We start from the raw sequence: 57,671 nt of genomic DNA, 5'->3' as shown, positions 1-57,671 counted from the left end.
GATTTCGATTCGGCGTTTGAAAGGGGGCGCGGCAATGGTATCGTTGCGGGTTCTGTTGGAATCCAGCGGATTGTTGGAAATGCGCGGTGGATTGATGTCGTAGTTTTTGACGGTGTCGCCTACCCAGGCGTCGTCGGTGGCTGCATCGTTGCACATGCGCCAGAAGTGCACTTGCCACCAATCGTCGAAAGCCAGGGCATTGTAGCACAGCCGGACTGCGCCATCGCAGTCATTTTCAGTGAGGAAACGTTGTTCTTGAGTCGAGAGTTCGATGGGGCCTTCGAGCAGGTTTTCTTCCAGTTTTTCACAGGTCACCAGACCAATCACCACCAAAAGGAAGAGCAATACACGTAATACTAGTTTCATTCCAGTCCTTCTTTTTAATCTGCAAATCTAACGCTTATTGCCCATTTTTAATTTCCTGCCAAACAAGTTTAAATAAAACGTTTGTCTTTAGCCAGCTTGATGGCATCGGCCTTGGAATGTACGTCGAGTTTGAGGTAGATGTTTTTGATGTGTGACTTCACGGTTTCCATGTCGATGTACATTTCTTCAGCAATGCGTTTGCGGCTTTTGCCGAGGGCGATTTGTTCCAGGATTTCGGTTTCCCGGCGGGTGAGGGGCGAGTTTTGGTTGCGGTGAAAAGATTTGATGACCAATCGGGCTACGTTGGCGCTCATGGCACCGCCACCTTCCATTACTTCTTTGATGGCATCAACCATTTTTTGGGGACTGGCATCCTTGGTGAGGTAGCCGCTGGCGCCGTTGACCAGGGCTTCAAAAATGGTGTGCTCGTTTTCGTAAACCGTGAGCATGATCACCGGGGTATTGGGCAGGATCTTTTTGATCTTGAGGAGTGCATCAATGCCATTGAGTCCGGGTAGCTCAATGTCAAGCAGGATGACATCGGGGGTGTCGGCGTGGAGCCTTTTTGCGGCCTCTTCGTAGGAGGCGTAGGTGCTGATCACGGCGTAACCTTCCATGCCGCCGATGAGGTAGGCATAGCTGTCGCGGATGGTTTCGTCGTCTTCGATGAGGGTTACGTTTATGGTGTATTGCATGTTCTTATGTTTAGCCTCCATGGCGAATGAATTTTTTTTGAAATAACCGTTCTCAATTCTTAGGTTCGGAGCGCATGAATTGCCTCCAGCTTTAGCTGGTGGATAAACAGCGAACGCTAGTTTTTGGGCTTTAGCCCCAATTGCAAACCGAGATTTGGGCTAAAGCCCATTTAAAATTTGGCCTTTGAACCACCAGCTAAAGCTGGAGGCAATTCAATCGCCAGGATCTAAAGAACGGTTTTTCAAACAGTGGCGCTCTTTTTTTCTTTTAAACCAAAGCGGAGCTCAAGTCGGGTACCGCCGAGGGGTAGCAGCGCAAAGTCAAGCTGAGCATTGATGCGTTTGGCGCGAATCTGCATGTTGTCGATGCCGTGGCCTTTTTTGATGTTTTCCAAATTAAAACCTTTGCCGTTGTCGCGCAAGATGATCCGCCACGCCTGATAACCAATGGGCATGACCTCAAAAGTTACCGCTTGTGCCTGGGAGTGTTTGAGGCAATTGTTCAGCGCTTCTTTAAAAATCATGATCAGGTTGCGGCTGTAATCGATGGGGACATGAACATCGTGGTAACTGTCCTCAATGCCCTCACAGCTGAAATCAATCCCTGTATCGGCAAAAAGATCTACGCCCAAATCGCGGATGCGGGTCAGGATTTCAAAAAGGTTGTCGCTAGAAGGATTGAGCGACCAGATGATGTCGCGTGCGCCGCCATACAATTGCACTGCATTTTCTTTGATTTGCTGGACGATGCCTTTTACATCGGGCTGTTGAGGGCCGAGTTTGTTTTGCAGAATTTCGGTCAATAGGGCGATACGGGTCAACTTGTTGCCCAATTCATCGTGAAAATCTTCGGCCGTACGGCGGCGTACTTTTTCCTGCTCTTCCTGCCGCAAACGATCAAACTGGCGTTTACGCCGCAAACGCAGGCGCACCCGGATCGATTGAATCGCTACCCCCAGGAGGACCAAAAAACCAATGGTCCCACCTCGAAACCAGGCCATTTGGTAAAAAGGGGTAATGATTTCAAAGGGATAATTGAGGACTTTACGGGTCCATTGACCAGCTTTGTTGCGGGAACGTGCCTGAAAAACAAACTTGCCTGCTGGCAAATTGGGGTATTCTACCTTACGGTTGTTGGAGAGCATCGACCAATTCGAATCCAATCCACGAATGCGATACTGGTACTGCATACCTTGAGGATCTCGCAATGAAATCGTAGCAAATTCAAAACCAAGGTGATTTTTGCGAGGGGGCAAGCGCAAGTTTTGGGGTACGTTGTAGCCGGGACTGAGGCCTTTGTTCCATTGCCCAGCTTGGACGGGTTTGGAAAAAAGTTTGACCGATTGTAAAATGACCTCGCCGGGAGGGGCTGTTGCTCTAGGAGCTTGAGCATAATAACGAAACAAACCTTTGGTGGTGCCAAACCATACTGAACCATCTCGATCAATCAAAGCTGCATGTTGATTGCTTTCCCAATTCGGGATGCCAGCGGTGGCACTAAAATTGTCGATTTGATAGGTTTGGGTTTTAGCATCAAACACCAAACGGGCAAAACCATGCCCAGTCCCGGCGTAAACAATGCCTTTTTTGCTCACGCTGAGGTTGTAAACAATATTGGAGGGCAAACCTGATTTTTGGCTGAAATGTTTGAATGAATTGCTGAGCAAGTCCCATAAAAACAGACCATTGTCTGAGCCAATCCATACTTTTAAACCCTGTTGTGCGGCACAAATGACAGTTGATTTGCGCAGCAAATCTGGTTGCTCGCGCAGGATATTCCGGTCGTGTTGCAACAGCAATATCCCCCTGGTACTGCCGACCAGCAAGGAATCCTGGCCAATGTCCAAAAAACAGGAACTAAAAAAGTTGTAGGCCTTGAGTTGTTCGAAACGGCCACTGTCGTAACGCATGATCCCGCTGGGTGTACCAATCCAAATGCGCTGCATCCGATCCTCATACACATTCAGTACGACCCCCTGAGGTAGACCATCTTTGGCCCTGAGCAATTGGGTAAACTTACTTTGTTGGTATCGCCAGAGCCCCATTCCTTCGGTGCCGATCCACAAACGGCCACTATGGTCTGCAATGATGGAGTTGATGCGTTGCGCTCCAGCTGGAGGTAGCCGAACGGCTTCAAATCCCTGTTTGCCCAAGCGGGCCAAACCACCTCCGTAGGTACCTGCCCAGATTTGCTGCGCAGAATCCCGACAGATGCTCATCACCGAAGCTGTGGGTAAACCTATGGACTCATCGTATTGCTCAAACGTATCACCCCCATATCTGAAAACGCCATCCCCGCCAGTCATCGCCAACCAAAGCTGCTGCTCGCGGTCGATGAATAGATCGCTGACAATGTTTTGGGAAAATCCATTGTTGCGGTCAAAGCGCCGGATGCCATCTGACTTCATTTGGTATAAGCCATCCTGGGTGCCCAACCAAAGGTTTTTGTTTTGGTCAAATGCCAAACGCCTTACTCTTCCTTTGACCATTTTCGCAAAACCAGGTGGGTTGAATTGTTCGTATACCCCATTTTTGCGGCGGTACACGCCACCCCGGGTAAGCAGCCAGAGGTTGTGATCGGGATCGGAATAAAGCCGGAATGGTGCATGGAGCGCTTTGTCGCCAGCAGGCAGTTCAATTTCCTGCCATTGGCCTTTGCGCAAGGTGTATAGGGGTGCATCGGGTCCACAAACCCAGATTTGCCCCTGGTGATCGGCAAAAACCTGGCGAAAGGCATGGTCTTCAGGTAAGTCTGCTTTAATGATTTTGCCTCGGTCAATACCGTAGACTTTGTCTTTGGCAATGCACCAGATTCGTCCCTGTTGATCTTCCGCCAGAGAGCTAACTTCACTTTGTTCGGGCGCTTTTAAAAAATAATAGTTCTTGAACCGGGATCCATCGTAACGAGAAAGCCCATTTTGGGTGCCTATCCAAATCCGTCCCTTGTGGTCGGCTAAAATCGTCATACAGATGTTGTTGGCCAAACCATCGTTCATGGAAAACCCCGTAAAATGCTGGCCGTCGTAACGGGAAATGCCACCCATTGTGGCAATCCACAGATGGCCTTGTTGGTCCTGGCACAGTGCATTGGCTTGCGACTGGATGAGGCCATGTTCTACATTCAGATTGACGAAGTTGTACTTCTGCGCCCATACTCCCGTCAACATTACCCAACTTATGGCCCAACATATGCTTCTTTTCATCCTGTAGACAATATGCTAGCAAGTTACAATTTCGTGCATAAAAATGAAACCCCTACCAAATGGGCAGGGGATCATGAGAAACTGCTCTATCGTCGGGTGAAAAAATGTCTTTACCAGCAGACCAAGTGGTTGGTGGATAAGACAAAATTATGATGAAAATGTGGGATGGAAATCCCCCGGTTGGGGGGAAAATAGGGGGCGTTGGGGCAGCCCTAGGTGGCTGCCCACTGTCCAATCCCCCCAATTTGCCCTGGTCAAAACCCGCCAAAAGTGACTTGCCCTCCCCGTTCCTGCCTCCTACCTTGTGTACAAATCACGCCGCATGCCCAATAAACCCTCCAAGCCTCACGATGAGTTTTTCAAAGCCACTTTCGGCAGGCTGGATATTGCTCTGGATTATCTACAAAACATGCTGCCTGCAGCACTGCAACAAGATTTAGACCTCAGCAAACTGGAGCGGGTCAATGGATCATTTGTTTCGCCAGCGCTACAGGAGTATTTTTCTGATGTAGTCTACCAAAGTCCATTAAAAATTGGCAAGCAATCCGTGGTGCTGTCTTTTATTTTTGAGCACAAAAGTAAACCCGAACCTCGTCCCCATTTACAGCTCCTGCGCTACATGCTGGACGCCTGGACGGAGCAATTGCACCAAAACAACAAAAAACTGAACCCGATTATTCCAATCCTGGTGTATCACGGCAAGCAAGGGTGGAAAAAGCGGAATTTTGACAGTTATTTTGGAAAAAAACTGCCAGAAAGTATCTTGCCATTTTTACCGCGTTTTGACTACATTTTTACCCACGTCACGGATATGAGTGACGAACAAATTTTGGAATTGGGCACTGGCTTGTTGATCAACACTTTTTTGATGCTCAAACACATCCATGATCCAGATTTCATCATGCAAAACGCAGAACTTATTTTTATCAACTTAACCGAACCCCATAGTCAGCAGGATTTCATTGTGTTGGTGCTTGCGTATTTTTACAAAAATTCGCAACTTGCAAAAGAAAAAATCTATAGGTTCATTCAAGACTTACCAAAAACGCTAAACAAAACTGCCATGAGTACTTATGACATGATTCTTGCAGAAGGAATAGAAATTGGTATCGAAAGAGAACGCCAACGACTTGAAGAAGAACTAGAAGAGTCCCGTCAACAAGTCAACAAAGTTATCCTTTACCTCTATCAAATTGACCAAAAAACGCCCGAGGAAATAGCCCTAATTGTAAGCAAAGACCTGGCTTACATCGAAACCCTGATCAGCAATTCAGCGGAAGAGAACATCGCTGACAACTAGTAGTCTTTAGCCAACCCAAAAGAATAGGATGTGGGTGTGGAGGTGTGAGTCTGTGGATGAAACAAATTTATGCAGGAGTTAACAATTGCTCCCTCCGGTTTAGGGAAACAATGCAGGAGCCTAAATCATCCCGGTCATTTTAGCCAATTGAACCAAGGCGGTTGTATCCCTTGCACCCAATCGATCAATCATGTTGCTGCGGTGGTTGCCAACGGTATTGACGCTAATGAATAATCTTTGGGCAATCTCTTTTGTATCCAAATCCTCCGCAATCAATAAGAGCACTTCTTTTTCTCTAGTAGACAATAAATCGCGTTTTGATGAATCTTTTGAACCAGAATGAAAGGTTTGAACCAGTTCGCTGTTTTGTCCATAAGAAATTCTAATCCAATAACTTGTAAAATCTTTTTTAATGAGGTGCTGGATGTTTTGAATATAATTGAGCGTATATCTAAAATTCCGATTTTCATCTACTTGTACCGGGACCCCCTGTGAAAACAAACGGATTTGCTTGTCATCTGCGCGGATAAACCGCATACAACAGTGGTGAACCTTCATATTCAAACGATCTTCATAAGGTATTTTGGGGAAAATATCGGCTAGCCAGTTCACCGATTCATAAGGGAAGGCAGCATAATCTTTGTGCAAGATGCTCAAGACGTTTTTCATCCGTTCATCTTTGGTTTCATTCGGCAATAAACCCCAGAATTCTTCCTGACCAACCTGTAATTCAGGCAAATAGGTTCTGTGATTAAATATGGTGAGTATGGTATCTGTTCCCTTCACTCCCTGGAGCAAAAATGTTAATTCTTGTAAGTGTTCCTGCTTGTTTACCAAGGCTTCATCTCTAAAAATTAAATCTGATAATTGTACGACACGGTCATAAATGGCTTCTGCTTTGCGAAGGCCAAGTAGGTTTTGGGAAAGGGTAGTCTGATGCATAAAAACAGCGCTTTGGTTTTCGAAAGATGTTCATTTAATCAATTGCACTTAAAAAATAGCGATTGTCACTATTGCCTGCCCATACTCGACATTCTACCTTTGTTTTATTATTAAAATATTCACTCATTTTAATTAAACTTTAATCCAATGCTTTATGTCAGTGAAATGAACACGCACGAATTGGTTCTAGGTTTACAAGACAAGAGCGAAAAAGCCTTTTCTACTTTGTATGATGCCTATGCATCCTCTCTTTTGGGAATTACCTATAAAATAGTGAACAATAAGCCTGCTTCCGAAGAGATTTTACAAGACGTTTTTGTCAAAATATGGAAGCATATTCATACCTATGACATTGCAAAAGGCAGTTTATTCACCTGGATGGTCAACATCACCCGGAATACCTGTAAAGATTATTTTCGGAGTAAACACTATCACTATGAAACCTTGATCACACCAGTGGAATTGGCTCATATTCCGAGTAAATTCATCCCTACCGCGACAAGCCATGAAGAGATAAGCATTGACTTAGACCTACTTATGCAAAAACTCGAACCAAGATACAAAGACATCTTACATCTCGTTTATATTTATGGCTACAGCCAGGTGCAAGTTTCCGAAAAATTGAATTTACCCCTGGGTACAGTCAAAACAAGAAGCAATGCTGCACTGAAACGATTGAGGTATATTTATACGCTTTAATGTAATTCGATGCCAACCCACGGGAATCCCACGATTTAAATCGTGGGTTGTATCCGTGGGAGGCCACCACACCGCCCCACCCCATGGCTTTAGCCGTGGGAAATAGGAGCGGGAGGCCTTAATTCGAAGGAAAGCCCTCAATTCAACACATACTCCAATCCCAATCTCCCCAACTCCCTGATAAAATCATTGTCCGCATTCACCTTCCGATCCAGCGACACCATATTCACCCGCATTTTCGCAGCGGGATCCAGGATTTCCACCTTGAACTTATGCGGCCCGGTGTGGGTACGGCACAAACCATCCAGTTCAGCAATGATCGTTTCGGTGATCCGTTCCAGGGGGAGTTTGAGTGTAATCGACTCCGTCATACTCAGGGCGATGCCTTCCAGTAGGCGGACTTCCAGCACTTTGAAGTCCATTTCGCCATCGTCTTTCCAACCCTTTTGGAAGCGACCTTTCACAAAGATGGCGATGCCATCGGTGAGTAAGTGACGATGTTTTTGGTAATCCTCACCAAAGAGTTTGATTTCGTAAGCACCCGTATAGTCACTGATTTCAAAAATACCCCAACCGTTGCCATTTTTGCTGACCCGGTGGATGGTTTTGGTCACCATGCCTCCAACTTGTATGGTAGGCTTATTCTGGTGGTTGTTCAGCGCATCGATGGTACAGGTCATGAAGTGTTCGATCTCCACGCGGTAATCATCTAGCGGGTGGCCGGAGATGAAGATGCCCGTTACTTCTTTTTCCCGATTGAGCTTTTCCAAGAGTGACCATGGCTCCACTTGTGGCAGGGGCGGTTCAGGCAACATCACCGAATCGCTCATGTCGCCAAAGAGGGAATTGGCCGATTGAGAATGCGTAGCCCTTACCGCTCCAGCAAACTTGATGGCGTGCTCCAGCAGGGAATCGTATTTGTCCGAAGGCGCGAAATATTGGCCGCGGTGGGTGCCTTCAAAACAATCAAAAGCGCCACCCAGAGCCAAACTTTCCAGGGCTTTTTTGTTGACGGCCTTCATTGGCAGGCGGCGCAACATTTCGAAGAGGCTCTTGAATGGCCCATTTTTGCGTTCCTCCACAATTTCATCTACCGGGCCTTCACCTACGCCCTTGAGGGCCGACATGCCAAAACGAATCGCTCCGGCTTTGTTGACCGAGAAGTCCATTTCCGATTCATTGATGTCGGGGCCCAGTACGGGGATTCCCCCCCGGCGGCATTCTTCCAGGAAGAAAGTGATTTTGACGATGTCATTTTTGTTGTGGGTCAATACCGAGGCCATGAATTCAGCCGGGTAATGCGCCTTGAGGTACGCCGTTTGAAAGGCCACAAAGGCGTAGCAAGTCGAGTGCGACTTATTGAAGGCATAGGAGGCAAAAGCTTCCCAGTCTTTCCAGATTTTTTCCAATCTGTCTTTGGGGTGGTTGCGTGCAGAACCTCCTTCCAAAAACTTCGGATACATCACGTCCAGGTCCGCTTTGAGTTTTTTACCCATCGCTTTCCGCAACTTGTCCGCCTGGCCTTTGGTGAAACCCGCCAGTTTTTGCGACAGCAACATGACCTGCTCCTGGTAAACGGTAATGCCGTAGGTGTCCTTTAGGTATTCTTCGCAGTCAGGTACATCGTAGGTGATGGGCTCCCGGCCGTGTTTGCGCGCAATAAAGTTGGGGATGTATTCCAATGGCCCCGGGCGGTAGAGGGCGTTCATCGCAATCAAGTCCTCGAAGGTGGTGGGCACCAGTTCCTTCATGTACTTTTGCATCCCTGTACTTTCATACTGGAAGATGCCGACTGTTTCACCGCGTTGGAACAATTTGTAGGTGAGCTCGTCTTCCAGGGGTACCTCGTCCACATCCAGTTTGACGCCGTGGTTTTTTTCAATCATTGCCACGGCATCCTTGATGATGCTGAGGGTTTTGAGGCCCAGGAAGTCCATTTTGAGCAAACCCGCCGATTCGGCCACCGAGTTGTCAAACTGGGTGATGTACATTTCCGAATCCTTGTCCACCTTCACTGGGACATACTTGGTGATGTCGTCGGGGGTGATCACCACCCCACAGGCGTGGATACCCGTGTTGCGTACGGAGCCTTCCAATTTTCGGGCGGTTTGGATCATTTGCCCGATTTGGTCCTGCCCTTCGGCCAATTGGCGAAACTGGTTGGCTTTTTCGACATCCTCCGAGTTGAGTTCTGATTTGAGTTTGGGGTCGATGCCGTCTTTGCCCAAAATTTTACCCAAGGTAGCCTTGAGGTGGATGGGAAAGGTTTTGGCTACCTTGTCCACTTCCGAAAGGGGAATGTTCATCACCCGGCCTACGTCGCGTAGGGAAGACTTGGCCGCCATGGTACCGTAGGTCACAATTTGGGCCACCTGATTGCGCCCGTATTTGTCAATCACATAATCGATGACTTGTTGGCGACCTACGTCGTCAAAGTCAATGTCAATATCGGGCATGGAAACCCGTTCCGGATTCAAAAAACGCTCAAAAAGCAGGTCGTATTTGATGGGGTCTACGTTGGTGATGCCGATGCAATAGGCTACTGCCGAGCCGGCAGCCGAGCCCCGCCCTGGCCCTACCGATACCCCCATCTGGCGGGCGGTGGTGGTAAAGTCTTGTACAATGAGGAAGTAGCCGGGATAACCGGAATTTTTGATGACTTGCAATTCAAAATCCAGGCGCTCCTGGATCTCCGGCGTGATGTGTTTGTAACGGCGGAGGGCACCCTCTAAAGTCAAGTGGCGCAGGTATGCATCCTGAGTGGCAAAACCGGGAGGTAAGGGGAAAGCGGGTAGCAATACCTCACGCGCCAGATCCAGAAAATCAACCTTGTCGGCGATTTCGATGGTATTATCCAGGGCTTGAGGTACATCAGCAAAGAGCTGACCCATTTCTGCTTTGGTCTTAAAAAAGAAATCAGAGCTCGGGAATTTAAACCGCCCTTCTTCTTCCAGATAAGTACCTGTGTTGACACAAAGCAGGATATCGTGCGGCAACCAGTCCTCCTCGTTCACGTAGTGAGAGTCGTTGGTGGCAATGACTTTCAGGTTGTATTTTTTGGCAAAACCCAGCAGGGTTTGGTTGATGTCTTCCTGACTGATGCCCCGGCCATCGATGTTTTCCAGGCCCTTGTGGCGTTGGATTTCGATGTAGAAATCTTCTCCGAACAAATCGACCCACCAGCGCAGTTGTTTTTCGGCTTCCTCAATTTTGCCATGCATGATCAATTGAGGCACCTCCGCTCCGATGCAACAGCTACTGGCGATCAGGCCTTCGTGGTATTGCACCAGCAACTCCTTGTCGATGCGCGGGTATTTGCCGTACAAACCTTCGATGAAGCCGAGAGAACAAAGTTTGGACAAGTTTTCGTAACCCTTGGCATTTTTGGCCAAGAGCAGTTGGTGGTAGCGCTCGTCGGATTCGCCTTTGGCGCGTGAGAATGCTTTGATGTGTCGATCCTTTACCAGATAAAATTCACAACCGATGATGGGTTTGAGGTTGCGTTTTTTGGCTTCCGCTACAAATTTAAATGCCCCGAACATGTTGCCGTGGTCGGTCAGGGCCACGGCTTTTTGTTCGTCCTTTACGGCTTTGTCCATCATTTGGGTAATGGAAGAAGCGCCATCCAAAAGAGAGAACTGGGTATGACAATGGAGGTGGAGAAAATCGGGCATTTTTGTTTTTTATTGGCGGTCAGCAGATTAATCCAATCGGTCAAAAAGGCATCAAAAGCTTCTGGAAAGATACGGCCTTTTGTGCTTTTTTGCGCCATAAAAACACAGATTATTTGAGAATGTGGATAAAAACAAATCAGGTTGGTATGAACTGGCTTTGCCCACTGAACTGCCGGCGGGTCACTACTGGCTTAAATTACAGGATGGAGCACAAATTCACCATTTGGTGGTAGTAAAAGAGTAAATTTGTAGTGAGTGCCGTATTGTTTATTTGTCTTGTGGGTGAATTTCCTGTTCATTTTCTTTTGATGAGCCAGAAATTCACCCACAATGATAAACAATGCTTGTATTTTTTTTATTTTTATACTCGACACTGTAATCAATAGCGAAAAATGAAAGGCATTATTTTTACTCATTTTTTTGAAATGGTGGAAACCGAATTTGGAGATGAAACAGTAGAAATTTTAATTGACTCCACCGAAACTTCCACCAAAGGCGTTTATACCTCAGCGGGTAACTACCCGCCGCAAGACATATTTAACCTGGTCACTTCCCTTTCTCAAATCAGTCAATTGCCTCAAGCAGCCCTGTACCGCCACTTCGGCAAGTATTTGTTCGCCGGGTTGTACAGCAATTATTCCATTTTCCCTCCCAAAGCACTTAAAAATTCCTTTTCCTTTTTGGATTCACTCAATGACTACATCCATTCCGATGTATATAAATTATACCCCGATGCCGAATTGCCCCATTTTTCGACTCAATATCGAGATGAGCAAAAAATGGTTTTGGTTTACCAGTCCAATCGGCGCATGAGTGATTTGGCTTTCGGTTTAATCGAAGGTTGTTTGGCTCATTTTGGGGAAAAAGCAAGCATCGAAGTTGAATTCCTCAAAGAAGATGGATCTGAAGTATTGTTTACGATCAAGCTCAATTCGGGGGAGAACTGATGGATGAAATTACGTTATTGAAACGCAAACTTGAGCGGGAAAAACAGGCCCGTAAGGATGCTGAACGGCTTTTGGAAGAAAAAGCCCTACAACTGTATTTTGCAAATGAAAAACTGCGCGAACTCAATACCGGACTGGAAAAGCAATTGGCTCTAAAATCAAGCGCCTTAAAAACCCATCAGGATCGCTACCAAGGTTTGGTGGAAAATGCTGAAGACATCATTTTTTGGATTACCCCAGACGGGTTTTTTACTCAAATCAACCCTATCGCAGCCCGTATTTTCGACAAAGAAATAAGCACGCTGGTGGGCTCTCATTACCTTGAGTTGGTGCACCCTGATTATCTTGAACGGGTACAAGGTATGTACCAACGTCAGATTGAACGCCGGATTCCCACCACTTACCTGGAGTTTCCCGTGATTGGTCCCAATGGGCAATCCATCTGGTTGGGGCAACGAATCACCTTGATTTTTAAAGAAGGCAAACTGGTGGAATTGGCTGGCCTGGCACGCAACATTACCCATCGCGTCAATGCCGAACAGAAGTTATCTTTGCTCAATACCCGTTTTAAGGCTTTGTTGGAAAATATGCAAGCCGGCATTTTGGTAGAGGATGAAAACCAAAAGGTAATTTTGGCCAATCAAAAATTTTCCGAAATTTTCGATATATTTCTAAATTACAACAATTTAACCAATAAAAATGCACACGAACTCATGCGTGCCATTGAGGGTCAGTGGCTGGAAAAAGGTGCATTAACCGAACTCATCAACCCTGATTCGCCGCAAAAAGAAGTGATACAGAAAGAACTCAGACTCAATACGGGTCAAATTCTTTTGTTGAATTTCATTCCCATTTACCAAGACCAAAAATGGCTGGGTAAGCTCTGGTATTTTGAAGACATTACCGATCGCAAAAACAGCGAAATACGCATCCGCCGCAGTGAAGAAAAGTACCGCGGCATCATGGAAAACATGGAATTGGGCTTACTGGAAGTAGACAAAGCAGGCATGGTCACGCGTGCTTACCAACGGTTTTGTGCAATGAGTGGCTACACCGAGGAGGAACTGCTGAATCAGGATGCTACCCAACTCTTGCTGCCAGTGGAATACCAGGAAATGATGGAGCGGCAAAATAAAACCCGGAAATCGGGTCAGCCTGGAGTATACGAGGTAGAACTCATCACCAAAGGAGGCAAACGCAAATGGGTGCTGATCAGTGGTGCTCCTTTTTATGATGAGTCTGGCGATTTCATTGGCTCTATTGGTATTCATTACGATTTAACGGAGTTTAAAAAACTACAATACGAACTAGAAGAGGCCCGGCATGAAGCAGAGAATGCCCGCGATGCGGAAAAGGATTTTTTGGCGAACATGAGTCATGAAGTGCGCAACCCCATCAACACCATTGTGGGCATGACCTATTTGCTGCTGGACACGGAACTGACCGCAGAGCAACGACGGTATTTACAAAACATCAAATATACTTCCGACATTTTGCTTGCCCTCGTCAGTGATATTTTGGACATCACCAAAATCACCCAGGGAAAAATGGAGCTGGAACTGCGTGAACTGAATCTTGGTGAATTGATCAACGTCAATGCCCAGGCCATGGCTTTCCGCATCAAAGAAAAAGGCATCCATTTTGACATTTATGTCGACCGTTTATTGAATACCCGGGTGATGGGTGATTCCACTTTTTTAAACCAAATCTTGCTAAACATCCTCGGCAACGCCGCTAAATTTACAGAAAAAGGGAGCATTTCGATCCATGCCCAATGTTTAAACAAAACCAAGGATACCCTACGTGCAAAAATCATCATTACTGATACGGGAATCGGGATAGCGGATGACAAGCTGCCCCTCATTTTTGAACGTTTTAATCAAGCAGGAAAAGCAACCAAACACAAATACGGAGGAACGGGTTTGGGATTGAACATTGCCAAAAAGCTGGTTGAGTTGCACAATGCCGAACTCAATGTACAATCTACCGAAGGTAAAGGCACTGTTTTTTCCTTCGAAATTGATTTCAATCTCGTTCATCGCTCAGAAACGGGTTTGAGCCAAACCGCAGGCCCCAAAATTGCTTCGAGGCTGCATGCCCTCAACGTGCTGGTGGTGGAAGACAACGTACTCAACCAGGAATACATCGAGCGGGTTTTGGAACGCCTCCACATCCGCTTCCGCACCGCTAACAATGGGAAAGAAGCGTTAAAAATTCTGGAGACTGATCGTTTTGACTTGATTTTGATGGACATCCGCATGCCCGAAATGGATGGTTATGAAACCACCATTCGCCTGCGGAACATGCACCACAACCCCAATTCTCAGGTACCCATTGTGGCCCTAACAGCTTCTGCCTTGCTCGATGAAAAAGAAAAGGCGCTCAACACCGGAATGAACTACCATTTAACCAAACCCTTTACCCCTGATCAAATCGAAAAAGTCATTGCTCAGGCCATGGAGAATCGGGTTGAACCGCTTGTTGTGCCTCCGGATGTCCACACCCTCTGGCACCCTGAATTAAATGCGGAAGAAATTGAGGAGATGTTTGCCGGAGATGTAGAACATTTTCAGGTGATCATTGGCATTTTCAACCGCACCATCCCTGAAGATTTTGCGACACTTGAACTGGCCATGAAGGAGAGAGATTGGGAAAGCGCCCGTGGTTTGGCGCACAAACTAAAACCCAGTTTCCAGATGGTTGGACTGGGCTACATGACGAGCAACATCCAGGATTTTGAACAGGCCCTGGAACTCGGTACAGATCAGGTTCTTATTCAACAACTTTTTTATGTATTCGCTCAAAATGTGCATAAAGCTTTGCATATTACCGTTCAACAAGAAGATTATTTCCGCCAAACAATTTAATTCTGACCCATGGAACTACGCTGTATTATTATAGACGACGATGAATTATCCCGGGTGTCTGTACAAAGATTTTGCGAAAAAATTGAAGACGTACAAGTGGTAGCATGCTGCAAAAGCGCCGCTCAATTGATCGAGTTGCTGGAAGAAGAATGGGCCGATTTTATCCTGCTCGATATCGAAATGCCGGGTATCAACGGGATGGATTTGGTCAAATCGGTTACCCATTTGCCCTACATTATTTTTACAACTTCCCGCACAGAATATGCTGCCCAGGCCTTTGAATTCAAGGAACGGATCGTCGATTTTCTGGCCAAACCCATTACACTTCCTCGCTTGGTCAAGGCGGTTGAACGGGTTCGAGATCTGGTAGAGCAGGAAAGTAACAGCAATAAAAGCGACGATATTTTTATCAAAACCGATGGGCGCATTGTCCGCATCGAAATAGACCACCTGTTGTACATCGAAACCGTTGGCGACTACGTCATGTTCTACACGACCGATGCTAAGTACATGGTACATTCGACCCTCAAACGCATCGATGAAAAACTTCATCATCCCCAATTGTTAAAAGTACACCGCTCTTTCATCATCAACCTGAGTAAAGTGGTGGATATTGAGGACAACACCATTGTCATCAACAAAAAAGTCATCCCGGTCTCCCGACAGTACAAGCCCATGTTGTTGCGCAGAATTGATCCATTATAGGCCAATGATTTTTTGATGGCCCAAACGTCCACAAAACCAATCTTGCATCGCTTGTACAAAAGCATGCAGGTGGATTTTTTGTCCAGACCTCCACAAGTAAAAAACGCGTGAGGGAACGACCAATCCGAAGAAATACAGATGAAAAAAGGGCAAAACGTACAATTTGCTGTACCTACACATGAACAACAGGCGATTGCGCGTCAGGTAATACAACTTAAGCGGCGAACCTTGGCCAGTGCTCAAAGATGCTTTGTGGTAAATGCGTGCCTGAGGAACCATTTTTATCCGATAACCCGCTGCGCGGATTGACTCAGACCAGGCTAGTTCCTCATAGTACAAAAAAAAATCTTCAGACATTCCTCCTATCTGCTCCCAAACCGACTGGCGAACAATCATTGCAGCGCCATGTAGATAAGGGGTTTCTCGTTCCGTGGAAAATTGGCCCTGGTCAATCTGATTTTGACCAATCAACTGATTGCGGCCTCGCCAATCAAGCGCTGTAAAACCTGCATACTGAATGCGCTCGCCCGACTGATCGTAACAAATCAGTGGTGATATTGCTCCAACTTCAGGGTCTTCGAACGCCAGCAAACACGCTTCAAAAAAACCGTCTGTGACAATCGTATCGTTGTTGAGCAAAAAAAAGAACTTCCCTTCGGCCAGGCTCATTCCCTGGTTGTTGGCCGCAGCAAAACCGATGTTTTCTGCATTGATGATCAATTTTAGGTAAGGACATATCGCTGCAAAGGAATCCGAATAATTCAAATGTGGAGCATTGTCTACCAGAATAACTTCATAGTTGCGAAACGACTGGTTGTTCAAAGATTCCAAGAATGCCAGGGTTGCTTCCGCCTGGCGGTAGTTTACCGTGATTATGCTTACAAGTACCTCTTTCATGTTTGGTGCAGTTGTTTGTTTGAAGGGGAATTAGGATAAAAAAAGCAAACCCTAAAATGGCTTGCGGCCAAGTACGTGAATGGCATTGCCTCGGCCTGGTTTTTGAAAAAACGGATCCAGCCCAATGAGTAGCTTCGCCAAAAGCAAGGTGGGCAGTTGTAGCAAGACTCCTGCTTTTTTACCCAGCCAAGCCAATTCCCAGGCCAATCTAGACAGCAGTCCATCGGTGGCTTCGGCCAGCACAATGTCAAAACCTTCACGAACAAAACGTCCTTGCAATCCCTCCAGATCGTATACTTGACCCACGTGTTCTTCGTCCAACCAGTGTTGGTGTTCTTCAAACCATTGTGCGGGAAAAATGGTGCGTTGATCGCGATTGGGTATTTTTACCAAAAAATATCCTCCTGGCCGCAAGCGCTCCAAAACTGCGGAAAAAGGCATCTCCGCTTCAGGGATGTGCTCAAACACATCTACTGAAAATACAAAATCGTATTGTGGCCATTCGATGGTATCTCCAATTTTTTGGTTTACCACCCCAATTTTTTCCTGTAAATTGGCTTTTTTAAGCATCGTCTGTACGTTTTTGCAACGTGCTGAGTCGATGTCCAAAGCAGTGATGTGGGCATTGGGCAACATATCGGCCATCAGCACGCTGTATTCGCCGTAGCCACAGCCCAGGTCCATGATTTTGCTGGCATTTTCAATAGGCAATTGTTGCATGATGCGCATAAAAACCTTCGAACGTGCGTAATTGCCCACGTTGGTGTATCCAAATACGCTTTGAAACAACTTGGCAATGAAGGGCGAGGCTTGCATGCGCGTGCTGGTCAAATACTGGAGTCTACCGAAAACTAAAGACATGATGAAAAGATTTTTGAAGGTTTTGAAACAGCAATTGATAATAATGACAGGCGCTTTTGATCGCTGGACCTACTAAAGGGCCTCCGCCTTGCGCCAACAACCGTTTACTGAGGAAGATCGTAAGCCCGGTTGCCAATAAGGTGGCAAAAGTAGCTCCGGCAATCCCCCAATAAGGGATGAATAGGAGGTTGAATACAAGATTGACCCCTACACTGATCCACATGATGCGAAAATTGAGCTGAGGTCGGCCACTTGCTTCCAATTGTAAGCCCATTATTCTGCCAAAAGGTTTGATGATCGCCGTTAAGGCAAAAATCCGCAGGCAACTGCTTGCTGCCAGGTAATTGGAGCCAGCCAGAATCCAGATCATCAAGGGGGCCATAATCAGTACCCCAATGGCCAGAGGGAATCCACTTGCGACCATTAAGCCCAGGCTTTTATTGAGGTCATCCTTATTGAACGTTTTATCACTCATCTCCGGAAAACTAGCCTGTGCAATGGCATTCAGTGGGATTTCAGTATAATTGCTGATTCGTGAAGCAACACTGTACAAACCTACCGCTGCTGGGCCAAGCCAATACCCGATCAACAAGGCATCCGTCTTTTGGTACAACAATGAGCCCAAACTGGTACCTGCTGAAAATTTCCCAAAACTGAACATTGCAGCGACCTGCTCCCAATTTGGCAGTGTTGCGGGCAAGCGTAGTCTAGTCGCCCAGGCCCCCAATAGGTAGCTCAAGGATTGAATCAGCAATAAGGTAATCAGACCAAAGTTTATTTTTAAAGCATACAGCCCCACATACATCAGCAAGAGACTGAGGCTCATGACTAAAGCCCCCTGACCTACGCGCTTGAATTGCAGCTCATTGATCGCCTCACTTTGGGTCAATTGGTACAAACCAGAGGTAATGGCCAGTACCGGATACCAAGCACAAAGGACACTCAGCATTGGCATGCCCAAAAAATCCTGTACCTGCCAACCTAATACCAAGATCAGAGGGATCAGAATCAAGGTAATTCCTGCCTGGAGCGTCCAGGCCGCAGCCTTCCATTTTTCGGCTGGAACATCGGGTGTTTGCCGAGACAAATAAATCCAGGCATTGTGAACGAATGTGGCCCTCAAGCCTTCTGCCAGTGAAAAAAACAGCAGAAAATAAGACCAAGACCCCATGTCTTCTAAGCTCAATACCCGATTAAGCAGGATAAAAGCAAATACTTGCGCCGCCATGGGCAGCAGTTGCGTCAAAAAAGCAGCTTTTACGTTATTCAGGTTCATGCCCCTAGGATTTGATGGTAAAACTGCTCAGTTTGTGCGACTACACTTGACCAGCTAAAGTTTTTTTGCACATGTTCTCGCCCATTGCGCCCCATTTGGTCTGCCAAAGCTGGATCCGCATAGAGTTTATTGACTGCTTCTGCCAAGGCTTTTGAGTCTCCCATGGGAAAACGCAAACCATTGTAGCCGTCTATAATCACCTCTTTTGTTCCGGCCAAATCACTGGTTATTGAGGGGCGACCATTCGCCGCCGCTTCCAGCAGTACCAGCCCCTGGGCCTCCATGAAGGAAGGCAACACCAAGGCAAATGCCGTCTGCATGGCTTCCAGTACGTACGCGTTGTCTCTTTCGCCCAACAACTCAATCCGATGACCAAGACCTTTGGCTTGGATCAGCGCTTCAATTTTTGGAAGTTCTGGTCCGTCGCCGATTACTTTGAGTTTTACTTCGGGTGAAAAATGGGTGAAGGCATCCATCAGCACTCCAATACCTTTGACTGGGTCTAACCTTCCTACAAACAACAACTCGTCCTGATTCACAACTTTGTTTCCCGCTAAACCTTCGTTTACTCCATTCGGAATAATCGCTACCGGCGAGGAAACTTGGGGATAAGCTTCTTTTAGCTTGGTCAACAATCCTTCACTCACGACAATCAGCCCCTTAGCAAATTTCGAGGGTCTTCTTTCCAGTAATTGAGCCATTATTCCGTGTAGCCATTGATCCCAACTGCCCTTTTCTACCTGCTCTGCCCCTACCAATCCATGATAAGTGACTACACTATTCTTTATTACTCCTTTGGCCGAAAGGCCACCACTACGACCTTGCAAATGAATCACATCGTAGTTTTGAGCGTTGCGCTTTAACCAGCGGCGCACCGCCAGGTTAAAAAACAATTCTTCCAAAGTCAATTTCAATACAGGCATTCTCCGTCCAGGGATAAATGGTAGTTTGATCAACATTCGTCCTTGTACTGTTTCTCGCTGAAGCTTCCGGCGAAAAGACCCTGCAGTAAGGATGCTGACGGTGTGGCCTGCTTCCTGCAAGGCACCACTGAGCAACCAGGTGTGGGTTTGAATCCCGCCCGAAAAGGTATCGGGCAGAGATTTACAAACCATTAGAATGTTCAGATTTTTCACTGCGCTTTGGTTCTTTGTCGTTAAAAACTCCCCAGATAAAACCAATCATTGCAATCAGCAATAAAAGCCCCCAAGGCATTCCTTCTCCTAGCATAGTATGTTTAATTGTGATGTGTGGTATGGATAAAGGTTCGATTGGCGTGCCGTATCCGCAAAGTTGCTTTCAAGGTTTGCCAAATGATACTGGGCAGCTTGAGCAGGCTCAGGTATTTTTTGCTCTTCCAAAAATCGAGTGGTATCGCCAGCAGCATTCCGCCTACATTGAGGCCAAACAGGGTCAACCAAAATCCAGGATAAGAACCCAGAACAAGCGCGATGGCACTCATCAAGAACAAAAAAACGGGCAACAAAAGCCGGGGTGGCAAAGCCAATTGCAATACCCGGTGAAAACAATCCAGATTGCCATGGCTTAATGCCTTCAAACCAGTAGGAAAAAAGCGGCGCAGATTGGCGTATTGTGCAGAAATCCAGCGACGTCGCTGATTCTGGAAATTTTGCTGCGAGCGCACTTTTTCATCCCAGATCACGGCTTCAGGGCAATAGTAGATGTACTCACCCGCAGCGGTATACCTGATTTCGAGCTCCTTGTCAAATCCACCCACCGCTGTATTTTGAGCCATTATGGCTTTAAATAGCTGATAGTCAAAGGCCATTCCTGAGCCCGACAAACGGGAGGACAAGCCAATCGCGTTGTGCCCCAAGCAGTAAATATGGTTGTTCACGTCCTCACTTAATCCATCCAAAATGGCAGTGGGAGTATCCGCATTTTTGCCAATGCGCTGCCCCTGCACTGCTTTCCAGCCCTGGGCCAGGCTGGCATTCATGAAGTTCAAAAAATCTGAAGCCATGATGTTATCGGCATCCAGCACCACCACGGCATCGTAGTCTGAGGGTAGCGTCACCAGAGCGACGTTGATGGCTTGCACTTTGGTGGATTTTTCAAAAGAAACTGGCAACACGCGAATCGCCAGTTGATTCAGGCGCTCCAGGGTCGTAGCTTGTAGTTGATCGGCGATCACACACACGTCGTAGTGCGCACTAGGGTAATTTTGCAACAGTGCAGCCCGAGCCGTTTGTTCGATTACTAAATCTTCTTTGTAAGCTGGAATCAAAACCAAAAAACGACGTTTAGCGTCCTGTTCTTTCCAGGTAAGTACTTTGCGTTTTGCCAGGCTGCCTGCCACCGAGAACAGGGCTACAAATCCAGCACTGTAAGCAAAATAGAGCGCAGCAACAAGGCCTATAAGGGTCAGTATAACATTCATAGTTAAATGGATTTATCGGTTCGTTCCAGCTCTTTTTCATACAGAGGCGAGAGGAACACAAATGGGATCAATACATTCATAATCATTCCAGTAGGCATTTGGCCAAAGACCTGATTACCATAACTGGACAGTAATACACCGCCGATAGAGGCATACATCGCCATGGCTTTGTAACGAATCTGCTGGTTTTTTAGCCGCCAAATCACACTGGCGCCTTTGCCCATGATGTACCCTAGCACAAACAAGTGTAGTGCAATACCCACTGTGCCTGTTTCGGCCCAGATTTTGACATACCAACTATCGGTTGCAGTTTTAGCCAACAAGGTGTTTGGGCTGAATCTTGCCCCCCAAAAGCCCGCTGTTCCAATCCCTCCACCCATGGGGCGGCTGCTCAGGTAGTTGCCAAAGGTCTTTTGGTTGTTCAAACGCACCAGCAGCGATGGATTGCTAGGGTCCAGTGCCGTTCGCATGCGTTGTACCTGCTCCACCCCTTGAAAAGCAAAGGTGAACTTGAGGACGTAAAAAGCGGTGCCTATCACCAGCAGGCCAGCAGCCAGGATTTTAAAGTTTTTGGAGGCAATCAAAAAAATCAATATGCCACCGGCAGGAACGGCCAAGGCACCTCTGGTGCCGGAAATGGCAAAGCCTAAAAAGGTGATGAGTGCGGCTACCGCAAACCAAATCCGCTTGCGCAAAGGGAAGGGCCCCAGCGCCAGAATGCCACACATCAAAGCCACCATGGCCTGAGATGCGCCAAACTGGCCTGCATCACTGTAATAAGAAAAAACCCGCAGTTTGCCATGTAAAATATGTTCCTCGTGGTGGTTTTCTGCGTACAACCAATGGTGCTCAGCAGCATCAACCCCCATCAACAATTGGCGAAAACCCCAGGCAGTACCCAATAAAGAAAGCCAAATGATGAGGCGAATGACCCGGTCTTGATCAGCGTTTTTGCGGAAGTACGTAAATACCAACACAAAGGACAATAACTGATAAAAACCAACTCCGCGCATGGCGTAAAACCAGGCTTCAGCACTGTGTGCCTCTGGGTTAACCAGTTCCAAAATAATGTACAACATCCAAATCAGTGCCAGCAGCATGATGTCATTGCGTACTGCGCTCCAGTCTTTCAACCGGTATTGTTTAAAAAACCAACCAAGCGTGCTCAAAAAAAGCAAAATATCCAAAGTCAAACCCCAGGGAGCATCCATGTACCTGGCCAAACCTGAGGATAAAAATCCCATAATCAGGGCCCAGTAGATCCCTTGCTGAGGGGCAACGACCAACCAGGCCGCAAAAAACAAAAGAAAAGGTAGCAACAGCATGACGGCACTCATCAATAAATCGCCGCTTCCAAAAAATATACTCATGCCCAAACAAAATACGCTCACTCCCGCTCCGATCAGGAACTTTCTTTGTTTTAGGAGCGAAATGTGTTGTGCAATGGTCATGTTGAATTGATTTGCTTGATTTGATGATTCAAAATTAAGGTAGATCAAGCCTCCAATCAGAACTCTTAGGTTTTTGGAAAAAAAGGGAGAGATTGTTGCGAATTGAAGCGTTTTTTGGAAATTGGCCAATTCTAATCAGTTTTGGGCCTCAAGGGGGGGGAGGATCCTACAGCTTTTCAATCAGTTCATTGAGCTGCAAGGCACGAGCTTGCCAGGTTTGTTGGGCAGCAAATGCGCGCCTCTGGCGCTGTTTATCTGGATGGTCATTGGATAGTTCTGTACGCAGGGCATGGATAAATGCATCGGCCTGATCGGCTACGGTGGCCCAGGGCTGAAGTTGATGCATGTCCCCAAATCCGGTGCTCACCACGGGCAAGCCCAATGCCAGGTATTCATTCACTTTCATGGGGTAAATCCCGGCAGTGAGTTCATTGCGCAAAAATGGGATAATCCCCGCTGAAAAATGCTTCATCCGTTGTGGCAATGCCTGATAAGCCACCGGAGGGTGAAATTGAACATTCGCAAATGCGGTAAGCCGCTGTTGAAGCTGTGCCTGCTGGAGGCGACCGGTAAAGGAAAAGTCGAACTCAGGTAAAGCCTGGATTACTTTTTCCAATAAATCCAGATCAATCCGTTCGTCGAGACTGCCTACATAACCAATGATTGGTCTGCTTTGGGGAGGATTGTCTCTTTGTGTTTGCAAAAACAAAGGGTCAACCCCATTGGGAATTTGCAGGGCAGGTTGGCCATTTTGTCGTTTTTGCGCCAACAATTGGCTGCCTGAACAAACCAGGGCATCCGCCGCTCCGATGGCTTCCCGCTCGAAGCGGGCTGCATGGCGATCGGTCCATTGGGCTGCGGCGATTTCATCGTAGCAGTAGTAAATGTTTTTGCTGGCGGGCAATTTTTGCAGTGCGCGGTCATACAGGGCCTGGCAGGCATTGATCGTCACAAAATCAGCACCACCCCAGATCCGTATTGCCTTGGCAAGACTTGATTGTACCAAAAAGGTATTGATGCCATGAACCACCCGGAATGCAAGCCCAGGAGGCAATCCGTTGATGGGCAACAATGGAGGCAAACTCCAAACCTGCAATTGAGGGGATATACGACGGATTCGGGATTTCAATCCGAGTACGCTTAAGATGGGCAGCCCTGGTTTTTTACCCAGTAAAGCCCGCATTACATCTTTCCAGGTATAGGTGTAGTCGATGTACAGCACCGAACGATGTTCGCTCATGGCTTTCATCAACTCTACGGTCGATTTGGTGTAGTTGCCAGCCCAGGCGGGCAGGGCCAAACAGAGCAGCGGTTTTGTATTTGTGGTTTCGTTCATGACTTGGCTTAGGGGCGACAAAAAAATAAATTGTTCATTTTGCCAAAGGATCAGATAAGTAAACGTTTCATTTAAAGTGTCTTATCTAATCCTTTGGCTCAGGAAAAATGAGCACTTATTTTTTTAGGAATATTGCAAGGTTACCATTCTTTTCAACCAGCGGTGGGGCATGTTTCTGCGTTTGGGAACCTCGCCAATGACATCTTCCATTTGATCCAAATCCAGCGCATTTAAAAACAGATGTGCGGGTTTGTCTGCGCAATCCTTGATGCGATCCAATGCACGTTCATCCGCTTTAGACCAAACCTTCCGGGCATAGGCAACATACACTGCACTGTGCATTTCATTCAAATAAGGCAGTTGTTCCGACTGCTCCAGCAAGGCTGGGAACTCTACCAAAACCCAGGCGGGTTGTTCCTGTAGGCGTTGCAGAATCTGTTCCCGTTGGGTTTCCCAATCACTTGCTTTGATCTGGTGCACTTGCTGCCCTTTTTGTTCCAGGTAAGCGGCCAGGCGGGTGATGAGCCAACTTTTTCCTTCCCCGCTGCGATTGGATAAAAAGGCGATAATGGGGCTTTCCACGCCTTGATTGCTCATTTTTAGCGTGTGGATCAGTTGCTGCATGGCCTTGTGGTTGATGGCCTGAAAGTCGATCCTAGCTTTGGGGCCAATTTTAAATTTGTTGACAAAGGGCAGCGCCGACGCCAGTTTCAAGCCGGTTTTTTCTTCAGCCCTTACTACCGAATTGAGGGATTGATCCAGCAGATGCATCGCAATGAATACACCCAATGGAAGAAACAAACCCGCCAAAAAGGCCATGACCACAAACATCATTTTTTTGTTGGGCATTGGTTTTTTGGGAAACACGGGTTCATCAATCACTTTGAGGTTGGAGCTCATCATCATGTTGATTTGGTGCAAGCGAGCCTGGTTGTAACTGTGCAAATTTTCGAGGTAAGCGCGTTCATTGACATCAATTTGCCGTTCCATGCGCCGAATGGTAGACCCCCATGGGGCGTACTGATCGTAAATTTGGACAAACTCGGCCTGACGCTGACGAATGACCTGCATCCGTGCCGTGGATTCTTCTTGTTTGAGCACACTGCTCAACCATTGGTTCAATACATCCCTGACGGGCAAACCCTCCGGCATATTGGTATTCATCCAGGTTTCATCCACGGTGTTGCGGATGTTTTCTCTTACCTTTTCAGCTTGCCGTTTGAGTTTGCGCAGATCATTGGTGGAAAAATCTTCCAAGCTATCGGGCCTGATCTCCATGGTACTGATCTTGGTGCTCAATTCGGTCAAGGTTTTGCGCTGATCCATGATGGATTGATTCAAACGGGGCAAGTTCACCCTTTGGCGCAGTTGGCCTTCCAACTTTTGAATGGTCGAATCCGCTGAGGCGAGGTTCATCATTTCTTTGTAATACAGCTCGTCAAAGTCTTCTTTTTTACCAGAGATAAAGCGGGTTTGCTCGTAATAGTTGATGACTTTATTGCGGACCTTGAATCCTAATAACTCATCTTCTGCTCCGCGAAGTTCTCCCGCAGATTTTTTTGTAGCTTCGTCAAAAAAGGCCAGTACATCTCCTGATTGGCCTTTTTTCAGGGAGAGCTGGGTTTCCATGATGATTTCTGCCAGCAATTTTAAGGTAAGCTGACAAATCCCAGGATCAGAAGTTTGGTAGCTGATTTTCAACATATCGCTATTGCCATAGCGCTCCACTTTGATGGTTTGTAGTTGTTCGATCCCAAACAAGGGATGATCAGAGTAAAGCAATTCATACACTTTGCTATGGCGACTGCGATCGCGCATGTGCATCAGGCTAACCTGGAGCAGTGAGGGGTTCTTGGTGCTGAGTTGTGCTAAAACCTTTGCCCCCAGTTTTTTCTCCAGATCTTTGCGGTTTTCGGGCAACAACATCCCTTTCCCCGTACGTTTATCCAAAGTTTTGGACAACAATCGCAGGCCCAACTCTTCCATCGTTTGATACGAAGTTGCAACGTTGATGATGTTTTGCAATTCGTTATTTGTAAAAGCATAGTCAATGCTAGCTCCTTCATTGCTTTCAATGGTATAGTTGGACACCAACCCCGTATTGATGATGCTATGGGATTCGTATTGAGGCGCTTGTTTTTTGAGGCTTGACCAGGTCAAAACGGCCAGGGTCAAAGCAGAAAACAACAACCAGTACCAATTACGCGAGACGATCCGTAAAAAATCTAGTAAGCTCATAGTAGGTTATATATGGAGGTTCCGACAATATTTTCCAACAACAACAGCGCATTTTCAACTGTTGATTTCTTTCTTTCCAGTTCCATTTTGTTTTGAAAATGCTGTTCCATCGCTTGGCTAAAATCCTCTACACTCAATTGGGCTTCCTTGAAGTACTTTTCAGCTGCAGTAAGTTTGATCGAACTGGCTTCATTGACGCCTGCTTGCAAATCGAGCAATTGGACGGATTCTTTGAACCGGGTATACCTGTTGATGACTTCTTCCCGAATCGTTTGGCCCTGACTAGCTTTCAGCAGCAATTCCTTCTCCATCATCAGGCTACGTTTTTGTATCTCTGCTTTTCGGTTGCTCAAGGAACTCAGCGGCAATTGAACATTCACACCTACTGCAAACTGAACGGCCTTACGGGTTAAAGAACTATTGATGGCGGTAAATGCTTCGGTATTGGTGCTAACGTAGTTGCCGTTGCCAGCGTCTAGCCCTGCCACCACCGAAACGTGCTGCATCCACTGGCGCTTAGTGATGTCGCGATCCAAAGCCAGGATTTCGACTTCGCGATCATTGGCTTTTAATGCATGGGAATTTTGTTGGGCTCTTTCGATCAAAACTGAAAGTGGAGCAAGCGCCTTCCCCTTCCACCGAATGGTGTCGGTTTGTGCGCTTGCATGATTCCCCCAAAAAAAAGTTCCCCCTATAATTAACACTGTAACACTTGTCTTAATCATCAATTTCCGTGATTGTTGTAGCCAATTCTTTAGCTGCGTGGGCCATTCGCGCCCCATAAAAGGCTTTTCAAGTAGCAAATAGGCCAACACACTGAACAACAAGATGGGCAACAACCACAATACTCCATGTACTAGCATGGATAAACCATAACTATCGATCGATAACCAACCTTTACTCCAATTGCTTAAACCTTCCAAGGCTGCCAAGTGGATCAGATAAATGCTGTAACACATGCCACCAATGCCCGCTATCCAGGGACTGCGCAACAGGCGCTGAAAGAATGAAGGTTGAAACGCCAGGGCAAAAAAGGCGCTTAAGGCCAATAAAAAAATCAGGGTAAGGCCCATGTTTTCAGACCAGGTATACATCATGACCAGCCAGCCTAAAACCACCCAAAGTAGCGTGCTTTTGCCAACTTGAAGTTTGAGTTTTCCTTGCTGGTAGAGATCCGCCATCCAAATCCCCACCATGAAATAAGGCAACTGTCCCAGTAAGGTGAATTTGAGTAAGCCCTGGTGCCAGCCCATCACCTGCATCAACAAGGTGTACAATCCAATGAACAAGGGCAAGAGCAGGGGGCGGAACTTGGCGGCTAAGTATTTTTTTAAGAACAAAACAATCCAGGGTGCCAGCAAGTAGAATTGAATTTCGATCTCCAAAGACCAGGCAACCGGATTGATGATGGAAAATTCGCCGTAACTCAGCGTATGTACATAGGCGATACTTGCCAGCCAATGTTGCCCCAGGTCATGGGTAATCCGGCCACTCAGCCAGAGCAACACTGCAAACAAGCTCATCCAGATCAAATACGGTGGCTCGATGCGCAACAAACGATTTTTGAGATAAGTGGTATAGCGGATTGATTTGCCGCTCCAAAAAGGCAGACTTAAAATAAAACCACTGATCGCAAAAAACAACAGCACTCCAATACTCCCTCGTGAAGCTGCGTAATACAGACTGGAATCAATCCACTGTGCTTGAACGTCGCTACTTTGAATGCGGGTGAGCCTTTCACTCAAATGCTGCACAACTACAGCAAGTATGGCGATGAATCGCAAACCGTCTAATTCTGCGATATAGGCTCCATTGCTTAAGGGTCTCCTAAGCAAGGGGAGGATATTCAGACTGAATGTGGCACTATAATTACCCTGAGGGCGGAGAAACAATTTCATAATGTAATGATTTACGATGCAAAGGTAGGTGCAGGGTACATTCCAGGGCGGAGCTCTTCGGTTAAGCTATTTTTTTGATCGGTCAATGGCTTTTTTTGACGGTTTTTGGTAAAGCACCCTAAGCTTGGACTTTTCATTCACGTAAATTCCATTCATCGAACATTTTTACCAAAAACCTTCAAAATCGACCACTTGCCCTATTTGAGAGACCGATCCCTTGAAATCCACTCTACTTTTGCAGCATCAAAACTTTATTTATGGAATCGAACATACTATTGGTAGAAGACAATGAAATGATGCGCACGTTTTTGGGACGCATCTTAAGCACGGAATTTCGGGTATTTACTGCTGAAACGGCGGAGGAGGCCCAAATCCGCATGGAAACGGGGCTCCAACCTGATGTGATCATCATAGACTTAAAACTTCCAGGTCAAAGTGGCCTAGAATGGTTGAGCCAACTAAAATCAAATCCGGAGTTTGCTCCTATTCCCTGCATCGTACTCTCCGCTTCCGAATCCGTTGAGGATCGCATCAAATGCCTGGAAGCAGGAGCTGCGGATTTTGTACTTAAACCCTTTCACCCAAGGGAATTAAGCCTGCGCATCGCGCGTCAATTATCCATTCACGTTTAATCAACACCCATTTTTCCAGCTATGCAAGTTTTACTCGATTACCTAATTGGACACCCCACCTACACAATTCCTCTTTGGAAGCGTTGTATAGATGTGTTGGCGGCCAGTATCCTGATTCTCCTTTTGTCCCCCTTGTTTTTGATCATCGCAATCTTGATCAAACTAGAATCGCCAGGCCCCATTATCTACCGCGCCAAAAGGGTAGGCCAGGGCTACCGCACCTTTGATTTTTACAAATTTCGCTCCATGCGCCCCAATGCTGATCAACTGCTGAAAGGATTAAAACACTTGAATCAGTACGAGCAGCAACAACCAGCCGAGAAAGCAGATGATGTAAACTACGAAGACCACATTCTCCTGCTTCAGGACGATGGTTTTATAGGGGAGGGGGCTTTTTTGCACCAAAAGGCACAAAAAGACGGCAACACCTTTGTCAAAATCGAAAATGACCCGCGCATTACCCGCATTGGGCACTTTATTCGCAATACCAGTATCGACGAATTACCTCAATTGTTCAATGTCTTGTTGGGAGACATGTCTTTGGTTGGTAACCGTCCTTTACCCTTGTATGAAGCAGAGAAATTGACCCAGGATGAATGGGTGGCGCGTTTTGCTGCGCCTGCTGGAATTACCGGTTTGTGGCAAGTAACCGAACGTGGCAAAGCTGACGTTAGTGAAGATGGCCGTAAAAAACTGGATATCGAATACGCGCATCGCTATAGTCTCTGGTTGGACTTATGGATTCTCTGGCGGACTTTACCCGCAGCGATTCAAAAAGTACAGGTCTGATCCAACCATTCCGAGTAGTGGGGCAAAAATAAGTGTTCATTTTCTCTGAGTCAAAGGATTAGATAAGACACTTAAAATGAACCGTTTACTTGCCTAATCCTTTAACAAAATGAAACACTTATTTTTTTATCGCCCTAATCTCTAGAACCATAAATTTTCAATACAATGTCAACTCCATATACCCGTTTTTTGCGCCAAAGTTGGTGCCTTGCCCTTTTTCTTTTTGCCCAATTGGCCTTTGCACAAGAATCGGTTGTATTCTACATTGTAGCACATCAGGATGATTGGCAGTTGTTTATGGTGAAAAACGCCTTCGCCGATGTCACGAATGCCAAGCAGAAAACGGTTTTTATTACCCTTACGGCAGGTGATGCGGGACTAGGTAAAGGAGGAAGTGGGACTATTCCATATTATCAAGCCCGAGACAATGGCTCTCGGCTTTCGATAAAATTTCTGGCCGACATCGCCTCGGCGCCAGATCGCAGTGAATCCGCCAAATATGTATACGCCAATGCGCACCAGATTTTTCAGGTGCAGTACAAGCATACCAAAAGTTATTACCTGCGTTTACCCGAAGGCAATGGCGATGGCAACGGATATACAGGCACCGGAAATCAATCCCTCAAACGTTTGCGGGATGGGGCTATTTCGAAAATTACTGCGGTGGACAGTTCTGCTACGTATCAAGGTTGGACTGATTTGGTAAAGACCATTCAACGCATCATCATTGCTGAAACATCGGGGTACAGCTACGCCACCCTGAATATTCCCGAAACCAATAGTTTGTACAATCCGGGGGACCACAATGATCACTTTTTGGTAGGTGATCTGGCCGAGCAGGCCAGTAAAGAGCTGACCTGCTTGAAGCAATATTCCTGGTTGGGCTATTTCAGCGTTTCCAAGGCAATGAATTTGAGCAATGATGACTTATTCAATTACAGCTCTGTTTTTGTATGCAATGTAGCAGGCAATATTCAGGGTGGCTATAAAGGCAATTGGGACGCAGCACACAAACAATGGATTGGCAAAGGTGTAGCCAGGATGACTTCTATCCAGCTGGATGCTTGCGCTGGAGTGGCTACCAATTTATTTCAAATTCCAGATAAGGCAAGTTACATCCGCAACAAAGCCACCGGGAGGGTTTTGGAGATCAGTGGAGCAGCATTGGGTGCCGGTGCTTTTTTGCAACAAAACGCCAATAAGGAAGCCCCTCACCAGGCCTTTTATTTCAAAAAAACGCCCGAAAAGTTATGGAACATTCTGGCCAAACACAGCAATTTTGCCCTTGATGCCTTTGGTGGAGGTACTGCTCCGGGCACAAAAATTTGGCAATTCAGGGTGAATGGCACCTCAGCTCAAAATTGGGTAATAGAACAGGCCGGAGACAGCACGTTTTATTTCAAAAACCACAAAAGTAATTTATACCTGGAGGGCAACCTGAATGGAACGGATGTCAGCTTGCAGACCTATATCGGCAACGATGCGCAACGCTGGTACATCATTCCAAGTAGCGACCCGCTGAGCCCTCCTCAGGATACGAGTAGCACCTTGGTTGCAGTAAAGGAAACCAATCAACAACAAAACATTTGGAAAGTATTTCCCAACCCATTACAGTACGCCAATGAAGTGAATTTCAGCTTGACTGAGGGGCATTCAGGCCCCGTTAATGCAATGCCGTATACGCTCGGTGGGCAATTGTTGAGCCAGGAAAAATATACCCAGGTAAATGCTCAAAGTACGGTACAATTCAGTATTCCGCCGCTTTCACACGGGGTATATTTATTGGAACTTCAATGCTTTGATAAAGAGCAGATTTATCGAAAGGTCATTCAACTGGTTCGGTAGGTATTCGGGTATTCATTCGGAATGAAGGAAGGGTAGCAAACTCTTTTGATCAAGCCGTGGTTAATTAAAATGGGTTGTATGGCAGTTTTTTGTCCTTACAACCCATTTGCTGCATAATGTAGCCATTATTTTCAGGCCGTTTTATCAACCTAACTATGTGCGATACCTTCGTCAAAATTACGTCCAATAAACTCATTTTTGGCAAAAACTCCGACCGAGAACCGAATGAAGCCCAGGCCATTGTTCGGTTCCCGCGCCAGGAACCTACTGAAAACAAACTACGCTGCACCTATATCGAAATCCCCCAGGTAGCCCTTACCCATGAGGTCATTTTGTCCAAACCTTTCCAAATGTGGGGAGCAGAAATGGGGGCCAATGAACATGGCCTGGTCATTGGCAATGAAGCGGTATTTACCAAGATTGGTTTTCAAAAGAAAAACCAGGGCTTGACTGGCATGGATCTATTGCGCTTGGCCCTTGAACGCTGTGAATCTGCGGATGCAGCACTGGAGTTGATGATCCAGCTACTGGCCGACTACGGGCAAGATGCTTGCGGGGGCTACCGCAATCGCCGCTTTTTCTACCACAACAGTTTTTTGATTGCAGACCGCCGTACAGCCTGGGTATTTGAAACTGCTGGGCCACATTGGGTGGCTAAAAAGATAAAGAGCCATTACGCCATTTCCAATGGGCTTACTTTGGACGCAGCCTATGATCGCATCAGTCCCCACGCGGAAGACTATGCGGTATTGCGAGGCTGGAGTAAAAAAGGAGAGCCCTTTTCATTTACCAACGCCTATTCTGATTGGTTTTATACCCGCATGAGCAAATGCAAAGTGCGACGGACTTATTCCACCCAAGCTATCCAAACCCATCCAAACCTGGACGCCCTCAGCGCCATGCAAATCCTGCGTCAACACGGCGACGAGCCCGAAAACCACTATGACCCTTCCCATGGTGGTACTGCAAATATCTGTATGCATTCAACCGGGCCAACCAACCCCAGCCAAACCACGGGGTCGATGGTTTTTGAATTGCCGTTGGATGGCAGTACGCCTACTTTATGGTTAACTGGCACCTCCATGCCTTGCCTTTCGGTGTATTTACCCTTCTTCTTTGGCGGAAAAACCTTACTTACGCCCGAATGGCCCCAACCGGGCAGCAAACCCGATACATCTTTGTGGTGGCAAGCCGAACGTTTGCACCGAAAAATTGCCCTCAATTATGCTAGAGGCCGCCAATTGATCGTTACAGATTTACAAGGAATGCAAGCGGAATGGATGCAAAATGTGGCTGAAAAATTGAGCCAGAAACGTAAGGTTCAGCACCTGGATGATTACTCGGCGAAGACGTTGAATCAGTATCAAAATTGGCTGGAAGATACTTGGCAGAAATCCGAAATACAACAGCTTCCCGTCCGTTCACGAGCCTCCTTGTACGCCTTGTTTCAATACATCAATGATCGTGCGGTGGATTTACGGGGCGTTAAAAAATAAATTGTTCATTTTGCCAAAGGATTAGATGAGAAAACGGTTCATTTCAAGTGTCTTATCTAATCCTTTGGCTCAAGAAAAATGAACATTTATTTTTGCCCCACTACTTCAGTAAAATTTTTATTTTGCGGAGTAGATACACCTAGCACCTGATCAACCCAGGTGCACAACCCAGGCCATGAGAGTTATTCAAATTACCGATCTGCATATCGGACAGGAAGGAGAAGACACTTACTTTGTAGATGTAAGGGAAAATTTTCGCCGCATCATCGCCGCCGTGCAAGAGCGCCGACCGGATTACCTGGTATTGTCAGGAGACCTGTGTTACGACCAGGGCGACCTGGAAATCTATGCCTGGGTCAAAGAATGGGTGGATCAGCTGAACATCCCTTATGAAGTCATTGGAGGCAATCATGATGACGCTCAGTTGTTAACCCAGGCTTTTCAGCGACAAGCAGATTACCACCCCGACGGATTGTATTTCGACCGCAACTGGGGCGATCGACCAATCCTCTTTATGGATACTTCAACCTCTAAAGTGGACACGCCGCAATTGGAGTGGTTGCAGCAGCAACTTCAGCAGCTTCAGGGGGATATCATCTTGTTCATCCACCATCCACCCTTATTGGCGGGTACTCCTTTTATGGACAACAATCACCCCTTGGAAGACCTTGAGCCACTTCAAGATCTACTTTGTGCTTATCCTGGCAACATCGACATCTTTTGTGGGCACTACCATGTGGAACGCACCGTGCGCTGGAAAAATCTATTGGTACACCTTACGCCTTCCTGCTTTTTTCAAATCGACTCACATTCCGAGGATTTTAAAGTAGATCATTACCGCATTGCCTTTCGGGAAATATCCATTCAGCCTGATTTGACCATTAGCTCAGTACATTACCTTTAGGCATGTATCAAACTCCAACAAAACAACGACAAATCATTAAATTTCGGAAGGGCCTTTTTGAAACGCTAAATGATCATTTGGCTAGTGAAGAGCCGCTGGAAATTCAGCTGGCTTATGGCCCACTTGGTCAGCGCCTGCAAATGAATTTAGCCGTAACGATGCGCACGCCAGGGGCGGATTTCGATTTGGTGTACGGTTTTTTATTCACTGAGGGATTGATTCAAGGCCGGAAGGATGTATTACAAATGCGTTATCCAGGGGTGCAACTCAGTCTAGAAGCACAAGAAAACAGCATCTTGGTAGAGCTACATCCCGCAGCGCGATTTGATGCCGCAAGATTGCAGCGTCATTTTTACACCAGCTCCAGTTGTGGCGTATGTGGCAAAGCCAGTTTGGAGATGGTGCAGAATCAGTCGGCTTTTTTACTACCCGCTCATCAACCACTCATTCATCCAGAAACGCTACTGCGCTTACCCGAAGCGCTACTTCCGCAACAATCCCTGTTCAATCACACCGGGGGGATCCACGCGGCTGGATTGTTTTCGAGCAGTGGTGATTTGTTGTACCTGCGCGAAGACGTAGGGCGACACAATGCCCTGGATAAGGTAATTGGAGCGGCACTGCAAAAAAGAGCATTCCCACTAAGCGATAACCTGCTGCTCGTCAGTGGACGGGCCGGGTTTGAGTTGGTTCAAAAAACAGTAATGGCGGGCATTCCGATCATGGCGGCAGTAGGTGCCCCCTCCAGTTTGGCTGTTGAATTGGCCGAGGCGCATAACCTGACTTTGGTCGGTTTTTTGCGCAATGGCGGCTTCAACATTTATACTGGAGGGGAGCGGATTGTATTAAAACGCGTTTAAAAAACGAGCAAATAATTCTGTTGTTTGGCCTGCTCCTGGGTATAGGCCACCCCGTCCATTTTTTATTGTTTTTTCATCCACAAATTGAGCACCCGACCATTGGAAACCCGCAAACCCTGGATCACTCCATTGGCATCCCGTTCAAAACGTAGGGTACTCATAAAGGAAGGCCCACTAAATCGATCTTCATCCACATGTTGAATGCTGAATTTACCATTGTAACGGTGCATGCCAACCAAGCTATCCCCTTCAACCTGAAAGGTATACGTAGTAGCCAGTTCTGGACAATAATACTGCCCGGCATATTCCTGCAAGGGTCCGGGAGGACTGGGTAAACCTTTGGATGCCGAACGATTGAGCATGGCTAAACTGGGAGCAGGCTCGGTAAAACTATTGGCCAAAAGGATATCAGCAATGCGTTCACCAGTAAGCTGGCTATTGAAGTTGGCAAAATTACTTTTGACCAAAATGGATAGATCTTGTTGGGGGAAGTACAACAAAGCGGCGCGGTAACCCGCACTTGCGCCCGTGTGTTGAATCCGGCGTAGGCCCCGGTAGGGTAGGGTCTCCAGGCCAAAAGCGTAGTTGAGGCTGTCCCCATTGCTCAACACGCCGCGTTGGAACATTTGTTGGATGCCCTGCTTGCCGCCTACTTTGCCATCGCGGTAGTTGTTGCACCAGCGGGCCAGATCGGGTAGGGTAGTGTAAATGCCGCCAGCGCCAATAACGGTACTGTTGTCGTACAGTTTGATCCAAACGTCTTGGTCGCTGATGGTATAAGAATCGGCAGTGTGTGGAAACAATTCCCCCTGTACATCCATCACATAAGTATCGTTCATACCCAGGGGGCGGAAAATTTCTTCGCGCATCCAGTCTTCAAACTTTTTTCCACTGGCTTTTTGGATGATTTCCGCCAGCAGCATATAAGCGGTATTGCAATAACTGTAGCGACTACCCGGAGGAAAATTGAGTTCCTGGCTGTGTTGCACCAAATTCAGCGCCTCTTCCTGGCGTACCGCATCGCCTTGTTTCCAACCGACCAGTTCCAACATGCCATAAATTTCGCGCAAACCGCTGGTGTGGTGCACCAAATGCCGAATGGTGATGGGTTGGCCAAAATTGGGCACTTCGGGCAGATATTTTTGGATGTTGTCGTCCAGATTTAACTGTTGGCGTTGTGCAAGGAGTACGATGGCAAAACAGGTGATTTGTTTCGCCAGGGAGCCGATATCGGAGACGGTGTTAGGGGTGAACGGTAGCGCATGTTCCAGATTGGCCAAACCATATCCTTTGGAAAACATCAACTGTCCACCTTTCAAGACGCCGACGGCCAGGCCGGGGTTACTCCCTTTTTGATAAGTGGAAAAGAGAGAATCGATTTGAGGGACGTAGGGGGCGATCCAGCGGTGGTGCTGGGCGGAGGCTGGGCTGCTCCAAAAAATCAGTGCCAATAATAAACAGATGTAATGTTTCATGGTTACCTGGTTACATAGGGCGAATCACTGGTGCGCCCTATGTAAAGGTAGTATTTTAAGTTTATTCTCAAATCGGCGCAAACAAATCAAGCAACTGAAACAACAGTCCGATGTGATTCAGTTGCTTACGTGGTGGTGGAACACGCCAATAAAAACTCTAAATTTGCTGCGCCATTTCCTACAAAGGCACCTATTTCCGCTCCTGGACACGCAAATGAAACACTGTTCCACCCGCTCTGGCCAATGCTGTTGTTTTCCGTACAAGGGTCGACATTTATGGAAGGCAAATCATCGACCAAGCCCCATCCAGAGGCTTTCAAAAAAGCTTCTTTGAGGGTCCAGATTTGGGCAAAAGCTGGCAGGTTTTCGCCGTTCTTGCAATACCGCTTTTCTTGCGCGCTCAGCACAAAATCAGCAGTAACAGCATCAATATGCTCGGGAATGCTTTCTAAGTCAACGCCGATCGGTTCTTGCGCAATGCCTACGAGGAACGAGCTTGAGGTATGGCTTACATTGAAATGCAGCGCCTGATTATGGAGTGCTGGTTTGCCTTGGGCATTGTAGCTAAACTGAATCCCAGCTGGATCAGTGTTCAGTTTTATCCCCAAACATTTGCGCAGCGTTGCTCGGCACCACAACCAGGTATTGCGGGCTTCTGCTGGCATTTTTTGAGCACTAGCTCGTTCTGCATCAGTAAGCAAAGCCCTCAAATCCTCAGTTAGCGTTGTGTAAGGGCGGCCGTAAATCAGAAAAGGCTGGCTGCAATGCGCTATTGCGGCACTAGTCAATGATTTCCACCGGGGTTTGATGCTTTCCATGTTTTGATGCTTGAAGTGCTGTGCACACAATTTCATTCAGACGAGCCTCCAATACTTCCGCAAAGACCTGATCGTTGGGCGGCACAAAAATGTGATTGTGATCCCCGGGAACCACATGCGCGTTTATTCCATTTTGAAGGTAGGGATCCCAACCATAATGCTTCCGATCGCGGATGTAGAAGCTTGCTTTTTCGGCTTTAAACAAGTCAATTCGGGTTTCAATGGGTTCAAGTTTGTATTGCGCGAGTGCTTTGGTCATCGCGATAGTGGATGTATTTACAGTGTAAGTTCCTCGTTCCTGATTGCCAGGGGCCTCCTCGGAGGGTAGTTTTACCAATTTGAATTTTGACAAAGTGGAATAAAGGCTCACCAATAGGTTGTTCTTTTTCTGCATCAGGAATCGCCGACGCTCACGTGGTTCTTCCTTGAAAAAAGCTTGTACTGCAAAGATCAACTTGGCGGCAGGGGTAAGCACCGCATCAACCATGCGTTGAGGCCATCCTTTCGATGCTTGGGCGAAAGCTGCTGACGAGTCAACCAAACCTGCGAAAGCTACCTTCTCCTGATTTGCTTTCAATTGCTTGGTCATTTCAAAAGCAATAAAACCACCAATAGAATACCCCAACAAATGATAAGGCCCATTGGGTTGGATTTTTTTGATTTCTTGCAGGTAATCGGCAGCAATGCTGGGGATGGTACATTGCCGGCTCTGTCCTGGTTCTATTTTCCTGGCCTGCAAGGCATAGATAGGGCGGTCAGGATCGAGGTAGCGCGCCAATGATTGAAACATCAGTACATTCAGGCCAGCCCCATGAATCAAAAAAATGGGGTCTAAACTGCCCTTCGTTCTAATAGGAACCATCACATTCCACAAATGTTCTACTGTTCTGCTGTTCACCAATTCTGCTAATTTTCGGATGGTAGGGTAAGTGATCAGCGAGGCAAGTGGGAATTCAATGTCAAATTCCTTTTTGAGGTTGGCCACGAGTTGCACCGCCAATAGTGAATGCCCACCCAATTCAAAAAAATCATCTTCTACGCTGATGTTGTCTCTTTTGAACAATTTGGACCAAAGCTCATACAAATAACGCTCAACCGGCCCTTCTGGCAATTGAAGTACCTCCACCCGGTTTGTTCTGGTTTGCGCCAGCAAACTTTCCAATTTTCGGGCATCTACTTTCCCGTTCGAGGTCAGTGGAATTTCGGCGATCATCAGGATGGTTTCAGGTACCATGTATTCAGGCACCTGAGTGCTCAGTTTTTCTCGAATTGCTATTGAATTGCATTCAGCGTTTTCAGGCAAAACGAAGGCAGCCAGGCTGGGCGTCCCGTTGGAAGCATGCATGACTTGTACTACCGCGTCAGATACACCTTCAATACATTTGATCTGACTACTGATTTCATCTAGTCCAATCCGGAACCCACGGATTTTCACCTGGCGGTCAAAGCGACCGAGGTAATAGACAGTACCATCAGTTGCCGCTACTACAGTGTCACCTGTAGAATGGCTTCTAATGGTACGTCCTTGGTGATCAATATGATTCATAAACGAGGCATGGGCTTTGTCGGTAGGGTCTGCCCCCACATATCCAAAAGACACCGCATCTCCAATGATGTGCAAAATTCCCGCCAATCCTTGCGGGAGTGTTGATCCCCACTGATCAACAATTCGAATCGAATATCCAGGCAATGGTTTTCCAATCGCAATACGGTCGGCAGCTTTTTTTGAGGCTTTGATCTCCTCAGCCAAAGCAATTACGGTACATTCCGTTGGCCCGTAGCTGTTGATCAAGCGATGCTGCGGATTGGATTGGCTCCAGGTATTCCAATCTTCTTTGTACATGGCTTCTCCACCAATAATCGTCAGGCGCAATGATTGGGAAGCATTGGCCAGAGGGTAGGCATCGCTCATGAGCCATTGCCGCCAGTAAGCAGTTGGTAAGTCCAATACGGTGATGCCTTCCTCGATGATTACCTTTGCCAACTGATCAGTCAACAACCAGGACTCCTCACGCAGGTACAAAGCTGCACCAGAACACAAGGCCATAAATGTTTCCTCAATAGAGGTATCAAAAGCCAGGTGGGCGAATTGAATGACCTTATCCTGAGCGCTCATGTTGTACAGCCCCAAAGCAGCATCTACAAAAGTTGTCAGTGACTTGCGATTGATACCCACTCCTTTGGGTAAGCCGCTAGAACCACTGGTGAACAGAATATAGGCACCGGCATCAGGGTATGGCTTCAATTCTGGGGTCTCCTCAACAATTTTTACATTTTGAATGTGCAATACCATCAAATCTTCAAACGGGAAGTCGCGCTCAGTAATGAAGACGATGGCATTGGGCTTGGCTTTGGTACAGATCAACTTGATCCGCTCTTCTGGCAATTTAAAATCCAGCGGTACAACGGTAGCACCTACAAAAAGGCCCGCCAAAAAAGTTTTGAAATAGTCATAAGTACGTGCTACTTCGACCATCAAAATATGGCCTTCACCAATGCCATGTGCGTTCAACCAAGCTGCCGTAGTTTTTATATCGCGAATCAGTTGTTGGTAAGATTTTTTTTTGCCTTGATCAACTATGGCCGTATGCTGCGGGTACATTTGAGCCACCTCAAAAATTCGGAAAAGCGGATCCAAAGAAGTTTGAGGCAGGGAATGGGTTGGCTGATTGAGTACTTCGAGCCAGGCTTGCTCGCTTTCAGCAGACATCAAAGGCAATTTTGTCCATATTTCACCCTTGTTTTTTGTTGCCGATTGAATGAAGTATTCCAAAGCTTGGAAGGCCTCCGCACTCAGCCCTGTTACAGAAACTCCAGCGGGAGTCAACTGTACAACTAGTGCAGCATCGGGTAAAAACGACACATCTGCACCTGCTTCCACAATGTATATCTGTGGTTGCTTTCCGCACAAACTGGTCAAAGTTGGATACCGCAACATCAGATCTGAACGATAAGTAATTGCGTTTTGTACTCTTTTGATTTTTTTGGCAACGCGGCCAAGGACATTTTCGATGCTGTCATTGCCCTCCAATTCCGTGGTGAGCGGCACCCATTTTGAAAACAAAAGCTGATCCGCAGGTATTCCTGTGGGAACGTAGGCGAAAGTCGTTTTTAATTTACCAGTAATGCGCTGAAGGAAAGTAACAATAACGGGCAACAGTTCACCACCACCCTCAATAAATCCCTCATAGTCAGGCAATTTATCACCCAGTTTATGGTTGGTACATTCCGCTAGCTCTGCATTTTCCAGTTCATTTTTCCAGAAATTCTCGTATTTGGCTGTTTTTTGAAAAATCTCATTGGCTGCCTCAAACCATGGTGTCGCAGGCAATTCCAATTGTTCGCCACGCTTCAGCACCTCTTGAACGGAAGGTTCGTGGCCGTCAGCAGCAACTATTTTTTCGATAACCAGAAATCCCCCGTCAAGGTCAACAGTTGTATAGTTCCCCATTTGCCTGACCAAACCTGGCATTGTGCTGGAGGTAGCTGGCGCGGTATAAGCTTCTTTGATGAAATAAACTTGTTCGTCTTTGACAAAAGAAGCCATCAAAAAGGGATTTTCCAAATGCGATTCCATCGAACAAGCGTGGATCAATTGCTGTGCAGTAGTTGGGGATTCAGCCCAATTAATCACCCCCAAATGAAAAGGACGATCAGCTTGACCATAATAAGACCCTCCGTGATCAGCTTGGGGCAGCTTCTCAAACGTATTGCTCAACCACCCGGGCAGTGCCTCCCGGAATGCCTCCATGGCCGCTTCATAACATTTGATGTTGAGTGCGTATGCGGTATCATTAGGTCCTATTCCTACGGTTTTTGAGGCCAAAATAGCTCCTCCATCAATGGTGGTAGTCAATTCGTGCCAACTGATGCCATGGGAGGTTTCTCCGTGCAAAATCGCTTGATTGGTGGCGTACAATCCGGCATACTTTGGCAATGGAGAATCATGGTAATTGATGGCCATGCGCGTTGCCCTTTGGATGAATTCAGGCTTGAGAATATAGGGATTGTTGATACTAAAGATAAATTCCACTTCAAGATCTGGAACCAAGCCTGGCGCAGCAAAACAAGGAATTTGGTACTGAGCCGCAGCTTGCAATACTTGTTTTTCGGTTGAAACTACAGCCTTGATGACACAACCTCGTTCTTGGAGCACTTGCATGCAGTATACGGGCAAAGATCCTTCTCCCAGTAGGATACAGGAATTGAGTTGTTGCTTGTTTTCGAGGGAGGTATTGGTAGATTCCATACAGGTATTTGATTCTGCCACAAAGCTAAGCTGTAAAAAGAGGCCGCGCGGCCCAGAATAGGTAAGCGGTAGAATCGGGTAGGTTTTTGGTTGAATTTGGCCGGAAATTGAATTTGACCAGACACATGTATAAAGCCTTTCTAGCCCCACACCTTATCGAATTCGATAAGATTAAAATCGAAGCAGGTACAAACCGCTTTGTTTTATAAGCACAAAAAATTATTGCGTGCGGAATGTGGGTGAATACACATAGATTCCGCACGCAATAAATCAAATTTACTCAATCTTCGTCCACTTCACCACTTTCCTTACTCCATTCAACTCCACTTCCAACAAATACCACCCCCCTGGCATTTCCTGCACATTCAATGAAGTTTGGTTTTTGCCGGGAGCTGCGTCCAAAGTCAGTTGACGGATGACCGCGCCAGTTGGATGCAAAATTCGCACTGCCGCACGAGAAGCTATTGTACTGCTGTTTTCAAACTGAATATTCAAGTCAACTTGGCTTGGATTGGGGTAAAGGTGTACCTGCAAATCAGGCTGAGCCGTAGCCCGCTTAAACGGTTCATTCACCTGTAATTCAGGATCAGTAGGCGCACCCAATGCATTGCTCAGCGTAAGCCGAACAAAATTGCTGGACAAATCGAAACAATTGTCCGCCAAGGCTGCTGAATCCAGATTATCCCCGGCTTTGGCCAGTAGATTGCCGCTGTACGAAAGTCCCCACACCCGGAAAATACCCGCAGGCAGGGTATCAAAATTGAGGCTGTCGGCGGGCAAAATACTGCGAATGATATTCTGAGCGTCTGTTACCATGAAGCGGTAGGGTGGCAATGGAGCGGCGTCTTTGCGCACAAAACGCAATACATCCGCTTTGTTGTCCCCACGGGTAATGCTCAATTCCGTCGCGCCATTCGAAGTGCTGATGCTTCCTCCATTGGGCACTTGAACCACTACCGTAATAAAGTTCTCAGACAAGTCGTAACAATCGGTACTGAGGGCAGAATTGAGTATATCTTGCCCAAACTGAACCCGGAACTCGCCCGTATGTGCAATGCCCCAAATCCGGTAAGTTCCGGCAGGTGAACGTTCAAAATCAATCAGAATCGACTCGATGTCAGGGAACAAAACCCGGTTGCGGTCGTCGGTAATGACAATGCGGTAATCATCTCCCACAATGACTTCCGGAGGGAAAATCGGGATGGCATCCGGGAGTCCATCTCCAGGGCATACATAATAGGTGCTCGCTCCGTCGAAGGTACTGATCCGGCTGCCTTCTACCTCACCTCCACGGACAACGCGGACGACATTGTCAGCCAGGTCGTAACAACTGCTGGCGAGGGAGTCTTTCAAATTTAGTTTTTGCCCCAATCTGATCTTGTTCAGGCCCGTATAAGAAAGGCCAAAAACCAGATAATTGCCGATGGCTTCTCTACTCAGGTCAATGCGGTCAGTACGGGCGATTTGGCGAACAATGGTATCCAAAGTCGTCAAAATGTATACAAATCCAGACCTTGAACGGCTGGTTGTCTTCATCCGCAGCGTCATGCCGTCTTTACCTGGGCAAAACCGCAGATTGGTAGAGTCATTGATCGCACTGATGCGGCCACCATCTGGAGTATCCAAAAACACCGAAAGGTAATTGTCAGAAATGTTGTAACAACCATCCGAAATTGGGGTGTTTTGAAGGATTCTGCCAGCGATGAGCGTGAAATTTCCAGAGAAAGATACCCCGTATACCCGCAAGGTTTGCAATCCGCGAAGGTCCAGATTTTGGGTATTGCCAGTGACGATACTCAGTACCAAATTGCTGGCATTGGTGATGACATAACGGTAACCAGACTCGGTAGCTGCAGAGTTGTTACTAAACGTATAGGGGTCATTGATCCCGTCATTGGCACAAATGTAAATAGAGTCTCCAACGGCAGTACTTGAAACCCGAGCCCCATCTACAAAGGATTTTTGTACGGCAATGAAGTTGTCACTCAAGTCGAAACAATCATCGGTAATGGCTGAATCGCGTACCGAAGAACCTGTTTGAATGATGATCTTCCCGGTATAAGCCAGGCCGTACACCCGAATTTTGGAACCACTCAATTTTTCAAAGTCAATTTTGTTGGTATCAGGTAAAACGGAGATGAGTCGATCCTGGTCGTCGGTGATCAGGAGGAGTTGCGGGGCATTGTTGGTGCCTTTTCGTATGATGGTCGCCACATCCGCAGTCCCGTCACCGGAGCAAATATTGGCACCAATGCCTGTCGCTTCAATACTTCCTGCTTCCGGGGTCACTTTTTCAATTTCCAGATAATTGGTCGACATGGAAAAACAGGAAGAAGCAAGTTCCTCCTGATCCGCTTTTTGCCCAATCGTCGCCAACAATTCACCATTGAATACCAGTGCCCAGATGCGGTAGCTGCCAACGGGCAATGAATCCAGTGCCGTTGCACTTTCGCGGGTAATGGCCCGAATGGTATTGGTGGTATCAGTAATCAAATAAGCGATCGAACCTTCCTGATTGCCCTCTAAACGCCATTCGATCGAATCTTTTTGACGATTGCTGGAGCATACGAAAGTTTTGGTTCCCCCACTCAACAAACTGAGCTGACCACCTAAGGGGATTTGACGATTGACGGTTATGGAATTGAAGGACAGCCCCGAGCAATCATCGGCTAAAACGTCATTAAAGATGTCCTGACCAGCTTTGGCCAACAATTGGCCGCCATAAGCCAATCCCCAAACCCGGTAAGTCCCACCGGGGAGGTTGCCAAAATTGAAACTGTCCTGAGAAGTTGCTGCGATGATTTTATTGGCATCATTGGTGACGAGGTAGACAAATTTTTCACCCAAACTGCCCACCCGCTGGAAGCGCAGCGTTGAGCTGGCCCCCATCGAAGGGCATTGCAGGTTGTCCGTCCGCCCATTGCTCAAGCGCACCAGCCCACCTTGCAGGTTGGTTTTGATGGCGGTAATGGCATTGGAGAGATTGAAACAGGCATCCGATAAGGCCGAACGGTTAATGTTTTGCCCTACAGTCGCAGTCAGTGTACCGGTATAAGCCATGCTATAGATGCGCGCAGTATCGCGGGAAATTTCATCAAAAATCAGACTGGTTTGATCGGTAACACGCAAGATGTTGCCCAAAGCGTCGGTAACCAGATAAACCAGCTGGCTACCCAGGGCATCCCTGCGCGTCCAGTTTAAGGTATCGGGTTTGCCAGCGCGGCAGACAAATCTGGGTGAACTGCCCGAACTGAAGGCCACCACTCCACCTTTAACTTGCTCCTTAGTGATGGCAATAAAATTATCAGACAAATCAAAACAGGCATCCGAAGCGCTAAGCCCCGTAATGACATCGCCAGCTTTGAGCAAAAGACTACCAGAATAAGAAAGGCCCCAAATGCGGCATTTACCCGGTTGACCCGCGTTGAGGTCAATGCTATTGCCCAATAAAACCAAGAGCAGGCGGTTTTGATCATCGGTCAACAAGTACCGATAAGTAGAAGTACTGGCCGTACCCGTAGTGCGGAAGGACATTTGATCGGCAGTCGCGTCGATACAAACCAAACGCGAAGTAGCACCAGTACTCAAGGAGACCTGCCCCCCGTCCACTTCATTCCAGCGGAAACGTTGGAAATTGTCACTGAGGTCAAAACACTCATCACTGCTGATGCTGGCAATGTTGTTGCCTATGGTTGCGCTCAATTTACCGGTGTACGCTACCCCATAAACCCTGAAGCTGTTGGGGAAGCTCTTCGAAGGACGGAAACTTTGTCCATCACTAATGGCTACAATGCGTTGCAAAGTGTCGGTGATGATCAGTGCAAAACGATCTCCTTTAAATGCAGGGCTCAATTGTAGGGCAATGCTTTCAGGTGCGTTTTGACCAAAACAAATCAACGCAGCACTGGGATTCGCAAGGCTTAAGGAGCCGGCAGCAACGGTGCGTTTGATCACTTGCACAAAATTATCGGACAGGTCCCAGCATTGACTGGACAATTCTGCCGCCTTGGCATTTTCACCTACTTTGGCGATTAACTCGCCAGAAAAACCAAGTCCATAGATGCGGAAATAGCCCTCTTGTTCGCCCAACATCCGCACCTGATTGCTGGTGGAAATGGAGATGATGCGATTGAGGGTGTCGGTAAGCAGGTAGACGTAGTTTTGTACGAGTAGGGTAGAGGCCGTGATCATTAGACTACTGTCCTTACTCACGCCACACAACACTTTACGGGTACCACCGTCAGCGAATTGAATCCGACCTCCGTCATTGATGGATTTGGTAAACGTGATGAAGTTTTGTGAAAAATCGAAACACTGATCCGAAAAACGGGCCGTACGAATATTGGAACCCGCTGAGAAGGAAATTTTACCCGTATAAGATAGGCCATATACGCGGTATTCACCCGCAGGCAGGTCACCCAGGTTGTATTGCCCATTGTTGGGAAAAAGACTGATGACGTTGTTTTGGCGGTCGGTGATGAGGTAAACGTAGTTGTCTCCCCCGGCACCCGTACTGGAGATGATTTTGGTTTGTGGCACCCCAGAAGTAAAACACAAGAGTTGAGCCGTACCACCATCACTAAACTGCAAGCTACCACCGTCGGGATTACGCTTGCGTAGGTTGACTGGCTTTGCCGTAATGGAATAACAACTATCTGCAAAGGGAACCGCAAAAAGTGCATCGCCAATTTTGGCCTGAATGTTGCCAATGTATGTAGCCCCCCAAACCCGATTGTACTCACCGGGTATGTTGCGGAAGTTGATGCTCGGATTGGCCGAAAGTGCCAGAATGCGGTTATTCAGGTCTGTGACGATAAAATGTTGCTTTTCAGAACCGTTGCTCGTCAAGCCAAAAGTGCGGAATATGGTGGTAGGGTCATTGATACAAACTGTACTGGTAGTATCGTTGCCAATCAAACTGATTTGACCTGCATCCAGCAGGTAAACGGTAGCTCGAATGAAATTTTCGGATAAATCCGAACACGCTGTGCTGAGTTTACCCGTAGCTGGTTTACCCACCTCTGCCGTCAACTTACCGATGTAGCTCAAGCCCCAAATGCGGTACTCACCCGTGGGTAGTCCTGTAAAGTCTGCCTTGCCATTGGGAAGAATTTGCAAGATGATGTTTTGGGCGTCGGTCAATAAATAAGTGTATAAAGCTGGAGATTCCGTGGTCGTTTTAATTTCCCGGCTAGATACATCGGGTAAATTGCCACACACAAAAGTATGGGTAGCCCCATCGGGTAGGGTCACTCGGGCGCCATCAGGATCAGTTTTGATTACCGTCAGAAAGTTGTCAGACAAATCAAAACAACTATTGGAAAAAACAAAACTGAGCACATCTTGGCCTACCGAAGGATTTAAACTGCCTCCATAGGACAAACCATAAACACGAAAAACCCCCAAGGGTAAACTTTTAAGGGAAATACTTGGCTCGGTAAAAACTTCGATGACCTTGTTTTTGGAATCGGCGAGAATATAGCGGTATACCGGGCTGTCGCTGCCAGGTTTTAACAACAACACCTCATCGGTGTTTTCATTGGCACAAATGTAATGCGGTGATTCGCTGTTGCTGAAAGAGAGTACCCCCCCATCAGGAATAAAATGCACCACCCGGACAAAATCATCCGTAAGGCCATAACAGTAATTGGCTAAAGTATCGGTTTTGGCGTTCATGCCAGGCCGAGCCAACAACTGCCCCTTGTAGTACAGCGCCCACACCCGGTAATTGCCGGGGCCGTACTTTTCAAAGTCGATGTTGGGGACCGGGGAAATGTCCAGGATTTTGTCCTGTTCGTCGGTAACCAACAAAACGTAGGGCAAATAAAAAATGCCCGTTTTAAATACAAGCCGATCAGGCTTGCCGTCACTAGCGCAAGTAAAGGCTTCCGTACCACCACCAGCCAAAGCGATTTTGGTACCGTCACCACAGTTTTCGGGATATTGTGCTGCCAGGCCCGTAGAAATGCAAGAAAGGCAAAACAGCACCCATAAGTAAAAATAATGCTTCATTGGATAGCAATTATGTATTTTCCTTAGTGTAAATCAATGATAGTCAGAATGCTACAAGGAGCAATCTGTGAGCAATAGCCGAAGGGGGCGTAGATGGGTGTAGATAGCCTCTTAAAGATAGTAAAAAATTATATAAGCGCTGGAGAAACGCAGCGTAAATATAGTCTTTTCGTCATAGATGTTTAAGTGTACTGGAGTAAAATTTAAAAGATACCTTGTAAAGGTTAGTATGGGAATAAAAAGGTGTGAGGGACAAAAGTCTTTATGTTAACGCTGCAATTTTAATAACGGTAAAAGCGTACCTTTATTGGGACTAAGAGCATGTCTAAATTATAATTCTAAAGACCGATTCACAGCATTATGTGGAACATTGCCTCTGTTGCGTTTGTATTGATCGAAATGTTCGGACCACATCCTGAGCCAAAGTACCCTCCCACTTTGGCCGGTATCGACGCCAGTCATCGCTATACGGTAGAGCGACTGGTTCAGGACGTATTTGTAGGGGGCGCATGTCGCAATACCTTCAATATCAAGGGTATTGGCAACAGTGGCGGCATTGGTTATTTTGAAAATGGCCAATCCATCATCGGCATCAATCGAGGGGTTATGTTGTCGACTGGCCCCATCGAAAACAGCGAAGGCCCCAACGATTCCCGGCGCATCAGTGGGGATTTTAAAGACCTCGCCGGTGACCCTGACCTGCAACAATTGTCCCAGTTGAAAATTCAGGATGCAGTAGGTATTGAATTTGATTTTGTACCACTCGATTCGGTAGTCACTTTTCGCTACGTTTTTGCATCTGAAGAATATTGTGAGTTTGTGGGTTCCAACTTCAACGACGTTTTTGGCTTTTTTGTAAGTGGCCCGGGCATCAACGGTACGTTTAGCAATCAAGCCATCAATGTAGCGCTGGTGCCAGGGAGCAAGGATTATGTTTCGATCAACACCATCAACCACAACGTCAACCAGAATTACTTCGTCCACAACGAACTCAAAGAAGATGCCGATCGCTGCGGCATTCCCTGGACAAATTCCCCGAACCTGGGCAACATCCAGTACGATGGTTACACCCAGGTGATGACTGCAACGCTCAAACTCAAAGCCTGCGAGACCTACCACCTGCGTTTGGTCATTTCCGATGTCAATGACGGACAATTTGACTCTGCCGTTTTTTTGGAAGCGGAGAGCTTCAACATCGGCGGCAGCATCAATCTTGCCGTAGGTGATGGCGTACAACAAGATACGATCATAGAAGGCTGTGGAGAAGGTCAATTTATGGTCAGCCGCAAAGACCCCACTCAAACCACACTGCCCCTGACCATCGGCATCCGGGTGGCCAGTGCCAGTCAAGCCAAGTCTGGGGCTGATTTTAAACCCTTACCTTCTTCAGTGACCATCCCCAGTGGAAAAGTTTTTACCACCATCAAAATTGAATCCATTCTGGACCAGGTCAATGAGGGATTGGAGGACATCATCCTGGAACTGGATTTTCCTTGTTCCTGCATCAGTGACACCGCTCGATTGTACATTGAAGATCCACCTCCTTTAAATACAGGTTTAAAAACGGTGGAGTCTTGTATCGGAGATACTGTATTGTTGCAAATGCAGCCCAGTGGCGGAGTAGCACCCTATCACATTCGATGGAGCAATGGAGATACTTTGACGCAATTCAGGGCCTCTGCCAAAATAGACACCATCTACCGCGTTAACCTGAAAGACGCCTGTGGCCGCATCATCGATGATGAGGTGATTGTGCGCCGCCGCAAACCTCCGGAAGCTCGACTCAACAGCTTGCGCGAAGTTTGCTCCAATGACACCGTTTCCATCCCCATCTATTTTAGTGGGTTTCCACCCTACACCTTCACTTACGCGCTAAATGGGGTAGCCCAACAAAAAATCGAAACCTTCGACAATCCTTACACCATCAATACCAACCTGGAAGGGCGGATTGAATTGTTGGATTTTCGGGATGCCCTCTGTGCTGGGAGGGTGAGTGGCCGGGCTGAGATTCGCAACTATCAACTCAAAACCTTGGCTACCTCCCGTCAGGTAAGTTGTTACCAGGCCAATGATGGCTCCGTCCGCGTCGATGTGGCGGGAGGAACTGCGCCTTATCAATTCAATTGGAATGCCAGTCCCGACAACAGCCCGGTGATTCAAAACCTTGCTGCCGGGAAATACGCAGTAACCATTACCGATGCCAAAGGTTGTTTTACCAATCTGGAGGTAGAAGTCCGCCAGCCCCCAGCTCTGGACTCCATCACCTTTGATTGTCAGGAATTCAGCGGCCCTTTTATCTCCTTTGCGGCTTCTGGTGGCACGCCCCCCTATTTGTACAGCATCAATGGCGACCCTTTTCAAAACGAACAGGTGTTTAGCCAACTCAATTCCGGCGATCGATATGATTTGCGCATCCAGGACGCGGCAGGATGTATGGTGAATCAAAATTTCATCATGCCCTCGCGTTTTGATAAAATGGTGGAGTTGGACCCTACCGTGCTTTTGGAATTGGGGCAGGATTATACCTTCAGTCCCAATCTGAATATTCCCGAGAGTTTGATCAAAAGCATCAAATGGCAGCCTGCCACGGGGCTGAGTTGTACCGATTGCCTCAAACCCTTGGTTCGGGCGCTCAAAAACGATACCTACACCATCGTAATGGAGGATATTTTTGGTTGTCTGGGCTCGGCTTTTATCAATGTCAAACTCAACCAACAAATTGATCTATACCTTCCGAATGCCTTTTCGCCCAATGGAGATGGCCTCAATGACCTGCTGGTGGTACACGCCAATCGGGATCAAATTCAGCGGGTAGTGCGCATCCAAATTTTCAACCGCTGGGGCTTACTCATCCACGAGGATCAGGACTTTTTGCCCAATGAAGGCCGTCGAGGCTGGGACGGGCGCTACAAAGGGGTGGACATGCTCCCCGGGGTGTATACCTATATTGTGAGTGTGGAACTGGTTGATGGGCAGGTGCAAATGCGCAAGGGGGAGGTGACTTTGATGCGGTGACATCATCCCTAAGGTGCCTCTAAGGTGTCTATGGTCTGTCGATTACCCACAAAACCACAAATTAGATTTTTTGACGCAGCTTCGCTGCTTGATTTTAACACGACACACAACGCAACGACGACACGACGTCCTCAGCGCTGCGCGCTGAGTGTCCCCAACGCATGGCGTTGGGTGGTAGCGGTAGCTAATCGTCGTGTCGTCGTTGCGTCGTGACGTCGTGTTAAAAAGATTTGGCGAAGCCGAATCCAATTAATGTGTGCGGATTTGTGGGTAATCGACAGGTCTATGGTTTCTTAGGTGGTTCAAATAAAAACTTTTGCGCGCAAGCGCGAAGAGCATGTTTTCTTCACCACCTAAGAAACCATAGACACCTAAGAGGCACTTTAGCAGCTGAGAAAAAATAAAAAGAATTCATGTTGAAGATACTCCTCTCCTCCGGTATACTCTGCTTTTGGGCTTGGGCTTGTCAGTCCCAAACTCCCGCTAGTGACTCCCTCCGCTACCTCGCCCTCGGCGATTCCTACACCATTGGCACCAGCGTGGACGTTGCTGAACGCTTCCCTATGCAACTGGCCAAAGCCTTGCAGCAAAAAGGCATCAAAATTCAAAAGCCCAAAATCATCGCTCGCGTCGGCTGGTCGACCGATCAGCTGAGCGCTGCCATGGATCGCGAAAACCTGGCGGGTACTAGCTGGGACTTGGTGACCTTGTTGATCGGAGTCAACAACCAGTACCGGGGCGGCTCCCTGGAACAGTACAAACTTGAATTTGAAAACCTGCTAAAAAGGGCGATTGAGCTGGCGGGTAAGGATAAAAAGAAAGTGATCGTTCTGTCTATCCCCGATTATGGGGTCACTCCCTTTGGCCAGCGCTACCAGGCCGGGCGCATCAGCCGGGAAATTGATGAATTTAATGCAGCCAACAAAAAGATAAGTGAAAAATATGGGGTGGCGTATTGCGACATTACGCCGATATCGCGGGAGGCATTGAAGGAAAAAGACTTGATTGCGGAGGATTTGTTGCATCCGTCGGGGGAAATGTATGAAAGGTGGGTGGAGCTGTTGCTGGGGATGCTGAGGTTCTAATCTGCCGTATTTTTTGCTTAATGACCGACTCAATTACGCATTCATTTGGCTATTAAAAGTATTGCAACTATTTTAGAAGCTACATCGATCACAATAAGCTACATGGATCGCAAAACATTGACACCTTTTTGGCCCTGGTTGAGCTTATTAATGGCATTTGGGTTGTTCACCTGTATCAAACCAGTTGACATAGAGCTACCCACCCTCGATGAAGGGATTAGTATTTCGGCTTTTCTGAATACCACTAAGGGCAAGCAGGAAGTAAGGGTACAACGCCTGGCACCCTATACAACTCGGGGACTCAATTATCCCATCCTTGACGCCCAGGTATGGATCATGGATAATCAGGGACTTCGACAAAATTTTAAACCCGACCCCACCCGGATTGGCTACTATCTTCCAGTTGATCGTGACTTTGTTGGTGAACCTGGGAAAACTTATGTGCTTCACATCTTAACTCCAGACCAGCGAAAGATTGAATCGCTGCCCCAAACTCTACGGGAAGTGCCCCCCATTCAAAAAGTGTATAGGGAAGAAATCATTGTGGATGATTCACGCCTTGGAACTGTGGTGAAAGGATTTAAGGTGCTGCTGGATATGGATGACCCTGCTACTAAGGGGGATTTTTACCGCTGGGACTGGGTGCATTACGAGCAAATTTCTTATTGTCTTCAATTCCATGGGACACCGCTGGGTGGTTTAAATTATGAGACTTTGGTGGGTATAACTTGTTGTGAAACTTGCTGGGATATCGTGCGGTGTTACGTTAATTGTACAAATGTTTATTCGGATGTACTGACCAATGGTAAAACCATCACCCGCTACCCGATCTCCCGAATTCCCTACTGCCCACGGGATTATTACATCGAAATCCAACAACGTTCTATCACCAAAGAGGCCTACAACTATTGGCGCACGGTAGATCAATTGACCAGCAACAATGGGAGCCTTTTTGATACTGCTCCAGCAGCTGTTAAAGGCAATTTGACATGTGTGAGTGATTCAAACCAGGCAGTGTATGGGTTGTTCGAGGTGTCGGATTTGGAAGAAGGGGGCTATTTTATTTCCCGCATCAATACGTCTAAACCTGGCTATTTTACTTGTGATCCACTTCCCCTTCCAACTGCTTCGACACTTTGTGCACCTTGTGTTGAAAGTGTATATCGAACGAAGGTGAAGCCGAGGTTTTGGACTAAATGAGGGGAAAAAGGGTGGATTTTGAATTTTACTTTGTTTTTCTGAGAACCAAATGGTTTTTATATTGCTGACTCAATTAGTCGCCATGCAATTTCTCATCCACCTTCCTATACAATCCACCTTGGCTGAAGCCATTCAAAACTTGAGTGATGCACGCTTGTACGCTATTTTTGGTCCGGTTATTCTACAGCGATCTCATGATTATATTGATCAAATTGAAGACGTTGACTACGCTCCAGGTGTGGCCCAAACTTTGATTTATGGTTCTGATGAATACGAAGTAGAAATCAAACACGAGGCCAGCACTGCTCGACTCTATGGTGATTGTTCCTGCCCTTACGACGGTGGAGCCTGCAAACACCTCGCCGCTTTTTTGCAGTACCTGCGTGAAGCTGAAGATTTGGATGAAATCAATCATGTTGGAAATGCCTTGATCGACATTACGCCTAGTGAACCAGTAAGTAGTGTTTCATTCGATTTTAAAGCCTGGGTAAAAGCACGCAGCCAGGAAGAATTAGAAAATCTGGTTTTGCAACATGCACCAGAATCCCTGCGCAAATCCCTGGCTCTGCAAGCTGGAAGTGTCAATGTACAAGAGGAGCTTTTTCAAAAAGCCGAAAAGAAAGTCAAAAAAATCCTCAAAGAGTTTGATGAATATGACATAGATGCTTACGAGGAAAAACTGCTCAAACACCTGGAAACGCTTCGCCCGCTGTGGAGCCTGATGCCAGTAAAAATTTACAAGTTATTGCGAAAGGTTGTCGAAGCGATAGACAAAGCGCAGAGTGAAGGCTATCTGTATGATGACTACAATGATGGAGTTTTTGACGGCATTGAGCTAGGTGCCTATATCGCCGAGTTTGTTTCGACTTTACCTGAACCCCTTTTCGCAGAAGGTTTTTCGGAAATGTTGGAGGTTTTTGGAAACTTGGAATACACCATCTGTGACAATTTTCTGTCAACATTACTGCCTAAACTAGATGACTCAAAAGGTGTAATTTTAAAAAATCTATTTATCGCTGGTGATGATTTATTGTCTCAACAAAGGCATGATCAACAGAAAGAAATCTGGGTTTTTTTGAAACCCCTTTTGAATACAAACGAGCAAAAGCGGTTGCTAAAAAAACTGCCCGATCCTTTTTTTATCCTTGAACTTGCTGACTTGTACGAGCAAGAAGGGCAAAACCAGGAAGCCATTAAGTTATTGACCCAAAGGCTTTCTCAGCCTGTAAAGAACCATTGGGACGACTCCTACAATATTGCCCACGGTGCTGAACCCCTCTATGAGAAGTTGCTTGGGCTATTGCACAAAGAAAAACAGGATCAGGATTTAAAAAAATGGGTGTATCGCTATGTGGAAGAAAGAGCGAGTGCCCGAAGTTTGAGTTTTTCACTCCAATTCCTACCGGAGGCACAAACGGAACTGGAAGCCTTGTTGAAAAAGCGACAGGTCAGGAGTTTTGCCCAATACCTTGAAGAAAGTTTCCGCACACCAGAGGTAGTCCAACTTTTTAAAAGCCATTCCAAGGACTTTCCACAAGCTGTTCAATATGATTTTTTTAAACGCAATCTCTTGCTGTTTCCCAAAGAAGCCCAAGTCGTTTTTAAGCAGGTATTGGACCAGGAATTGCCCATTGCCAAAGAGTACAGCTATCAGAGGGTCGTGGAGGTCTTGATCTTGCTGCGTGAATTGATGGAAAAACAAGCCTTTGTTGCTTTGGTACAAGCCATTCGTGCTGGGTATAAACGACGCCCAAATCTCATGGCATTGATGCAAAGAGCAGGCTTGCATTTCCCGGAGAAATAGGTTTGTATGCAACAAACTAAGGTTCAAACAGCACTTTGGCTTCCAAATTATTATCCACTAAACCCAAGCTATTTTCATTCATTTTTACGCCAAAAGTGGTTAAAAAAGAGAGAAAAATATGCTTTTGGGTTTTACTCACTTTTCTGAATGTTTCCATTCTTTCCCGCAGGGCAGCCGCATCTGATTTATCGAGTGAAATGGCTGCACTGTAGAATTTAAATTCAAATAGGTTGATGCTTTGGTCTTTTCGGTCAAGTACCAAATCAATTTGAAAGCCTTTTTCGTTTTGGCTTCCCGCACAAGCAAAGGCAGAAGCTTCTGCATAAATGCCTGATATGCCAAGTGCTTTTTTGATTTGTGGGATATGTTTAAGGCATATATTTTCAAAAGCATAACCACACCAGCTCTTAAATTTAGCTGTTTGGCTCAGGGTTTGCCACCATTCATTCCCCTGCCATGTGCTGTTTTCAATAAAATTAAGATAGAACAGAGAATATTCATCGGTCAGCCTATACAACAACTCCCGTTTAGCCCTACCGTAGGGGTAATATTGTGTGATAAAACCGGAATACAGCAATTCCTGTAAAACATTGGAAGTATTACCTCCATCAGGAAGCCCTGCTGTTTTTAATATTTCCTTTCGCGTCATGCCTTTCCATTTTTGCGACAAGGCGCGTATCACCGCACTGTGATTGGCGGCATTTTCAAAAAGGGCAGGATACAGATTTTGAAATTCATTGGCTAAGGTGCTTGCAGGGGAAAAACAAATTGCCCCAATGTTCTCAATGGCACTTTTGCCCGGCAGTATTTCTTTAAGATAGTGTGGAATACCCCCAAAGGTCATATAAACTTGTAATATTTGGTAGGTGTCAAGCCGAATGTTTCGACTTTTTAAGTATTGTTCGGTTTCATACAAGGTGAAAGGTTGCAGATCCACGCGGCGTGTAATCCGATTGTGCAGGCCACCCTTATCATTCACCACTTGTTCGATCATCCAGGAAGCCGCCGAACCACAAATCACGACAACAATGTTTTGGTCAACGCACCAACTGTTCCAAAAAAAACCTAGGGCGCGTAAAAATCCCGATTTACGTGAATCGAACCAGGGGAGTTCGTCCAAAAAAACAACCATTTTTTGAGCATATTTTTGCTTTTCCAAGGCTAAAATGAGCATCTGAAAAACATCAAGCCAATTTTTAGGCTTCAATTTGGCTTCACCTTCGTAAAAAAATTGATTGATGCGGAAAGCAAAATTTTGCAATTGCTCTGCCATTTCAGCATTTTGCACACCAGTAACTTCAAAGGCGATACGGTCAGTGTAAGTATTTTTTATCAAAAAAGTTTTGCCAACACGCCGTCTGCCAATGACAGCGACCATTTCTGCTTCTTGTGAGTCTAAAGCAGTTTGTAAAACGGCCTGCTCAGGTTTTCTACCAATCAGTTTTTTGTTTACCATAAGGCTAAATTTAAGAAAATTTGTCTTTTTTTTTCAAAAAAAATGCGCTATATCGGGCTTTAACTATGCAAATATACATAGTTACAGCCCAGTATGGCGCATTTTTTAAAAATAAGCTTTTGTTGTTATGTTGTAAACGGGTGCAAAATCTAATGGCATTGATGCAAGGTGCAGGTTTGCATTTCCCGGAGAAATAGGTTTATTTTGTAGGATAGTTAACTTTATCAAAATTCTATGGCCGCAGCAAGCACTCCTACTGTTCAATTGAGCACTCTTCCAGAAGAGCAGCTCAAGATAAGGCCACCTTTTTACACCCTGGAGCAGTACCTGCAAATGGAGGAAGCTGCCGAGGAACGACATGAATACCTCGATGGTCAAATTATTACCAAACCTATGGCTAAAGCCCCTCACGATGAAATAGCAGTCAATCTCATCGCAGCCCTTAAAAATGCCACCAGGTCTCTGGATAAAAAATACCGCATCTACAGTAGCAATCAAAAAATCTATCTGCCTGGCTTAAACATGGGACTGTATCCAGATGCAGTTGTGGTCTGTGAAAAACCGGAATTTCAGGATGATAACCAAATCTTGCTGATCAACCCACTGGCAATTTTTGAAGTACTTTCGAAAAGCACAGGCAAGTATGACCAGGGTGGTAAATTTCTAGAATACCAGGCTTTAGGTTCGTTTAAAGAATATGTTGTCTTGGATCAGGACAAATGCCAGGTGCAGGTGTTTTATCGCGAGGAGCCTGACCTCTGGCGGAAGACCAGTTTTAATAATCTTGATGCACAGCTTGAGTTGAAATCGATAGGGTGTGTGCTGACGTTGAGGGATATTTATGAGGATGTGTTGGATGGGTAGAAAGGGTTTCCTTAATGGTTAGAATTGGCATAAAATGTACTTTGCATAACGCTTATTTTTAATTTTTTCTCAAAACATAATACTATGGACTTACTTTCTACAGCAACTGGCTTTATTACAGCTTCATTTACTGAAAACAAAAAGGCCAAAAAATTCAAAGATGAGTTTATTGGGGCTTTTATAGATTGGATTCAACCTATAATTCTAATGAAAGACCCTAAGTTGATGGAATCACTAGAAAATAATGCTGAAGATGCAAAGACTCAAGGTCGTTTAGAAAGTCGCTTAGAGGATTTATTAAAAGATGAAAAATTCCGTACGGAATTAGAAGTTTGGTTAAGTAAATCAGAATCTACTTTTCCTAAAGAGAAGAATGTTTTAGAAGCCGATAAATTAAGTGGTATAAACTTAAATGTAGGAGATAAAAGTACCGATCAAAATCATTACGACCGTAAAAATGTTATTAGCATAAAAGAAGGTGATTTTTCAGGTGATATTAATGTTGGTGATTCTTTTTGATTATCAATTACAAGCTTCAATAGACTATCCTTATGGATGAGCCAATCTATCCAGTTAAAAATTATGTACAGCATTCTCCTAGCAGTGTAGGAGGTGATTTTCGTGTAGGTGACAGCTATTTTCTTGTAACAAATGTGCCATTTACGCTTACTAGTCCCAAGCTTTTTTTTGAGCGCACTAATTCTTCTTTACTTAAAAATTCAATTCCCTGCTTTGAAAAGCATCGACCTCAGGTTGAAAGTTTCCTTCAAGAAAAACAAAAACAAGTTTTACTAATAGTTGGAGAAGACGAATCTGGTAAAACGCATTTTCTTCGTGATATTGTGTTAGAGATAGCTCAGCACCATCCGTGGAAGATAGCCAGTTTAGAATCTCACATATTGGGTCAGGTTCCCGAGGTAAAATTGCTTGATAATGAGGTGCTTTTACTTTTTAAAGATGATATAGACTGGAAGGGAATAGATTTTTTAAACTCAGTTTTGCAAATAATTGATAACCAGAGTAATATTAAATTAATATTAACAGTACATGCTTCTTGGGTCAAAAACATTAAAAATGTCATTGAAAAAATCAAAGATTTCCCAGGAAAAGTTTTAGAAATCAAATTAACCCGCTGGGAAAAAAAGCATTTATTAGATATTCTAAGGTTAGCTGCAAATTCAGAAAAAGTAGATTTTGAAGATGATATTGTAAGGCAATTTCCTAATCCTTATCTCTTGAAATACTTTGGAGAATCCATGATTGGCAAACCTTTAGAGCCTGTAAAAATTTAAGATTTTACAGATGTGAGGAATGAGAAAAAAGGAATCAGCGGTAATTTGGTTGGAGAAAATTTGCAAATATGTACCCAACCAACATCACTGATTCCCAATGGGAAGTTATAAGTTCTTTG

At 46.3% G+C, this 57,671-nt stretch carries 38 protein-coding genes (1 of these 38 running past the window's edge); 18 read left to right on the top strand and 20 right to left on the bottom strand.

Features of this window, described 5'->3' with window-relative positions:
- The 3 genes from ACEW9O_RS29455 to ACEW9O_RS29445 all read right to left on the bottom strand — a co-directional run.
- Positions 1-366 carry the 5' end (the start) of a RagB/SusD family nutrient uptake outer membrane protein gene (locus ACEW9O_RS29455; RefSeq protein WP_373553826.1) on the bottom strand. It extends 1,275 nt beyond the left edge of the window, so only the first 366 of its 1,641 coding nucleotides appear in the window; the start codon lies at positions 364-366; the stop codon falls past the left edge of the window.
- A 68-nt stretch (positions 367-434) separates the two neighbouring features.
- On the bottom strand, positions 435-1,061 hold the full coding sequence (locus tag ACEW9O_RS29450; RefSeq protein ID WP_373553825.1) for a response regulator: 627 nt from the start codon (positions 1,059-1,061) through the stop codon (positions 435-437).
- Between the two features lie 242 nt (positions 1,062-1,303).
- On the bottom strand, positions 1,304-4,264 hold the full coding sequence (locus ACEW9O_RS29445) for a two-component regulator propeller domain-containing protein (RefSeq protein ID WP_373553824.1): 2,961 nt from the start codon (positions 4,262-4,264) through the stop codon (positions 1,304-1,306).
- 322 nt (positions 4,265-4,586) lie between these two features.
- Here ACEW9O_RS29445 and ACEW9O_RS29440 point away from each other — a divergent pair, with 322 nt between their 5' ends.
- The gene (locus ACEW9O_RS29440; protein WP_373553823.1) at positions 4,587-5,564 is read left to right on the top strand and encodes an Rpn family recombination-promoting nuclease/putative transposase; all 978 of its coding nucleotides are present in this window, start codon (positions 4,587-4,589) and stop codon (positions 5,562-5,564) included.
- A gap of 120 nt (positions 5,565-5,684) precedes the next feature.
- Here the strand turns inward: ACEW9O_RS29440 and ACEW9O_RS29435 are convergent, their stop codons facing one another.
- Complete coding sequence (locus ACEW9O_RS29435; protein WP_373553822.1) at positions 5,685-6,506, bottom strand: response regulator transcription factor; 822 nt, start codon at positions 6,504-6,506, stop codon at positions 5,685-5,687.
- 147 nt (positions 6,507-6,653) lie between these two features.
- Between ACEW9O_RS29435 and ACEW9O_RS29430 the strand changes: the two genes are divergently transcribed.
- The gene (locus ACEW9O_RS29430; RefSeq protein ID WP_373553821.1) at positions 6,654-7,205 is read left to right on the top strand and encodes an RNA polymerase sigma factor; all 552 of its coding nucleotides are present in this window, start codon (positions 6,654-6,656) and stop codon (positions 7,203-7,205) included.
- A gap of 137 nt (positions 7,206-7,342) precedes the next feature.
- Here the strand turns inward: ACEW9O_RS29430 and dnaE are convergent, their stop codons facing one another.
- Positions 7,343-10,879 (bottom strand): DNA polymerase III subunit alpha, encoded by a 3,537-nt coding sequence (dnaE, locus tag ACEW9O_RS29425; RefSeq protein ID WP_373553820.1) that lies wholly within the window; start codon positions 10,877-10,879, stop codon positions 7,343-7,345.
- A gap of 392 nt (positions 10,880-11,271) precedes the next feature.
- Here dnaE and ACEW9O_RS29420 point away from each other — a divergent pair, with 392 nt between their 5' ends.
- The 3 genes from ACEW9O_RS29420 to ACEW9O_RS29410 are packed head-to-tail and all read left to right on the top strand — an operon-like array spanning position 11,272 to position 15,398.
- The gene (locus ACEW9O_RS29420; RefSeq protein ID WP_373553819.1) at positions 11,272-11,826 is read left to right on the top strand and encodes a heme NO-binding domain-containing protein; all 555 of its coding nucleotides are present in this window, start codon (positions 11,272-11,274) and stop codon (positions 11,824-11,826) included.
- A 17-nt stretch (positions 11,827-11,843) separates the two neighbouring features.
- Positions 11,844-14,693 carry a PAS domain S-box protein gene (locus tag ACEW9O_RS29415; protein WP_373553818.1) on the top strand — a complete coding sequence of 950 codons (2,850 nt, stop codon included), beginning with the start codon at positions 11,844-11,846 and terminating at the stop codon, positions 14,691-14,693.
- A 9-nt stretch (positions 14,694-14,702) separates the two neighbouring features.
- Positions 14,703-15,398 (top strand): LytR/AlgR family response regulator transcription factor, encoded by a 696-nt coding sequence (locus ACEW9O_RS29410; RefSeq protein WP_373553817.1) that lies wholly within the window; start codon positions 14,703-14,705, stop codon positions 15,396-15,398.
- On the opposite strand, the gene ACEW9O_RS29405 is transcribed toward ACEW9O_RS29410, so the two are convergent.
- From ACEW9O_RS29405 to ACEW9O_RS29360, 10 genes are all read right to left on the bottom strand, one after another.
- Positions 15,393-16,295 carry a glycosyltransferase family 2 protein gene (locus ACEW9O_RS29405; protein ID WP_373553816.1) on the bottom strand — a complete coding sequence of 301 codons (903 nt, stop codon included), beginning with the start codon at positions 16,293-16,295 and terminating at the stop codon, positions 15,393-15,395. The genes ACEW9O_RS29410 and ACEW9O_RS29405 overlap by 6 nt on opposite strands.
- A 51-nt stretch (positions 16,296-16,346) precedes the next feature.
- Entirely contained in the window at positions 16,347-17,156 is an 810-nt protein-coding gene (locus ACEW9O_RS29400; protein WP_373553815.1) for a cyclopropane-fatty-acyl-phospholipid synthase family protein, read from the bottom strand.
- Positions 17,137-18,432: an oligosaccharide flippase family protein gene (locus ACEW9O_RS29395; protein WP_373553814.1), complete on the bottom strand. Its 1,296-nt coding sequence runs from the start codon at positions 18,430-18,432 to the stop codon at positions 17,137-17,139. The genes ACEW9O_RS29400 and ACEW9O_RS29395 overlap by 20 nt, the downstream gene beginning before the upstream one ends.
- Positions 18,429-19,547, bottom strand: coding sequence for a glycosyltransferase family 4 protein (locus tag ACEW9O_RS29390; RefSeq protein WP_373553813.1), 1,119 nt, complete (start codon positions 19,545-19,547; stop codon positions 18,429-18,431). Before ACEW9O_RS29390 ends, ACEW9O_RS29395 begins: the two co-directional genes overlap by 4 nt.
- A complete protein-coding gene (locus tag ACEW9O_RS29385) occupies positions 19,537-19,662 on the bottom strand; it encodes a hypothetical protein (protein ID WP_373553812.1) in 126 nt (41 codons plus the stop codon). Before ACEW9O_RS29385 ends, ACEW9O_RS29390 begins: the two co-directional genes overlap by 11 nt.
- A gap of 7 nt (positions 19,663-19,669) precedes the next feature.
- On the bottom strand, positions 19,670-20,833 hold the full coding sequence (locus tag ACEW9O_RS29380; RefSeq protein ID WP_373553811.1) for a glycosyltransferase family 2 protein: 1,164 nt from the start codon (positions 20,831-20,833) through the stop codon (positions 19,670-19,672).
- Between the two features lie 2 nt (positions 20,834-20,835).
- Positions 20,836-22,284 carry an O-antigen ligase family protein gene (locus ACEW9O_RS29375; RefSeq protein WP_373553810.1) on the bottom strand — a complete coding sequence of 483 codons (1,449 nt, stop codon included), beginning with the start codon at positions 22,282-22,284 and terminating at the stop codon, positions 20,836-20,838.
- A gap of 166 nt (positions 22,285-22,450) precedes the next feature.
- Positions 22,451-23,620 (bottom strand): glycosyltransferase, encoded by a 1,170-nt coding sequence (locus ACEW9O_RS29370; RefSeq protein ID WP_373553809.1) that lies wholly within the window; start codon positions 23,618-23,620, stop codon positions 22,451-22,453.
- Positions 23,621-23,743: 123 nt separating this feature from the next.
- Complete coding sequence (locus ACEW9O_RS29365) at positions 23,744-25,858, bottom strand: GNVR domain-containing protein (protein ID WP_373553808.1); 2,115 nt, start codon at positions 25,856-25,858, stop codon at positions 23,744-23,746.
- The gene (locus ACEW9O_RS29360; protein ID WP_373553807.1) at positions 25,855-27,756 is read right to left on the bottom strand and encodes an acyltransferase family protein; all 1,902 of its coding nucleotides are present in this window, start codon (positions 27,754-27,756) and stop codon (positions 25,855-25,857) included. The genes ACEW9O_RS29365 and ACEW9O_RS29360 overlap by 4 nt, the downstream gene beginning before the upstream one ends.
- A 257-nt stretch (positions 27,757-28,013) precedes the next feature.
- Between ACEW9O_RS29360 and ACEW9O_RS29355 the strand changes: the two genes are divergently transcribed.
- From ACEW9O_RS29355 to fdhD, 6 genes are all read left to right on the top strand, one after another.
- The gene (locus tag ACEW9O_RS29355) at positions 28,014-28,388 is read left to right on the top strand and encodes a response regulator transcription factor (protein ID WP_373553806.1); all 375 of its coding nucleotides are present in this window, start codon (positions 28,014-28,016) and stop codon (positions 28,386-28,388) included.
- Positions 28,389-28,409: 21 nt separating this feature from the next.
- Positions 28,410-29,177, top strand: coding sequence for a sugar transferase (locus tag ACEW9O_RS29350; protein ID WP_373553805.1), 768 nt, complete (start codon positions 28,410-28,412; stop codon positions 29,175-29,177).
- 165 nt (positions 29,178-29,342) lie between these two features.
- Positions 29,343-31,022 (top strand): RICIN domain-containing protein, encoded by a 1,680-nt coding sequence (locus tag ACEW9O_RS29345; RefSeq protein WP_373553804.1) that lies wholly within the window; start codon positions 29,343-29,345, stop codon positions 31,020-31,022.
- Between the two features lie 155 nt (positions 31,023-31,177).
- Positions 31,178-32,518: a carcinine hydrolase/isopenicillin-N N-acyltransferase family protein gene (locus ACEW9O_RS29340; RefSeq protein WP_373553803.1), complete on the top strand. Its 1,341-nt coding sequence runs from the start codon at positions 31,178-31,180 to the stop codon at positions 32,516-32,518.
- A gap of 175 nt (positions 32,519-32,693) precedes the next feature.
- Positions 32,694-33,422, top strand: coding sequence for a metallophosphoesterase (locus tag ACEW9O_RS29335; protein WP_373553802.1), 729 nt, complete (start codon positions 32,694-32,696; stop codon positions 33,420-33,422).
- Between the two features lie 2 nt (positions 33,423-33,424).
- A complete protein-coding gene (fdhD, locus tag ACEW9O_RS29330; RefSeq protein WP_373553801.1) occupies positions 33,425-34,282 on the top strand; it encodes a formate dehydrogenase accessory sulfurtransferase FdhD in 858 nt (285 codons plus the stop codon).
- 62 nt (positions 34,283-34,344) lie between these two features.
- Here the strand turns inward: fdhD and ACEW9O_RS29325 are convergent, their stop codons facing one another.
- From ACEW9O_RS29325 to ACEW9O_RS29310, 4 genes are all read right to left on the bottom strand, one after another.
- Positions 34,345-35,757, bottom strand: a complete 1,413-nt coding sequence (locus tag ACEW9O_RS29325; RefSeq protein WP_373553800.1) for a serine hydrolase domain-containing protein — start codon at positions 35,755-35,757, stop codon at positions 34,345-34,347.
- Between the two features lie 125 nt (positions 35,758-35,882).
- On the bottom strand, positions 35,883-36,575 hold the full coding sequence (locus ACEW9O_RS29320) for a 4'-phosphopantetheinyl transferase superfamily protein (protein WP_373553799.1): 693 nt from the start codon (positions 36,573-36,575) through the stop codon (positions 35,883-35,885).
- Entirely contained in the window at positions 36,538-40,824 is a 4,287-nt protein-coding gene (locus tag ACEW9O_RS29315) for an alpha/beta fold hydrolase (protein ID WP_373553798.1), read from the bottom strand. Before ACEW9O_RS29315 ends, ACEW9O_RS29320 begins: the two co-directional genes overlap by 38 nt.
- 276 nt (positions 40,825-41,100) lie before the next feature.
- Positions 41,101-46,836 carry a T9SS type A sorting domain-containing protein gene (locus ACEW9O_RS29310; RefSeq protein WP_373553797.1) on the bottom strand — a complete coding sequence of 1,912 codons (5,736 nt, stop codon included), beginning with the start codon at positions 46,834-46,836 and terminating at the stop codon, positions 41,101-41,103.
- A 360-nt stretch (positions 46,837-47,196) separates the two neighbouring features.
- Between ACEW9O_RS29310 and ACEW9O_RS29305 the strand changes: the two genes are divergently transcribed.
- The 4 genes from ACEW9O_RS29305 (at position 47,197) to ACEW9O_RS29290 (ending at position 53,940) form a co-directional block, all read left to right on the top strand.
- The gene (locus ACEW9O_RS29305) at positions 47,197-49,851 is read left to right on the top strand and encodes a choice-of-anchor L domain-containing protein (protein WP_373553796.1); all 2,655 of its coding nucleotides are present in this window, start codon (positions 47,197-47,199) and stop codon (positions 49,849-49,851) included.
- 413 nt (positions 49,852-50,264) lie between these two features.
- Positions 50,265-50,936 (top strand): SGNH/GDSL hydrolase family protein, encoded by a 672-nt coding sequence (locus tag ACEW9O_RS29300; protein ID WP_373553795.1) that lies wholly within the window; start codon positions 50,265-50,267, stop codon positions 50,934-50,936.
- A 102-nt stretch (positions 50,937-51,038) separates the two neighbouring features.
- Positions 51,039-52,136: a DUF4249 domain-containing protein gene (locus tag ACEW9O_RS29295; protein ID WP_373553794.1), complete on the top strand. Its 1,098-nt coding sequence runs from the start codon at positions 51,039-51,041 to the stop codon at positions 52,134-52,136.
- Positions 52,137-52,218: 82 nt separating this feature from the next.
- Entirely contained in the window at positions 52,219-53,940 is a 1,722-nt protein-coding gene (locus ACEW9O_RS29290; protein ID WP_373553793.1) for an SWIM zinc finger domain-containing protein, read from the top strand.
- Positions 53,941-53,956: 16 nt separating this feature from the next.
- On the opposite strand, the gene ACEW9O_RS29285 is transcribed toward ACEW9O_RS29290, so the two are convergent.
- Positions 53,957-55,396 (bottom strand): ATP-binding protein, encoded by a 1,440-nt coding sequence (locus tag ACEW9O_RS29285; protein ID WP_373553792.1) that lies wholly within the window; start codon positions 55,394-55,396, stop codon positions 53,957-53,959.
- A 234-nt stretch (positions 55,397-55,630) separates the two neighbouring features.
- Between ACEW9O_RS29285 and ACEW9O_RS29280 the strand changes: the two genes are divergently transcribed.
- From ACEW9O_RS29280 to ACEW9O_RS29270, 3 genes are all read left to right on the top strand, one after another.
- Positions 55,631-56,260, top strand: coding sequence for a Uma2 family endonuclease (locus ACEW9O_RS29280; RefSeq protein WP_373553791.1), 630 nt, complete (start codon positions 55,631-55,633; stop codon positions 56,258-56,260).
- A gap of 84 nt (positions 56,261-56,344) precedes the next feature.
- The gene (locus tag ACEW9O_RS29275) at positions 56,345-56,779 is read left to right on the top strand and encodes a hypothetical protein (RefSeq protein ID WP_373553790.1); all 435 of its coding nucleotides are present in this window, start codon (positions 56,345-56,347) and stop codon (positions 56,777-56,779) included.
- Between the two features lie 32 nt (positions 56,780-56,811).
- Entirely contained in the window at positions 56,812-57,552 is a 741-nt protein-coding gene (locus tag ACEW9O_RS29270; RefSeq protein WP_373553789.1) for a hypothetical protein, read from the top strand.
- Positions 57,553-57,671 lie beyond the last annotated feature (119 nt).

It is taken from the genome of Haliscomenobacter sp., assembly GCF_041740695.1.
GTDB lineage: Bacteria > Bacteroidota > Bacteroidia > Chitinophagales > Saprospiraceae > Haliscomenobacter.
The sequence above is the reverse complement of the archived record's forward strand: the minus strand, read 5'-3'. Positions and strand labels throughout refer to the sequence as shown.

Coding starts and splice junctions, on each gene's coding strand:
- ACEW9O_RS29435 (WP_373553822.1), bottom strand. CDS start 6,506: ATGCATCAGACTACCCTTTCCCAAAACCTACTTGGCCTTCGCAAAGCA.
- ACEW9O_RS29370 (WP_373553809.1), bottom strand. CDS start 23,620: ATGAACGAAACCACAAATACAAAACCGCTGCTCTGTTTGGCCCTGCCC.
- ACEW9O_RS29315 (WP_373553798.1), bottom strand. CDS start 40,824: ATGGAATCTACCAATACCTCCCTCGAAAACAAGCAACAACTCAATTCC.
- ACEW9O_RS29365 (WP_373553808.1), bottom strand. CDS start 25,858: ATGAGCTTACTAGATTTTTTACGGATCGTCTCGCGTAATTGGTACTGG.
- ACEW9O_RS29310 (WP_373553797.1), bottom strand. CDS start 46,836: ATGAAGCATTATTTTTACTTATGGGTGCTGTTTTGCCTTTCTTGCATT.
- ACEW9O_RS29320 (WP_373553799.1), bottom strand. CDS start 36,575: ATGGAAAGCATCAAACCCCGGTGGAAATCATTGACTAGTGCCGCAATA.
- ACEW9O_RS29410 (WP_373553817.1), top strand. CDS start 14,703: ATGGAACTACGCTGTATTATTATAGACGACGATGAATTATCCCGGGTG.
- ACEW9O_RS29335 (WP_373553802.1), top strand. CDS start 32,694: ATGAGAGTTATTCAAATTACCGATCTGCATATCGGACAGGAAGGAGAA.
- ACEW9O_RS29385 (WP_373553812.1), bottom strand. CDS start 19,662: ATGCTAGGAGAAGGAATGCCTTGGGGGCTTTTATTGCTGATTGCAATG.
- ACEW9O_RS29375 (WP_373553810.1), bottom strand. CDS start 22,284: ATGACCATTGCACAACACATTTCGCTCCTAAAACAAAGAAAGTTCCTG.
- ACEW9O_RS29345 (WP_373553804.1), top strand. CDS start 29,343: ATGTCAACTCCATATACCCGTTTTTTGCGCCAAAGTTGGTGCCTTGCC.
- ACEW9O_RS29305 (WP_373553796.1), top strand. CDS start 47,197: ATGTGGAACATTGCCTCTGTTGCGTTTGTATTGATCGAAATGTTCGGA.
- ACEW9O_RS29395 (WP_373553814.1), bottom strand. CDS start 18,432: ATGAACCTGAATAACGTAAAAGCTGCTTTTTTGACGCAACTGCTGCCC.
- ACEW9O_RS29275 (WP_373553790.1), top strand. CDS start 56,345: ATGGACTTACTTTCTACAGCAACTGGCTTTATTACAGCTTCATTTACT.
- ACEW9O_RS29440 (WP_373553823.1), top strand. CDS start 4,587: ATGCCCAATAAACCCTCCAAGCCTCACGATGAGTTTTTCAAAGCCACT.
- ACEW9O_RS29380 (WP_373553811.1), bottom strand. CDS start 20,833: ATGAATGTTATACTGACCCTTATAGGCCTTGTTGCTGCGCTCTATTTT.
- dnaE (WP_373553820.1), bottom strand. CDS start 10,879: ATGCCCGATTTTCTCCACCTCCATTGTCATACCCAGTTCTCTCTTTTG.
- ACEW9O_RS29445 (WP_373553824.1), bottom strand. CDS start 4,264: ATGAAAAGAAGCATATGTTGGGCCATAAGTTGGGTAATGTTGACGGGA.
- ACEW9O_RS29280 (WP_373553791.1), top strand. CDS start 55,631: ATGGCCGCAGCAAGCACTCCTACTGTTCAATTGAGCACTCTTCCAGAA.
- ACEW9O_RS29355 (WP_373553806.1), top strand. CDS start 28,014: ATGGAATCGAACATACTATTGGTAGAAGACAATGAAATGATGCGCACG.
- fdhD (WP_373553801.1), top strand. CDS start 33,425: ATGTATCAAACTCCAACAAAACAACGACAAATCATTAAATTTCGGAAG.
- ACEW9O_RS29325 (WP_373553800.1), bottom strand. CDS start 35,757: ATGAAACATTACATCTGTTTATTATTGGCACTGATTTTTTGGAGCAGC.
- ACEW9O_RS29405 (WP_373553816.1), bottom strand. CDS start 16,295: ATGAAAGAGGTACTTGTAAGCATAATCACGGTAAACTACCGCCAGGCG.
- ACEW9O_RS29290 (WP_373553793.1), top strand. CDS start 52,219: ATGCAATTTCTCATCCACCTTCCTATACAATCCACCTTGGCTGAAGCC.
- ACEW9O_RS29340 (WP_373553803.1), top strand. CDS start 31,178: ATGTGCGATACCTTCGTCAAAATTACGTCCAATAAACTCATTTTTGGC.
- ACEW9O_RS29420 (WP_373553819.1), top strand. CDS start 11,272: ATGAAAGGCATTATTTTTACTCATTTTTTTGAAATGGTGGAAACCGAA.
- ACEW9O_RS29350 (WP_373553805.1), top strand. CDS start 28,410: ATGCAAGTTTTACTCGATTACCTAATTGGACACCCCACCTACACAATT.
- ACEW9O_RS29430 (WP_373553821.1), top strand. CDS start 6,654: ATGCTTTATGTCAGTGAAATGAACACGCACGAATTGGTTCTAGGTTTA.
- ACEW9O_RS29400 (WP_373553815.1), bottom strand. CDS start 17,156: ATGTCTTTAGTTTTCGGTAGACTCCAGTATTTGACCAGCACGCGCATG.
- ACEW9O_RS29360 (WP_373553807.1), bottom strand. CDS start 27,756: ATGAAATTGTTTCTCCGCCCTCAGGGTAATTATAGTGCCACATTCAGT.
- ACEW9O_RS29300 (WP_373553795.1), top strand. CDS start 50,265: ATGTTGAAGATACTCCTCTCCTCCGGTATACTCTGCTTTTGGGCTTGG.
- ACEW9O_RS29450 (WP_373553825.1), bottom strand. CDS start 1,061: ATGCAATACACCATAAACGTAACCCTCATCGAAGACGACGAAACCATC.
- ACEW9O_RS29270 (WP_373553789.1), top strand. CDS start 56,812: ATGGATGAGCCAATCTATCCAGTTAAAAATTATGTACAGCATTCTCCT.
- ACEW9O_RS29285 (WP_373553792.1), bottom strand. CDS start 55,396: ATGGTAAACAAAAAACTGATTGGTAGAAAACCTGAGCAGGCCGTTTTA.
- ACEW9O_RS29390 (WP_373553813.1), bottom strand. CDS start 19,547: ATGGTTTGTAAATCTCTGCCCGATACCTTTTCGGGCGGGATTCAAACC.
- ACEW9O_RS29295 (WP_373553794.1), top strand. CDS start 51,039: ATGGATCGCAAAACATTGACACCTTTTTGGCCCTGGTTGAGCTTATTA.